General features: G+C 69.3%; 50 protein-coding genes and 1 pseudogene (1 of these 51 running past the window's edge). 23 read left to right on the plus strand and 28 right to left on the minus strand.

Features of this window, described 5'->3' with window-relative positions:
• Positions 1-216, plus strand: a pseudogene (locus MFF13_RS02070) (IS66 family transposase); the annotation flags it as partial.
• A gap of 164 nt (positions 217-380) precedes the next feature.
• Here MFF13_RS02070 and MFF13_RS02075 read toward each other — a convergent pair.
• The 3 genes from MFF13_RS02075 to frc all read right to left on the minus strand — a co-directional run bounded on the left by MFF13_RS02075 (position 381) and on the right by frc (position 3,247).
• Entirely contained in the window at positions 381-623 is a 243-nt protein-coding gene (locus tag MFF13_RS02075) for a hypothetical protein (protein WP_147762675.1), read from the minus strand.
• Between the two features lie 146 nt (positions 624-769).
• Complete coding sequence (locus tag MFF13_RS02080) at positions 770-1,702, minus strand: methionyl-tRNA formyltransferase (RefSeq protein ID WP_238270537.1); 933 nt, start codon at positions 1,700-1,702, stop codon at positions 770-772.
• A 267-nt stretch (positions 1,703-1,969) separates the two neighbouring features.
• Positions 1,970-3,247 carry a formyl-CoA transferase gene (gene frc / locus MFF13_RS02085; RefSeq protein WP_147762677.1) on the minus strand — a complete coding sequence of 426 codons (1,278 nt, stop codon included), beginning with the start codon at positions 3,245-3,247 and terminating at the stop codon, positions 1,970-1,972.
• A gap of 558 nt (positions 3,248-3,805) precedes the next feature.
• On the opposite strand from frc, the gene MFF13_RS02090 reads away from it, so the two are divergent.
• The 5 genes from MFF13_RS02090 (at position 3,806) to MFF13_RS02110 (ending at position 10,550) form a co-directional block, all read left to right on the plus strand.
• Positions 3,806-4,000: a hypothetical protein gene (locus MFF13_RS02090; protein ID WP_238270539.1), complete on the plus strand. Its 195-nt coding sequence runs from the start codon at positions 3,806-3,808 to the stop codon at positions 3,998-4,000.
• A gap of 159 nt (positions 4,001-4,159) precedes the next feature.
• On the plus strand, positions 4,160-4,426 hold the full coding sequence (locus MFF13_RS02095) for a hypothetical protein (protein ID WP_147762679.1): 267 nt from the start codon (positions 4,160-4,162) through the stop codon (positions 4,424-4,426).
• 34 nt (positions 4,427-4,460) lie between these two features.
• On the plus strand, positions 4,461-6,290 hold the full coding sequence (locus MFF13_RS02100) for a DEAD/DEAH box helicase family protein (RefSeq protein ID WP_238270555.1): 1,830 nt from the start codon (positions 4,461-4,463) through the stop codon (positions 6,288-6,290).
• A gap of 319 nt (positions 6,291-6,609) precedes the next feature.
• Positions 6,610-8,967 carry a TonB-dependent siderophore receptor gene (locus tag MFF13_RS02105; RefSeq protein WP_147762681.1) on the plus strand — a complete coding sequence of 786 codons (2,358 nt, stop codon included), beginning with the start codon at positions 6,610-6,612 and terminating at the stop codon, positions 8,965-8,967.
• Between the two features lie 11 nt (positions 8,968-8,978).
• Positions 8,979-10,550 carry a PepSY-associated TM helix domain-containing protein gene (locus MFF13_RS02110; RefSeq protein ID WP_147828229.1) on the plus strand — a complete coding sequence of 524 codons (1,572 nt, stop codon included), beginning with the start codon at positions 8,979-8,981 and terminating at the stop codon, positions 10,548-10,550.
• Positions 10,551-10,571: 21 nt separating this feature from the next.
• On the opposite strand, the gene murI is transcribed toward MFF13_RS02110, so the two are convergent.
• Positions 10,572-11,450 carry a glutamate racemase gene (gene murI, locus MFF13_RS02115; RefSeq protein ID WP_147762683.1) on the minus strand — a complete coding sequence of 293 codons (879 nt, stop codon included), beginning with the start codon at positions 11,448-11,450 and terminating at the stop codon, positions 10,572-10,574.
• Positions 11,451-11,684: 234 nt separating this feature from the next.
• Between murI and egtB the strand changes: the two genes are divergently transcribed.
• Entirely contained in the window at positions 11,685-12,947 is a 1,263-nt protein-coding gene (gene egtB, locus MFF13_RS02120; protein WP_238270582.1) for an ergothioneine biosynthesis protein EgtB, read from the plus strand.
• Positions 12,948-12,972: 25 nt separating this feature from the next.
• The gene (gene egtD, locus MFF13_RS02125) at positions 12,973-13,947 is read left to right on the plus strand and encodes an L-histidine N(alpha)-methyltransferase (RefSeq protein WP_238270590.1); all 975 of its coding nucleotides are present in this window, start codon (positions 12,973-12,975) and stop codon (positions 13,945-13,947) included.
• Positions 13,948-14,084: 137 nt separating this feature from the next.
• Here the strand turns inward: egtD and MFF13_RS02130 are convergent, their stop codons facing one another.
• The 5 genes from MFF13_RS02130 to MFF13_RS02150 form a co-directional block, all read right to left on the minus strand.
• A complete protein-coding gene (locus MFF13_RS02130; protein ID WP_147762686.1) occupies positions 14,085-15,392 on the minus strand; it encodes a flavin monoamine oxidase family protein in 1,308 nt (435 codons plus the stop codon).
• Between the two features lie 46 nt (positions 15,393-15,438).
• A complete protein-coding gene (locus MFF13_RS02135) occupies positions 15,439-15,711 on the minus strand; it encodes a hypothetical protein (protein ID WP_147750620.1) in 273 nt (90 codons plus the stop codon).
• A gap of 157 nt (positions 15,712-15,868) precedes the next feature.
• On the minus strand, positions 15,869-18,349 hold the full coding sequence (gene clpA / locus MFF13_RS02140) for an ATP-dependent Clp protease ATP-binding subunit ClpA (RefSeq protein ID WP_147750619.1): 2,481 nt from the start codon (positions 18,347-18,349) through the stop codon (positions 15,869-15,871).
• 26 nt (positions 18,350-18,375) lie between these two features.
• Complete coding sequence (gene clpS / locus MFF13_RS02145; protein ID WP_373322472.1) at positions 18,376-18,792, minus strand: ATP-dependent Clp protease adapter ClpS; 417 nt, start codon at positions 18,790-18,792, stop codon at positions 18,376-18,378.
• Between the two features lie 152 nt (positions 18,793-18,944).
• Entirely contained in the window at positions 18,945-19,346 is a 402-nt protein-coding gene (locus MFF13_RS02150; RefSeq protein WP_147762687.1) for a phasin family protein, read from the minus strand.
• A gap of 290 nt (positions 19,347-19,636) precedes the next feature.
• Here MFF13_RS02150 and MFF13_RS02155 point away from each other — a divergent pair, with 290 nt between their 5' ends.
• Positions 19,637-21,121, plus strand: a complete 1,485-nt coding sequence (locus MFF13_RS02155; protein ID WP_147762688.1) for a D-alanyl-D-alanine carboxypeptidase — start codon at positions 19,637-19,639, stop codon at positions 21,119-21,121.
• 144 nt (positions 21,122-21,265) lie between these two features.
• On the opposite strand, the gene MFF13_RS02160 is transcribed toward MFF13_RS02155, so the two are convergent.
• The 3 genes from MFF13_RS02160 to MFF13_RS02170 are packed head-to-tail and all read right to left on the minus strand — an operon-like array spanning position 21,266 to position 23,425.
• Positions 21,266-21,976, minus strand: a complete 711-nt coding sequence (locus tag MFF13_RS02160) for a J domain-containing protein (RefSeq protein ID WP_147750616.1) — start codon at positions 21,974-21,976, stop codon at positions 21,266-21,268.
• Between the two features lie 4 nt (positions 21,977-21,980).
• The gene (locus MFF13_RS02165) at positions 21,981-22,262 is read right to left on the minus strand and encodes a hypothetical protein (RefSeq protein WP_147828226.1); all 282 of its coding nucleotides are present in this window, start codon (positions 22,260-22,262) and stop codon (positions 21,981-21,983) included.
• Positions 22,259-23,425 carry a S1C family serine protease gene (locus MFF13_RS02170; RefSeq protein ID WP_147762690.1) on the minus strand — a complete coding sequence of 389 codons (1,167 nt, stop codon included), beginning with the start codon at positions 23,423-23,425 and terminating at the stop codon, positions 22,259-22,261. The genes MFF13_RS02165 and MFF13_RS02170 overlap by 4 nt, the downstream gene beginning before the upstream one ends.
• A 424-nt stretch (positions 23,426-23,849) precedes the next feature.
• Here MFF13_RS02170 and MFF13_RS02175 point away from each other — a divergent pair, with 424 nt between their 5' ends.
• Complete coding sequence (locus MFF13_RS02175) at positions 23,850-24,065, plus strand: hypothetical protein (RefSeq protein WP_147750614.1); 216 nt, start codon at positions 23,850-23,852, stop codon at positions 24,063-24,065.
• 250 nt (positions 24,066-24,315) lie between these two features.
• Here MFF13_RS02175 and MFF13_RS02180 read toward each other — a convergent pair whose 3' ends face one another.
• Positions 24,316-27,756: an SbcC/MukB-like Walker B domain-containing protein gene (locus MFF13_RS02180; RefSeq protein WP_238270604.1), complete on the minus strand. Its 3,441-nt coding sequence runs from the start codon at positions 27,754-27,756 to the stop codon at positions 24,316-24,318.
• 256 nt (positions 27,757-28,012) lie between these two features.
• Between MFF13_RS02180 and MFF13_RS02185 the strand changes: the two genes are divergently transcribed.
• On the plus strand, positions 28,013-28,780 hold the full coding sequence (locus MFF13_RS02185) for a sialate O-acetylesterase (protein ID WP_187273575.1): 768 nt from the start codon (positions 28,013-28,015) through the stop codon (positions 28,778-28,780).
• Positions 28,781-28,783: 3 nt separating this feature from the next.
• Here MFF13_RS02185 and MFF13_RS02190 read toward each other — a convergent pair whose 3' ends face one another.
• From MFF13_RS02190 to MFF13_RS02200, 3 genes are read right to left on the minus strand one after another with little or no spacing between them, the layout of a single operon-like run.
• Positions 28,784-29,410 (minus strand): DUF4194 domain-containing protein, encoded by a 627-nt coding sequence (locus tag MFF13_RS02190; RefSeq protein WP_147762693.1) that lies wholly within the window; start codon positions 29,408-29,410, stop codon positions 28,784-28,786.
• Positions 29,403-30,818 carry a Wadjet anti-phage system protein JetA family protein gene (locus MFF13_RS02195; protein ID WP_147762694.1) on the minus strand — a complete coding sequence of 472 codons (1,416 nt, stop codon included), beginning with the start codon at positions 30,816-30,818 and terminating at the stop codon, positions 29,403-29,405. Before MFF13_RS02195 ends, MFF13_RS02190 begins: the two co-directional genes overlap by 8 nt.
• 36 nt (positions 30,819-30,854) lie before the next feature.
• Positions 30,855-31,274, minus strand: a complete 420-nt coding sequence (locus MFF13_RS02200; protein ID WP_147750609.1) for an FKBP-type peptidyl-prolyl cis-trans isomerase — start codon at positions 31,272-31,274, stop codon at positions 30,855-30,857.
• A gap of 314 nt (positions 31,275-31,588) precedes the next feature.
• Between MFF13_RS02200 and ggt the strand changes: the two genes are divergently transcribed.
• The 5 genes from ggt (at position 31,589) to MFF13_RS02225 (ending at position 37,454) form a co-directional block, all read left to right on the plus strand.
• Positions 31,589-33,286, plus strand: a complete 1,698-nt coding sequence (ggt, locus tag MFF13_RS02205; protein WP_238270615.1) for a gamma-glutamyltransferase — start codon at positions 31,589-31,591, stop codon at positions 33,284-33,286.
• 113 nt (positions 33,287-33,399) lie between these two features.
• On the plus strand, positions 33,400-33,714 hold the full coding sequence (locus tag MFF13_RS02210; RefSeq protein ID WP_147762696.1) for a hypothetical protein: 315 nt from the start codon (positions 33,400-33,402) through the stop codon (positions 33,712-33,714).
• Between the two features lie 85 nt (positions 33,715-33,799).
• Complete coding sequence (ruvB, locus tag MFF13_RS02215; RefSeq protein ID WP_147750606.1) at positions 33,800-34,861, plus strand: Holliday junction branch migration DNA helicase RuvB; 1,062 nt, start codon at positions 33,800-33,802, stop codon at positions 34,859-34,861.
• A gap of 357 nt (positions 34,862-35,218) precedes the next feature.
• Positions 35,219-35,941 (plus strand): DUF4142 domain-containing protein, encoded by a 723-nt coding sequence (locus tag MFF13_RS02220; RefSeq protein ID WP_147750605.1) that lies wholly within the window; start codon positions 35,219-35,221, stop codon positions 35,939-35,941.
• Positions 35,942-36,260: 319 nt separating this feature from the next.
• Positions 36,261-37,454, plus strand: coding sequence for a site-specific DNA-methyltransferase (locus tag MFF13_RS02225; RefSeq protein WP_147762697.1), 1,194 nt, complete (start codon positions 36,261-36,263; stop codon positions 37,452-37,454).
• Positions 37,455-37,659: 205 nt separating this feature from the next.
• On the opposite strand, the gene MFF13_RS02230 is transcribed toward MFF13_RS02225, so the two are convergent.
• The 7 genes from MFF13_RS02230 to MFF13_RS02260 form a co-directional block, all read right to left on the minus strand.
• Positions 37,660-38,145 carry a F0F1 ATP synthase subunit B family protein gene (locus MFF13_RS02230; protein ID WP_187273579.1) on the minus strand — a complete coding sequence of 162 codons (486 nt, stop codon included), beginning with the start codon at positions 38,143-38,145 and terminating at the stop codon, positions 37,660-37,662.
• A gap of 19 nt (positions 38,146-38,164) precedes the next feature.
• Positions 38,165-38,746 (minus strand): F0F1 ATP synthase subunit B family protein, encoded by a 582-nt coding sequence (locus MFF13_RS02235; protein ID WP_147750602.1) that lies wholly within the window; start codon positions 38,744-38,746, stop codon positions 38,165-38,167.
• 112 nt (positions 38,747-38,858) lie between these two features.
• Entirely contained in the window at positions 38,859-39,086 is a 228-nt protein-coding gene (locus MFF13_RS02240) for a F0F1 ATP synthase subunit C (protein ID WP_007566773.1), read from the minus strand.
• Positions 39,087-39,145: 59 nt separating this feature from the next.
• Positions 39,146-39,931, minus strand: a complete 786-nt coding sequence (locus MFF13_RS02245; RefSeq protein WP_147750601.1) for a F0F1 ATP synthase subunit A — start codon at positions 39,929-39,931, stop codon at positions 39,146-39,148.
• A gap of 80 nt (positions 39,932-40,011) precedes the next feature.
• Positions 40,012-40,392 (minus strand): AtpZ/AtpI family protein, encoded by a 381-nt coding sequence (locus tag MFF13_RS02250; RefSeq protein ID WP_147813650.1) that lies wholly within the window; start codon positions 40,390-40,392, stop codon positions 40,012-40,014.
• A gap of 191 nt (positions 40,393-40,583) precedes the next feature.
• On the minus strand, positions 40,584-41,228 hold the full coding sequence (locus MFF13_RS02255) for a DsbA family protein (protein WP_147750599.1): 645 nt from the start codon (positions 41,226-41,228) through the stop codon (positions 40,584-40,586).
• Positions 41,229-41,307: 79 nt separating this feature from the next.
• On the minus strand, positions 41,308-41,790 hold the full coding sequence (locus MFF13_RS02260; RefSeq protein ID WP_238270636.1) for a DUF721 domain-containing protein: 483 nt from the start codon (positions 41,788-41,790) through the stop codon (positions 41,308-41,310).
• Between the two features lie 102 nt (positions 41,791-41,892).
• Between MFF13_RS02260 and mutY the strand changes: the two genes are divergently transcribed.
• The 5 genes from mutY to MFF13_RS02285 all read left to right on the plus strand — a co-directional run bounded on the left by mutY (position 41,893) and on the right by MFF13_RS02285 (position 49,528).
• A complete protein-coding gene (mutY, locus tag MFF13_RS02265; RefSeq protein ID WP_147762700.1) occupies positions 41,893-43,188 on the plus strand; it encodes an A/G-specific adenine glycosylase in 1,296 nt (431 codons plus the stop codon).
• Positions 43,189-43,349: 161 nt separating this feature from the next.
• Complete coding sequence (locus MFF13_RS02270; protein WP_147762701.1) at positions 43,350-44,276, plus strand: ABC transporter ATP-binding protein; 927 nt, start codon at positions 43,350-43,352, stop codon at positions 44,274-44,276.
• Between the two features lie 115 nt (positions 44,277-44,391).
• A complete protein-coding gene (locus tag MFF13_RS02275) occupies positions 44,392-45,153 on the plus strand; it encodes an ABC transporter permease (RefSeq protein WP_147727174.1) in 762 nt (253 codons plus the stop codon).
• A 122-nt stretch (positions 45,154-45,275) separates the two neighbouring features.
• Entirely contained in the window at positions 45,276-46,676 is a 1,401-nt protein-coding gene (ahcY, locus tag MFF13_RS02280; protein ID WP_147762702.1) for an adenosylhomocysteinase, read from the plus strand.
• 326 nt (positions 46,677-47,002) lie between these two features.
• Positions 47,003-49,528: a sensor histidine kinase gene (locus MFF13_RS02285; RefSeq protein ID WP_147762703.1), complete on the plus strand. Its 2,526-nt coding sequence runs from the start codon at positions 47,003-47,005 to the stop codon at positions 49,526-49,528.
• 11 nt (positions 49,529-49,539) lie between these two features.
• Here MFF13_RS02285 and MFF13_RS02290 read toward each other — a convergent pair whose 3' ends face one another.
• Positions 49,540-51,015 (minus strand): methyl-accepting chemotaxis protein, encoded by a 1,476-nt coding sequence (locus MFF13_RS02290; protein WP_238270638.1) that lies wholly within the window; start codon positions 51,013-51,015, stop codon positions 49,540-49,542.
• Between the two features lie 322 nt (positions 51,016-51,337).
• Here MFF13_RS02290 and MFF13_RS02295 point away from each other — a divergent pair, with 322 nt between their 5' ends.
• On the plus strand, positions 51,338-52,594 hold the full coding sequence (locus MFF13_RS02295) for an MFS transporter (protein WP_238270640.1): 1,257 nt from the start codon (positions 51,338-51,340) through the stop codon (positions 52,592-52,594).
• 72 nt (positions 52,595-52,666) lie between these two features.
• Complete coding sequence (locus MFF13_RS02300; protein WP_147762706.1) at positions 52,667-52,915, plus strand: hypothetical protein; 249 nt, start codon at positions 52,667-52,669, stop codon at positions 52,913-52,915.
• Positions 52,916-52,954: 39 nt separating this feature from the next.
• On the opposite strand, the gene tolB is transcribed toward MFF13_RS02300, so the two are convergent.
• The 4 genes from tolB to tolQ form a co-directional block, all read right to left on the minus strand.
• The gene (gene tolB / locus MFF13_RS02305; protein ID WP_147762707.1) at positions 52,955-54,295 is read right to left on the minus strand and encodes a Tol-Pal system beta propeller repeat protein TolB; all 1,341 of its coding nucleotides are present in this window, start codon (positions 54,293-54,295) and stop codon (positions 52,955-52,957) included.
• Between the two features lie 65 nt (positions 54,296-54,360).
• Positions 54,361-55,701, minus strand: coding sequence for a cell envelope integrity protein TolA (gene tolA / locus MFF13_RS02310; protein ID WP_147762708.1), 1,341 nt, complete (start codon positions 55,699-55,701; stop codon positions 54,361-54,363).
• 7 nt (positions 55,702-55,708) lie between these two features.
• The gene (locus MFF13_RS02315; protein WP_187273574.1) at positions 55,709-56,152 is read right to left on the minus strand and encodes an ExbD/TolR family protein; all 444 of its coding nucleotides are present in this window, start codon (positions 56,150-56,152) and stop codon (positions 55,709-55,711) included.
• Positions 56,153-56,174: 22 nt separating this feature from the next.
• A protein-coding gene (gene tolQ, locus MFF13_RS02320) for a protein TolQ (RefSeq protein ID WP_147750589.1) crosses the window boundary here: on the minus strand, positions 56,175-56,246 show its end. It continues 645 nt past the right edge of the window; 72 of the gene's 717 nt are visible here — the last part of the coding sequence; its start codon lies off the right edge, out of view; it ends in the stop codon at positions 56,175-56,177.

The following is a 56,246-nucleotide window of genomic DNA, read 5'->3' on the forward strand; positions in this document are numbered from 1 at the left end:
CTCTTGGTCTTCCTCGACCATTCCGGTGCCGTCGAACCGACCAACAACGGCTCGGAACGGCTGCTGCGTCCGGCCGTGGTCCAAAGGAAGATGACCAACGGCTATCGCGCGATGTGGGCCGCTGCGGGCGAGGCCGACATCCGCACCGTGGTCGATACCGCCCGCCTCACAGGCAGCACCTCCTTCGGCACCATCCTCAAAACCGTTGGCGCCTGAACCCAGCGGCCACAGGGGTGGGTAATTACACACCGCGTTTATCGGTGCTGATGCCAAGGGATTTAGCCTTGCGGCATTATTTTCGATTTTGGTGAGCAGGCATTAGAGGGTCCTCCGCCGGGTGGACTAACGGCTGTTAAGGTCACGTTGGTTTCCCGAAGTTGCTAGTGCAAGCTCTCTGCGAGCAAGAAGCTGAACGCCTGAGGCGGATCGTAGACGGTCTTAAAGGCCTCGGCTTCGTGGCCGACAACAAGGACATGATAAGGATGCGGCAGTGCCAACACGCATTTATGTTCTACCGGACAAGCCGCGCCGGCGCTTTTACCAAAGTCTGCTTTAAGATAACACTCGCTCAAGAGCAGACGGCCTGCCTCCCACCCATCGCGGACGTTCGTGGTGGGTTCCATCCGTCAGGTTTTCACCACCAGCTCATTTCCGAGCAGGCGGACCGGGTTGGCAGGCCCGGATCAGCGCGATCCTTCTCGATGCGATCGAACGCGAAAGACCCGCCGGCTGATCGCAGCCGACGGGATGGGGCGACGACCCACGCGTTTCAGCCGCCCAGAATCGTGCCCACGCTCAAGCCGCCGTCCTGGGCGAACTCCGTCGCGGAGAGCTTCTTGCCGCCCTCCGGCTTCACCTTGAAGATCTCGATCTGGCCGCCCTGCGCGGTGACGCGGATCGACTCGTCGCCGACCGCGATCACCTCGCCGACCTTGCCCTTCACGCCGCCGAGCGCCCGCACCGGGTGCAGCCGCGCGTCGAAGATCTGCAGCTTGGCGCCGTTCATCGTTGTCCAGGCGCCGGGGGCGGGGTTGGCGGCGCGGATCAGGTCGTAGATCTGGTTGGCGTGGGCGGCCCAGTTGATCGCCGCCTCGCGGGCGCGGAACCAGCCCTCGTAGCTCGCCGCGTCCTCGTCCTGGTCGACCTCCATGTGCCGGCCGGCGACGACGAGGTCGGCCGCCTCCAGCATCGCCGCGACGCCCATCGGGAACAGGCTCTTGAAGTAGACGTCGCCCAGCGTGTCGTCGGGGCCGATGTCGCAGGTCTTCTGCAAAATGACCGGGCCCTCGTCGAGGCCGTCGGTCGGGCGGAAGATCGTCAGCCCGGTCCGGGTGTCGCCCTTGGCGATCGGCCAGTTGATCGAGGACGGCCCGCGATACCGCGGCAGCAACGAGGGGTGGTACTGGATCGTGCCGTGCTTCGGGATCGTGACGAAGTCCTGCGGCGCGAACTGCAGCACGTAGGCCATCACGCCGATGTCGGCGTCGAGCCCGCGCATGGCGGCCTCCGCCTCGGCGCTCTTCAGGCTCGGGAACTGGAACACCTGCAGCCCCTGCTCGAGGGCGGCGGTCTTCAGCACGTCGGGCTTGGCGCCCTCCTTCTCGGGGGCGCAGAACACGCCGGCCACCGTGTCGCCGCGCTTCAGGAAGGCCTCCAGCACCGCCTTGCCGAAATCCTGCTGACCGATGAAGGCGATGCGCATGGAAGCCTCGTTGTCGTCGCGATGGGACGGTCCGCCCCGGACTCTGCTCGACCGCCGATCCTGCCCACCACCTCGTCCCGAGGCGCTTTCGCGAGGCGGCAAGCCCCCAAGGAGGGCTCCGGTCGTCGCGCGCCCGCCGGAGGGCACCGTCGAGGTCCGCTGTCGCGGGCCCCTCGGGATGTCGGTGTCAGTGGTTGGGCAAATGCCGGTCCGTGTAGATGGATCGATAGAAGTGCAGGAACGAATCCGCCGTTTTTCGGCGACCGCCTACTCCGCCGCGATCTTCTCGATGCGGCCGACCGCGCCTGAATTCGCGATCTCGTCCACCTCGGCGTCGGTGTACTTGAGGACGCTGCGGAGGATCTCGTCGGTGTGCTCGCCGAGCAGCGGCGAGCGGGTCACCTCGCTCGGGCTCGCCGAGAGCTTGATCGGGTTTCCGACGGTCAGGTAGGTGCCGCGCGTGGGATGCTCGACCTCGACGATCGTGCCGGTCTTGCGCAGGGACTCGTCGGCGGCGATCTCCTTCATCGACAGGATCGGGCCGCAGGGGATGTCGTACGCGTTGAGGATGTCCATCGCCTCGAACTTGTCGTGCTTCATCGTCCAGGCTTCGATGCGCGTGAAGATCTCGTTCAGGTGCGGCAGGCGCGCCTTGGGCGTGGCGTAGCCCGGATCGGTCTTCCAGTCCGGCTCTCCGATGATGTCGCAGATCGGCGCCCAGACCGCGGCCTGGGTGATGAAGTACAGGTACGCGTTGGGATCGTGCTCCCAGCCCTTGCACTTGAGGATGCGGCCGGGCTGGCCGCCGCCGGAATCGTTGCCGGCGCGCGGGGTCGAGTCGCCGAACGGGATGCCCTCGCCGAACTGGCTGTACTCGGTGAGCGGGCCGTGATCGAGGCGCTGCTGGTCGCGCAGCTTCACCCGGCAGAGGTTGAGCACGCTGTCCTGCATGGCGCAGTCGACCTTCTGGCCCAGCCCGGTGACGGTGCGGTGGAACAGGGCGGTGACGATGCCGAGCGCGAGATGCAGGCCGGTGCCGGAATCGCCGATCTGCGCGCCGGTCACCATCGGGATGCCGTCGCGGAAGCCGGTGGTGGAGGCCGAGCCGCCGGCGCACTGGGCGACGTTCTCGTAGACCTTGCAATCCTCGTAGCGGCCGGGACCGAAGCCCTTCACCGAAGCCAGGATCATGCGCGGGTTGGCCTCGTGGATCTTCTCCCAGGTCAGGCCCATGCGGGCGAGCGCGCCGGGGGCGAAGTTCTCGACGAGCACGTCGCACTCCTTCACCAGGCGCCAGAGCACGTCCTTGCCCTTGGCCGTCTTCGAATCGAGGGTGATCGAACGCTTGTTGTGGTTCAGCATGGTGAAATACAAACTGTCCACATCAGGAACGTCCTGAAGCTGCGCGCGCGTCGCGTCGCCGGCGCCGGGACGCTCGACCTTGATCACGTCGGCGCCGAACCACGCGAGCAACTGCGTGCAGGTCGGGCCGGACTGGACGTGGGTGAAGTCCAGGATTTTGACGCCTTCCAGGGCCTTGCTCATGGGTCTGTCTCTGATCGTTCCAGGTGGGTCGGGATACCGGCGATGCCGCTCGGCTTCGAAGGTGTCGGGCCGCGGTCCCGTCAGGCCTCATGCCTGCCGGGCGCGCTCGCCAATGGTCAAGTCAATAAAAGTCCGCCTTCGGCCAAGCCGCGCTTCTGGCTAGGGCCGGTGCGCGGCTCAGCGCGCGTCGCGGCCCGAAGGCACGCAGATGGGAAGCCCTGCGGCCCGAAAGGCAGGCAGCCCTGATGGCGCCCGAGGGGCATTGCGACGCTCCATCCCTGTTGCTTCGTCTAAGTCGGCCTTGTCGGCCGTTGCCCCGCAGGATGGCCGAAGTGACGATGGCATGCAATATGCCAAACGACGTGACCCACGGCGCGATGTTCGTCCGGCCCGATGTCTTCGGTTGCACGGTCTTCGCTCGTCCAACGACCGGCCTGATGTCTCACAACTGCAGAATGCCTCATCGAAAATTGATCAGATTTCGGGATCACGATCGAATATCGGTCTATTCCGCCATACGAATGCATGGCACCTTACGGTTTCTTGCGGAGCCGTGCGATGAACGTTCCCGCCGCCTTGGCCGTCCAGTCGATTCCCTTCGCATGGCTCGTGCTGTCGATGCGTCGCGACAACGCCGACCTGTTCGCGATCCTCGACATCGCCGGCCTCGGGCTTCTCCTGTCGCTGATCGTTTGGCTCGGCGATCAGCTCATCTTCGATCAGGTGATGTCGGCGGTCGGTGACTTCGACTGACCGGGCGGACGTCACGCTTGGCCATTGCCGCCAAGCCGTAGGTTCCCGGTGCTGGCGACACCTTCCGCGTTCGCGCCCCTTGGCAGCGACGGAATACGGGTTCATCCTCCCGATCAAACGGCGCTCGGCAAACAAGCGCAGACCGACGGAGGTACGCCCATGCTTTCGAGTTCCCGCCTGATCAAGTCATCCTGGATCGCCGTCGAGGTCACGCAGGAGCGTGCCGAGCGGGTGCTGGTCGTCGAGACCTACATCGCGGTGAGCCCGCTCGAGCGCAACTACGAGGCATCGCAGTACGAGAAGGTCGTCGATTGCGTCCGCCACGTGCTCGCGGCGCACCCGGAGATCGACCGGGCCTCGATCCTGAGCATGCATCGTGGCTCGGGCTGCGCCAGCCTGTTCCGGGCTTCGGCCGAGGCGGCTTGAGCCTCGGTCCCGTGCGAGGTCTGGCCGTGGTGCGATGAACGCGGCGGCCGGGTATGCGCTGCCGGACGACGGCGTCGTCGAGCGCGGGCCGTGGAATCCCGGTATCGAATCGACGCTGCCACGGCGCTTTCTCGCGCTGACCACCCTGTACCGGCCCGAGAACGTTGCGACGCCCCTGGCCGAGGCGGTCGAACTCGCCGCCTTCTCCGGCCTGCCGATGCCGGAAATCGTCGCCTTCCGGCCCGAGCGCCTCGTCGTCCACGAGGTGCTGATCCGGGTGATGGCCGACCTCTCGGTCCCGGTCGGCGAGACCTATGGCGACCTTGGCGTCAACTTCCGTGCGATCGTCGCGCACATCCTCGCCGACGCGGTCGCACCGCACGCGGCGGCCGTCGCTGAGACTCTGAGCGCCGTTGCGGAGACGGCGCGCACCCGCATCACGGCTGAGCTCGACGCGGCGTTCGCGCCGCCCGCTCCGGCGCCGGCAACGCCCAAAACCTGGCGCCACGTGCTGGGCCTAGCGCCGCGGCCGGAGCCGCCGCCCGTTGACGGGCGGTCTCCTGAAGAGCGTGTGCTGGCCAACTGCGCCGATTGGTGCGTCCGCGCCGGGCAGGGCGAGGATGCCCTCGAGCAGGTGGCGAGCGCGGCGCTTCACAGGGTTGTGTCGGGGATCGTCCGGCACCGGGGCAAGCTCATCGGGGATCGCAGCTTGCTCGCGAGCCTTGCTACCACGCTCGTGGCCAATGACGAGGGCAGCCGCCGCATCGGCTGCCTGATCGAGCCGTGGTTCGCCGAGGCCGTGGCGCGCGAAGGCTACGTTCCGGTCCGCGCGCAGGCGGCGCCGATCGTGATGAACGTCAAGGGCGCCTCGGCCTCGGGCAAGAGCACAATGCGCCCGCTGCAGCGCGCTCTGGCCCGCCGGCTCGGCGAATCCTGGTCGGACTTCGCGGTGATCACCCCCGACATCTGGCGCAAGTTCCTGCTCGACTACGACTCGATCGGCGACGCGATCGGCTATGCCGGCACGCTCACCGGGCACGAGGTCGAGATCGTCGATCGCAAGCTCGATCGCTACATGGCGCGCAAGGCCCGCGAGGGGCGGATGTCGCATCTGCTGATCGACCGGTTCCGGTTCGACAGCTTCAACGCCGATTCCCGTACGCAGGACGGTAGCCAGTTGCTGACCCGCTTCGGGCACCGCGTCTTCATGTTGTTCATGATCACGCCGCCTGACGCGACGGTCGAACGCGCCTGGATCCGCGGACGGATCTTCGGTCGCTACAAGGCGGTGGACGACCTCCTCGCCCACAACGTCGAGGCCTTCACCGGAATGCCGGAGCTGTTCTTCACCTGGGCGGCCAAGGCCGACAAGCAGGTGTATTACGAGTTCCTCGACAACAGCGTGCCGCTTGGCGAACGCCCGCGCACCGTCGCCTTCGGCGAGAACGGCAACCTGACCGTCCTCAACGCCGGCTACCTGATCGACATCGCCCGCTACACCAAGATTAACATCGACGCGCTCTCACCGGCGGAGGTCTACCCGGACGCCGCCGCCCTGGCGCCGGAACGGAACACCGGCTTCCTGCGCCAATGCGCCCGGCGCCTCCGCTCGGTCCGCTTCGCGGAAGCCGGCTCCGGCCTGGTCTACGCCTGCTTCGAGACTGGGCGCCTCACCTGCCTCGACCGCGCGGCGTTCGCGCGCGCCTGCGCCGACCCCGAGACCCGCGTGGCGCTCGCCGCCTTTGGGGCCGACAATCCGGAGGGGACTCCGTGCGCTGAAGCGCCTACGGAAATCCTGTCGCAGGCGCGCACCGAGACGCTGGGCGCCTGGGTCGACCCCAAGCGGGCGTCGCCGCCGGCCTGATTTGAGGCGACCAGGCGCCCGCGAGGTGTCACCGATTGAACACAGCCTGGCAGCTTATGCACCGGCAAGTTGCGTCGCGGGCACCATCCTGTCTGGGCATGCAGAGCGCACGAAACCGCCCACGCCCCTGTGCATCGTCATCCCGCGTGACCGTGCACGTCGAGATAGCCTGGAACCTTTCGAAGTTACTCTGGAACGCTTCCACAAGATAGAAATTGTGCTGGGGCGAGAACTTAACGATAAGCCGATCACGCCGCCGTGATGCGCAAGTGCATGTCGCGGGTCTTCGTCGTTACGTGTCGCGTCTGGGATCAACTAGATGATTCATTACTGCCCGTGCGCCGCAGGGCCAGCTTCCGTGCGCCCGTTCCGCACCGTGCTGGGGCTGGCTCTACTATCCACGACCTGCGCGATCCTGTCGCCGTCGGCCGCCTCGGCGCAGACCGCGCCGACGACCGACATCGAGCTCGGCGAGCTCAGCGTCACCGGCGAGGGCGCCGGCCGCAGCCTCGGCGGCACGCTCTACGGATCGGGCGGTGCGTCCGGTGCGGTCCCCGGTTACGTCGCCAGCCGCAGCACCGTCGCCACCAAGACCGATACGCCGATCATCGAGACCGCGCAGTCGATCTCGGTGATCGGGCGCAAGCAGATCGAGGACCAGAACGCGCTCACCGTGAACCAGGCCCTACGCTACACGCCCGGCGTCACCACCGAGCAGCGCGGCGGCGCCGGCTCGACCCGGTTGGAGCAGTTCCTGATCCGTGGGTTCAACGCGCCGATCTTCCTCGACGGCATGGCACTCATCGCCGGCCGCGACGCCAACGCCACCATCGACCCCTATCGGCTGGAGCGGGTCGACGTGATCAAGGGGCCGGCCTCGGTGCTGTACGGGCAGTCGGGGCCTGGCGGCATCGTCAACCTGGTCTCGAAGATCCCGCAATTCGTCCGGCACGGCGAAGTCTTCGTCCAGGGCGGCGGCTTCAACGAGGTCCGCGGCGGCGTCGACGTGGGCGGGCCGATCCAGTCCGAGGTGCCGTGGCTCGCCGATCAGTTCGCCTACCGCATCGTCGGTTCCGGCTGGAACGGCGACGGCCCGGTGGACACGACGCGGGTCGAGCGCGCCTTCGTCAATCCGAGCGTGACTTGGCGGGCCTCGACCGACACGCAGCTCACGATCATCGGCAACTACCAGCGCGACCCGTTCTCTGGCTTCTACGGTGGCTTCCCGGCGGTCGGCACGGTGTTCCCGCGTGACTTCGGCAACGGCGTGATCGGGCGCCTGCCGGTCAACTTCTACGACGGCGACAAAAGCGTCGAGCGCTCGGACCGGACCCAGGCCTCGATCGAATACCTGTTCGACCACCGCTTCAACGAGAACCTGCGCTTCCACTCGGCCGGACGCTACCTGCGTACGCAGGGCGATTATCGCAGCGTCTACAGCGCGTTCAACCCGCGAAACGGCCCGTTCGCCAGCGGCCCGCTGCTGCCGCGCGCAGTGATCGGCAACGTCGTCGCGGCCGAGGCCTACACGTTGGATTCGAACGTCGTGGCCAACTTCGACACCGGTCCGATCGCCCACACGGCGCTGCTCGGCGTGGACCACCGCACCTTCAGCACGCGCACCAGCGGGACGCCGTTTCCGAACGCGCCCGACCTGAACGTGCTCGCGCCGAACTACGCGATGAACATCCCGTTCCCGGCCTTCACCACCACCTCGCGCATCGACGCGCAGCAGACCGGCGTCTACTTCCAGGACCAGATGAAGGTCGACGGCCTGATCCTGACCCTCGGCGGACGCTACGATGTCGCCCGCCAGTCCGGGCCGACCCGCAGCTTCACCGCCACCGGCAGCACGCTGACGCTGCAGGACGCGCCCTCCGACGCCTTCACCGGCCGGGCGAGCCTGCTCTACCTGTTCCCTTCGGGCGTCGCGCCCTACGTGTCCTACAGCCAGGCCTTCGAGCCGATCGTCGCCGGCCGAGTGTTCGACACGGCCTTCGGCACGGTCGGGCGCATCCCCGACCCGCAGCTGAGCGACCAGTACGAGGCCGGCATCAAGTACCAGCCGCCGGGTACCGACATCCTGCTCACCGCATCGGTCTTCGACATCCGCCAGTCGAACCGGACCACCGCCGACACGACGCTCGGCCGCCCCACCGGCTTCGTGCTGCAGACCGGCGAGGTCGGCGTGCAGGGGGTCGAGTTCGAGGCGCGGGCGAACCTCACCGAGGGCATCACCTTGATCGGCGGCTTCTCGCTCCTCGACATCCGCAACGTCCGGGACGATGGCCGGACCGCCAACGACCTCACCGGGCAGACGGTCCCGCTCCAGGGCCGGCGGCCGGTGTTGGTTCCGGATACCACCGCCTCGCTGCTCGCGACCTACCGATTCCTCGACGGGCCGTTGCTCGGCCTGGAATTCGGCGGCGGCGTCCGCTATCTCGGCACCTCCTGGGGCGACGCGGCCAACACCTTCAAGGTGCCCGAAAGCGTGCTCGTCGACGCCACGGCCTCCTACGACCTGCGCAACCTCGACCCGACGCTGGCCGGCTTCTCCGTGCAGGTGAACGCCACCAACCTCCTCGACGAGACCTACGTCAGCGGCTGCAACGGCTACACCAGTTGCTATTACGGGCTGCCGCGCACGGTCTACGCCACGCTGCGTTACCGCTGGTAGGGCGCGAGACCATGCGAACCGGCTTCCGGCAATCGATGGCGTGGCTGCACGCGTGGTCCGGCCTCGTGGTCGGCTGGGTGCTGTTCGCCGTCTTCGTCACCGGCACCGCGAGCTACTACCGCTCGGAGATCTCGCAATGGATGCGGCCGGAGCTGAAGGCCGCGGCTCCGATGAGTCCGGCCGCCCTCGGCCACGCCGCCGACCTCGCCCGCCTCCATCTCGACACCCATGCGAAGGGCGCGCGCAGCTGGTTCATCACCCTGCCGAGCCCCGACCGGCCGACCCTCGACCTGTTCTGGCGTCGCAAGCCCGGCACGCCGCCGGGCCAGGCGACGCTCGATCCCGCGACCGGCGCGCCAGCCTCGGTCCGCGATACGCGCGGCGGCGACTTCCTCTACCGCTTCCACTTCGAGCTGAGCATGGCGCCCCTGTGGGGTCGCTGGGTTGTTGGCATCTGCGCGATGATTATGCTCGTCGTACTGGTCTCCGGAATCGTCACGCACCGGCGGATCTTCGCCGACCTGTTCACCTTCCGGCGTCACGCCAAGTCGGCGCAGCGCGGCTGGCTCGATGCGCATAACGTCACCGGCGTGCTGGCGCTGCCTTTCCACCTTATGATCACCTACACCGGCATCGTCACGCTCTGCGTGATGTACATGCCCTGGGGCGTCACAACCGCCTATCACGGCGACGCCCAGGCCTTCTACGCGGAATCCGGCCAGATCACCGCTACGCGGCCCCCCGCCGGACGGCCGACGCCGCTGGCACCCCTCGGGCCAATGGTCGAGCGCGCGCTGGCGATGAACGCCGAGCCGCTGGAGCGGATCACGGTGCAGAACCCGGGCGACGCCAACGCCGTAGTCGTCGCAGTGTTCGAGGAGCCGCACGGCCTGATGCACCGGCACCCGCAGGTGGCGTTCGACGGCACAACCGGCGCGGTGATCGAGACTCTGGGGCCGATGCGTCCGGCGGCGGGCGCCTTCACCACGATGGTCGGCCTGCACGAAGCGCATTTCGCAGGGCCGGCCCTGCGGGTGCTGTTCTTCCTCAGCGGCGTCATGGGCGCGACCATGGTGGCGACCGGACTGATCCTGTGGACCGTGGCGCGGGTACCGAAGCCCGGCAGCGGGGCGAGGGCGCATCTCGGCCTGCGGCTGGTCCAGGCACTCAACGTCGGCACGATCGCCGGCCTGCCGATCGCCATCGCCTGCTACTTCCTGGCGAACCGTCTGCTGCCGCTCGGCATCGCCGAGCGCAAGGAGACGGAGGTGACGGCCTTCTTCGCCGCCTGGGTCGTCGCCGCCCTGGTGCCTCTGGTTCTGACGCCGCGCGCCGGCTGGACGGCGATGCTCGCGACCGCGGCGGCCCTGCTCGCTGCGGTGCCGGTCGTCGGCGGGCTCACCACCGGTCGTCACCTCGTCGCGAGCCTACGCGCGGGCGACGCGGCGTTCTACGGGTTCGACCTAGCGCTGCTCGGGCTCGGCGCCGCCTTCGCCTTCGCCGCCTACAAGGCCGCCGGGCTCAGCCGCCGCACTGTCGTCGAGCGGCCGCGGCCCAGGGCGGTCGCCGCGGCACAGCCCTGATCGAAGGGTCGGAAGACGGCGCTACTGCAGCGCCAGGGGCATCGGGTCGACGCCGACCGAGGGGATGCCGCGCCGGTCGAGCGAGGCGCGCAAGGCCTCGGTCAGCGTGGCGCCGCCGGTGAAGGCGCCGAGCACTGGGCCCTCGTCGGAGCGCGCGTCGCGCGGGGTGCTACCGAGCAGCTGCGTCACCCGGCGGGCGATGGCCGGGGCCGGGTCGATCCAGGTGACGGGCCAGGGCGCGAGCCGCTCGAAGCGCGGGCGCAGCAGCGGATAATGCGTGCAGGCGAGGCAGACGACATCGGTCCGGCGGCCGTCCTCGGCGGTGACGAAGCACGGCGCGATCTCGGCGGCGATCGCCGCGTCGTCCACCGGCGTGCCGGCGAGCTCCGCCTCGGCGTAGTTGGCCAGATGGTGCGAGCCGACCGACGTAACCGAGCAGGCGGCGGCGTAGGTCGCGATCAGGTCGCGGGTGTAGGAGCGGGCGACGGTGCCGGGCGTCGCCAGCAGCGTGACGAGGCGCGAGCGGCTTGTCTCGGCCGCCGGCTTGATCGGCGGCACCACGCCGACGAAGGGCGTCGGGAAGCGCTGGCGCAGGGCCGGCAGCACCAGCGTCGAGGCGGTGTTGCACGCGATGACTACGAGGTCCGGTCGGTGCGTCGCGATCAGGCGTGCCATCACGTCGAGCACGCGCTGGACCAGGACCGGCTCCGACAGGCGGCCGTAGGGGAAGGCGGCGTCGTCGGCGGCGTAGACGTATCGCGCGTCGGGACGGGCGCGGCGCACCTGCTCCAGCACCGTCAACCCGCCGAGGCCGGAATCGAACACAAGGATGGTGGGCTCGGGCGCCCCGCGCAGGACGGCGGCCGACAGGCTCGCTCCGGCCATCAGATCGATCCGCATCAGAACGCGTACCCCAGCATCAGAGCCTCGCAGTCTTGGGCGAGAGGGTTAAGGCCACCTCACTGCGGCTGCAAAAAGGCTATCGATTTCGCTGGGGCTGGCTTGTTGTCCCGTAATCCACCGCTCCGGCGCGATCGCAGACTGAATCGTCGCGCTGCCGTTGTCTGCGAGACCTTCGACCATATCTCCACCGTCCATGACCGCCGGTCGAACGGACGACGGGGAGAACAGACCATGGCTGCGACAGCCGCACTTCGCGACCCGGCCTTCCCGGCTCAAGCCTTCCCGCCGCCGCCCGTCTCCGCCCGCCCGGTGGACCGGGACGCCTGGATCGCCGCCTTCCGCTTCGTTCGCGCCGAGACCGAGCGCCGCGCCGCGCCGCTGTCACCGGAGGACCAGCAGGTCCAGTCCATGGCCGACGCCAGCCCGACCAAGTGGCACCGCGCACACACGACGTGGTTCTTCGAGCAGTTCCTGCTGCGCGAGCATCTGCCCGGCTACCAGATCCACGACGAGCGGCTGCACTATCTGTTCAATTCCTACTACGTCGCCGCCGGCCCGCGTCAGCCGCGGATCATGCGGGGGCTGATCACGCGGCCGACCACCGAGGAGATCGCCGCTTACCGCGCCCACATCGATCGGGCGGTCGAGACCCTGCTGGCGCAGGCCGCCCCCGGCGCGCTGGAGAAGGTGCTGCCGATCCTCGAGATCGGCTTGTTCCACGAGCAGCAGCACCAGGAACTCTTGATCACGGACATCCTGCACGCCTTCGCTCAGAACCCGCTGCACCCGGTCTACGATCCCGCGTGGCGCTTCCCGCAGGCGACGAGCAGCCCGGGCGCAATCGAGCTCGCGCACGGCATCCATCAAGTTGGACACGCAGGCGATGGGTTCTCGTTCGACAACGAGCATCCGCGCCACGACACCCTTATTTTGCCGACGTCGATCGATCGGGGGTTGGTCACGAACGCGGAATGGCTGCGGTTCATGGCCGATGGCAGCTATACCCGCTCCGAGCTCTGGCTATCCGACGGCTGGCTCGCGGCCCAGGCGGAAGGCTGGGAGGCACCGGGCTACTGGCAGCCGGGCGAGCAGGGCTGGACTTGCATGACCCTCGCCGGCCGCCGCCCGATCGATCCGGCGCAGCCCGTGACCCATGTCAGCTACTACGAAGCGGACGCCTACGCCCGCTGGGCTGGCCGCGATTTGCCGACCGAGTTCGAGTGGGAGGTCGCCGCCGCCGAGGGCGGGCTCGACGACGCGTTCGGCCTGGTCTGGCAGTGGACGCGCAGCGCCTACACCGCCTACCCGGGCTATCGCCCGCTGCCGGGTGCGCTTGGCGAGTACAACGGCAAGTTCATGTTGAACCAAATCGTCCTGCGCGGCTCGTCGGTGGCGACGCCGGAGGGACATGCCCGCCGGCCGTACCGCAACTTCTTCTATCCCCATCAGCGCTGGCAGTTCACGGGCCTGCGCCTCGCGCAGTCCCGCGCCTGACGAACGTCTTCCGGAGCTATCACGCGTGACCATCAAGCCCGTTTTCGCGGACGCGACGCCGCTCGCGCGCCTACCCGACGATCAGGCGTTCCTCGCCGACGTGCTCGCGGGCTTCGTCAAGCCACAGAAGACGCTGCCGGCGAAGTACTTCTATGACGCCGCCGGGTCAGACCTGTTCGAGCAGATCACCTTGCTGCCGGAATACTACCCGACCCGGACGGAGCTTGGCATTCTCGACGCGCGCGGTGCCGAGATTTCTGCCGCCCTGCCGCGCGGCGCCGCCCTCGTAGAGTTTGGTAGCGGCTCGACCGTGAAGGTGCGCCGGCTTCTCCGCCACATGTCCGACCTCGCCGCCTACGTGCCCGTGGACGTTTCCGAGACGTTCCTGCGTAGCGAGGCGGCGGCGCTGCAGACGGACTATCCGAACCTGCGCATCGCGCCGATCGCTGCCGACTTCACGCAGCCCTTCGCCCTTCCTGCCGATCTCGGCGAGGCCCCGCGCGCCGGGTTCTTCCCCGGCTCGACCATCGGCAACTTCGAGCCCGCGGAGGCGGCTCGGCTCCTCCGCCAGTTCGGCGACGTGCTCGGCGCCGGCGCGACGCTCGTCGTCGGCGTGGACCTCGTGAAGGACGCAGCCGTACTGGAAGCGGCCTACGACGACGCGGCTGGCACCACCGCGGCGTTCAACCTCAACCTGCTGACTCGGATCGACCGGGAACTCTCCGGCACTTTCGACGCGTCAGCCTTCGGCCATCGGGCGGTGTTCAACCGCACGGCCTCGCGGATCGAGATGCACCTCGTCAGCCGTGCGAACCAGACCGTGACGGTGGCCGGACACGCCTTCGCCTTCGCCGAGGGCGAAACGATCCATACCGAGAACAGCTACAAGTACACGATCGACGGATTTCGCGATCTCGCCGAGCAGGCCGGCTGGGCGGCCATCACCGTGTGGACCGATCCCGAGGCGCTGTTCTCCGTCCACGCACTGCGCTTCGGGTAGGGCTTGATGAGATAAACCTTCGTGAGCAGGTCGCGTGAAGCGCATCGGGGGCCCCTCTCCCGCAGGGGAGAGGGGCTCCGGGCCTCGTGACCCGAACGTCTAAGTGCCGTTTGCGTCCGACTTCCTGCTCGAAACCCTCAGCCCAGCATCCGCAGGACGGCCTGCCCAGCGCGTTCGCCGTCCAACGTCGCGCCGCCGACCGTCATGGCTCCTCCTCCGGCATAGGCTTCACCGGCGAGGAAGATGCGCTCGCCGATGCCCGCCTGGAGAGCGGCCCGGGCGTCGGCATGACCAGGGCGGGCGATCGAGTAACTGCCGCGGGCATATGGGTCGGTCCACCAGCCGGCGAGCTTCCCGGCCGTCACCGCGCCGCGCGCCTGCGTACCGAGGATCGCCACCAAACGGTCCGTGACCTCGGCGACGGCGGCGGCCTCGCCGAGTTCGCACAAGGCGCGCGATCCGTCTCCGCCGATGTTGGCCACCGCGAGCGGCCTGTCGAACGGCGAGACCTCGAAGTAGATCGTCCGGTCCTGCTCGCCGCGCCGCGCCACCGAGACCGCATCGCCCAAGGCCTTCAGATCGATCCGGGCGGGGTCGAGCCGGAGGCCGACCTTGCTGTAGGCCCCCATGCCGAGGCCGCCGAGCGCATCCCGCGTCGGGGCAGGCAAATCCGGCGTGAAGTGGATCGCGCCCGACGCCAGCACGCCGACCGGAACGGTGAGGATCACGGCCGCGGCGTCGAGGATGCCGCCCGGTGTCGTCACCCGCACCCCGCCGCCCGACCAGTCGATGCCGGTCGCGGCCGTGCCGAGGGCGACCGGCATCATCGCGAAGCGGCGGCGCACGAGACTGCCGTAGCCGTCGAGCCAGAGGTCGGTGCCGGACCACAGGCGGTCATAATCGAGGAGCGAGACGCGATCGGGCTCCTCGCCGAGCGACAGCCGGGAGAGGCCCGCCGCCGCCTGAACCATGTCAGGGCCGGCGACGGCGGCGGCTTCGGCGAGCGACCGGTCGGGGCCCGCGACCGGCTTCAGCGCAGCGTCGAGACCGGAGAAGGCGGCACGGCGCCGGTTGCGCTCGCTATCCGTCGCAGGATGCCCATCGACGAACAGCGTCCGCGCCCAGCCTTCCTGGCCGGCGATGCGCACGCCGTCGCGTTCGGCGATGGCCCGCCACGGGTTGCACTCGGCCCAGTGCACGTACTCGGCGCCGGCATCGAAGGGGCAGTCCGGCCCGAGCCCGATCTCGGTGTAGGCGCGTCCTCCGATGCGGTTGCGCGCCTCGATGACGGTGAAGGCTCGGCCGGCCTGGCGCAGGATGTCGGCGGCGGCGAGCCCGGCCGCGCCTGCGCCGACGACGACCACCGGCCCGTCGCGCCGGGCCGCCTTCGCGGCGGGAGCCGCGAGGAGGGCGCCGATCAGCGCGGCGCGGCGGGTGAGGGGCATGAACGCTCCGTTCGCGCGAGAGGATGCGGCGACCGGAGCGGCGCGATCAGGCGCGCTTCTCCATCATCGCCTTCACCTGCATGAGCTGGTCCCAGACCTGGCCGGGCGAGGTCCCCATGAACTCGAAGCCGGCGTTGATGCCCCAGTAGATCCCGAGGCAGATCAGCGGCACGAGCACCCAGGCCAGGATCTCCTCGCCGCGGCGACGGCGGGTGCGCCGCCGCCGCCGCTCCTCACGGCGGGTGAGGGGCTTCGGTCGTGCCGCCGCCAGCGTGGGTTGCTCGACGGGCAGGAGGGGGCCCTCATGCAGTTCGCTCATTGTCACGCCCCCTCGGTCCTTCGCGGCGGCGTACGGTCGCCGCGTCCATGTCGTGGTTGTCCACGATCCTGAAAGCCGCAATCGCCGTCATGCGCAAGGCCCCGAAGCGCTGGGAGCGCTTCAGGGCCTGCCGAAACGGCGTTTCGTCCGTTCGTCGTCAGGCCCGGACGAGGGGCACCTTCGGCACCGTGCGGACGCCACCGCCGCCGGAATTGCCGCCCTTGTCGTCCTTGGGCGTCTTCTTGCGTGCGGCGGCCCGGGGCTTGGCCCGCTTGTGCTTCTTGACGGCGTTGGTCACGTCGGCCTCGGGCTTCGGCACCACAGGGCCGGCCGGGAACTCGAAGCCCAGCGTCTCCTTGCCGCCGGCCTTCGCCTCGGCATCCTCGGGCTTGCGCACGATGACGCGGACCGCGCCGCCGTTCTTCAGCTTGCCGAACAGCACCTCGTCGGCGAGCTGCGTCTTGATGCTCGACTGGATCAGCCGCGCCATCGGGCGGGCGCCCATCGCGTCGTCATAGCCGTGCTCGACCAGCCAAGCACGCGCCTCGTCCGACAACTCGATCGTGACGTTGCGGTCGGCGAGCTGCGCCTCGAGCTGGAGCACGAACTTGTCGACGACCTTGGCCACGACCTCCTTCGGCAGGTGGCCGAAGGAGATGATCGCATCAAGCCGGTTACGGAATTCCGGCGCGAACAGCTTGTTGATCGCTTCGACGTCGTCGCCCGTGCGCTTGGCCTGGGTGAAGCCGTAGGCCGACTTCGCGAGGTCGGAGGCGCCCGCGTTCGTGGTCATGATGATGATCACGTTACGGAAATCGACCTGCTTGCCGTTGTGGTCGGTGAGCTTGCCGTGATCCATGACCTGCAACAGGATGTTGAACAGGTCCGGGTGCGCCTTCTCGATCTCGTCGAGCAGCAGCACGCAATGCGGGTGCTGGTCGATGCCGTCGGTGAGCAGTCCGCCCTGATCGAAGCCGACATAGCCGGGTGGGGCGCCGATCAGCCGCGAGACGGTGTGGCGCTCCATGTATTCCGACATGTCGAACCGGAGCATCTCGACGCCGAGCGACGATGCCAGCTGCTTGGCGGCCTCGGTCTTGCCGACGCCGGTCGGGCCGGCGAACAGGTAGGAGCCGATCGGCTTGTCAGGATCGCGCAGGCCCGCGCGGGCCAATTTGATCGCCGAGGTCAGCGCCTCGATGGCGTTGGGCTGGCCGTAGACCACCCGCTTCAGGTTCTCGGTCAAATGCTGGAGCACCACCGCGTCGTCCTTCGACACGGTCTTGGGCGGGATGCGTGCCATCGTGGCGATCGTCGCCTCGATCTCCTTGATGCCGATCACGCGCTTCCGGCGCGCCTCCGGCACCAGCATCTGCGAGGCGCCGGTCTCGTCGATCACGTCGATCGCCTTGTCGGGCAGCTTGCGGTCGTTGATGTAGCGCGCCGACAGCTCGACCGCGGCCTTCACGGCCTCGGTGGTGAACTTGAGCTTGTGGAACTCCTCGTAATACGGGCGGAGTCCCTTCACGATCTCGATCGCGTCCGGGATCGACGGCTCGGCGACGTCGATCTTCTGGAACCGCCGCACCAGGGCGCGGTCCTTCTCGAAGTACTGGCGGTATTCCTTGTAGGTGGTCGAGCCGATGCAACGCAGCGTGCCGGCGGCGAGTGCGGGCTTCAGGAGGTTCGAGGCGTCCATCGCCCCGCCGGAGGTGGCGCCGGCGCCGATCACCGTGTGGATCTCGTCAATGAAGAGCACCGCGTTCGGGTGCGCCTCGATCTCCTTCATCACCTGCTTGAGACGCTCCTCGAAATCGCCACGGTAGCGGGTGCCGGCGAGCAGCGTGCCCATGTCGAGCGAGAACACGGTGGCGTCGGCCAGGACCTCCGGCACCTCCTTCTGCACGATCTTGCGGGCGAGGCCTTCCGCGATCGCGGTCTTGCCGACACCGGGGTCGCCGACGAGGAGCGGGTTGTTCTTCTGGCGACGGCACAGCACCTGGATCGTGCGCTGGACCTCGCTCTCGCGACCGATCAGCGGGTCGACCTTGCCGTCGCGGGCCTTCTTGTTGAGATTGACGCAGTAGGCGTCGAGGGCGTCGCCCTTCTTCTTGGTGCGGTTCTCGCCGTCGTCGCTCGGGCGTTCGTTCGAGCCTTCCTCGTCCGCGCCGCGAACGGGCTTGGACTCCGACGCGCCGGGGCGCTTGGCGATGCCGTGGCTGATGTAGTTGACCGCGTCGTAGCGGGTCATGTCCTGCTCCTGCAGGAAGTAGGCGGCATGGCTCTCGCGCTCGGCGAAGATCGCGACGAGCACGTTGGCCCCGGTCACCTCCTCGCGGCCTGACGACTGCACGTGGATCACCGCGCGCTGGATCACGCGCTGGAAGCCGGCCGTGGGCTTGGCGTCCTGGCGGCCGTCGCCGGTGAGGTTGGAGAGCTCGGTGTCGACGTACTCGACGAGGCTGCGCTTCAGCGTGTCGATCTCGACGTTGCAGGCCCGCATGACTGCGGCCGCGTCCTGGTCGTCGACCAGCGCCAGAAGCAGGTGCTCCAGCGTGGCGTATTCGTGCCGGCGCTCGCCGGCGAGCGCGAGGGCGCGGTGAAGAGCTTGTTCAAGGCTGCGTGAGAAGCTGGGCAATGCTCGAGCCTTTGTGCTGCGTGAGCCTACTTTTTTTCCATAACACACTGCAGAGGATGTTGGTGTTTGCGCGCAAAGTCCATGACCTGCGTCACCTTGGTCTCGGCGACCTCGTAGGTGAACACCCCGCATTCTCCGACGCCGTTCTGATGCACGTGCATCATGATCTGGTAGGCGTCTTCCTGAGTCTTGTTGAAGAACCGCTCGACCACGAGCACGACGAATTCCATCGGCGTGTAGTCGTCGTTGAGCAGCAGCACCCGATACAGGCTCGGTCGCTTGGTCTTCGGCTTGGTACGCGTGATGATCGCGGTGTTCGAGCGATCGTCCCCGCCCGGCGATCCGGGGTCGGACGCGACCGCGGCGGATCGCGCCGCCGCGAGGGAGGGCCGGATTACACGCGTATGGGGATGAGCGGTGCCCCGCATCGGGACGTCTGTCATCGTGATCGAACCGGCTCCTTCATGCCGGCCGTCGCTCGTCGCATCGCTGCGACGGGTCCGGCCGCGTCGAGCCAATCTAGAGGGCGGGATTCGGTTTCGCCAGTCGTCTGCGCGCAACTGTCCGGGAGCGGCCCGCCGCCCCGGCCTCCGAGTCAGGCGGCCTTCGGCTCCGTCGCCGCCGTTACGGACCTGCCCGTCGCCGCGGCGAAGGGGTTTGCGAAGGGTTTCGCGAACGGGCCCGCCATGTCCGTCGCCAGGGTCGCGTAGAGGTCGCGGAAGGTCCCGGCGCGCGCCATCCAGAGTTCGCCCGCGGCCTTCACGAAGTCGCCCTGAATCGCTATCACCTTCACCGGGCTACCGGCCTTCACGACCTTCTCGGTGGTCGCGACGACCTCGGAGCTGACCTGCTTGAGATAGTCCATCCACTCGATCCCGATGGTCTGGCTCGTGCGGGCGGCGGCGCCGACGCTTCGGCTCAGCGCGGCGGCGCCGGCCTGGGTGCGCGCGAAACCCTGACGAGAGAGCTCACCGGCCGGGTTCGAAGCGAGGGTCATGGTGGGCCTCCTGCGACGCAGCGGGCTCGCCGCGCGACGGTGCAAGCAAGGATTCTCGGCCGAACAGGTCGACGCGGCAGACGATATTTGTGCGCCGCACCATCGAACGTCAATCCACGTTTGCACTGCGAAGTACACGTGCAAACTGCGGCGACTCCATTAACCGCGCCGTAACTGCATCACCGTAGCGTGTTTGACAGACGCGATCGGGCCACGCCTCGAGCGCGTCCCGAGCTGAATGGTGCGTTGCAAACCGGTCGCGGCCGGTCTGTCGAGGGCAATGAGTCGTGATGCGTAGCGTTTCCCGTCGCTCTCGAACCCTGCCCGCCCTGTCGGCCGCGCTCGCCGCCGCCGCGGTGCTGACCGCGATGGCCTCGCCCGCCGAGGCGCGCCGCCACGGTCGCCACGTCCGCCCGGGCGGCGGCTACAACCCGCCCTACGCCGCGATGGTGGTCGACGTGAAGTCTGGCCGCACGCTGCATGCGGTGAACGAGGACGCCCTCCGGCATCCGGCCTCGATCACCAAGGTCATGACCCTCTACATGCTGTTCGAGCAGATGGAGAAGGGGCGTTTCGCGCTCGATTCCGAGCTGACGATCTCGGCCCACGCCGCAGCGCAGGCGCCGTCCAAGCTCGGCCTGCGCCCCGGCCAGACCATCGCCGTCGAGGACGCCATCAAGGCGATCGTGACGAAGTCGGCCAACGACGTGGCCTGCGCCATCGGCGAGAACATCGCCGGGTCCGAGGAGCGCTTCGCCGAGCTGATGACCGCCAAGGCCCATGCGCTCGGCATGAGCCGCACGCATTACGCCAACGCCTCGGGCCTGCCCGATGCCGAGCAGATCACCACCGCCCGCGACCTGACGGTGCTCGCCCGCGCGATCCAAGATCGCTTCCCGCGCTACTACCGCTACTTCCAGACCCGGTCCTTCGCCTTCCGCGGCCGAACCATCGGCAACCACAACCACCTGCTCGGCAACGTCGAGGGCGTGGATGGCATCAAGACCGGATACACTCGCGATTCCGGCTTCAACCTAATGACCGCTGCCAAGTCCGACGACCGCCAGATCGTCGCGATCGTGCTCGGCGGCAAGTCGGGCGCCAGCCGCGACCGGATCATGGCCGACCTCGTCCGGGGGAGCCTGCCGCGGGCCTATGCCGGCGCCCGGCAGGCGCCGCCGACCGTCGAGGTCGCCGAGCGCGCCCGCCCGGCGGTCGTCGCCGACGCGGTCTCGCGCACCCGGACACAGCTCGCCTCGGCCGAGGACGACGAGGTCGAGACTACGAACTCGACCGATGCCACCCAGCCCCTCGACATCTCGCCCCGCCGCTCGACCGCGACCCCCGGCAGCGCCGGCGCGTTCAAGGCCGGCCCGCTGCCGAAGGCGGCGCAGGCCTACGCTGCCCCCTCGACCGCGCAGGCCGCGTTCCCCGGCGCGCGCAAGTCCGACCAGCGCATCGCCTCGGCCGACGGCCCGGTCGCCCGCGCCGAGGCACCCAAGCCCGTCCTCGGCCCGAAGATCGTGCCGACGGCCTGGGTGATCCAGCTCGGCGCCATGGACGACGAGGGCAAGGCCAAGGCGATGCTCGCCGACGCCAAGGTGAAGGGCGGCGGCAGCCTCTCGAAGGCCGCCCCCTACACGGTCAAGGTCGAGCACAGCGGCGCCACACTCTACCGCGCCCGCTTCTCCGGCTTCCAGGAGCAGGACGCGGCGCAGGATGCCTGCTCCACCTTGAAGCGCAGCGGCTTCAGCTGCTTCGCCACCCGCAGCTGATCTCTTTCCCGATGCCGTCGCGGTCCGTTCGACCGTGACGCTCTACGATCAACGGCCTTCGCCGTGACGATCGTGCCTCGCGCCGACGGCGGATCCCGCCCTCGGCGAAAGCCGTCCCGTACCCCTGGCAACGCGCGTGGAGTATCAGCGATGTCGGTTCGTCAGCCTGTCGCGGGCCGCGTTGACGCGGGCCGCCCCCTCGGCGCTTCCCCCCTGGTCGGGGTGGGCCCGCTTCATCAGCGTCCGGTGAGCCGTGCGGACGGCCTCTGGGGTCGCCCCGCGCTCAAGCCCCAGGATCTGATAGGCCTCGTCCTGCGTCATCGCCCCTGGCTGCGCCGGGCGGCCCGGCCGCGGGTGGCCATCGCGCTCAGCGTCTACACGCCAGCCGGCGTGCCTGCGGTCGAGATACGCCTCTAGCGGAACCACCGCGGCGGGGTCCTGGACGCGGCAGACCGCCAGCACGGCGCGGAGGTCGGCGAGTCCCAGGCTCTCGAGCCGCCGCCCTCCGAGCGGCCCGCCGCGCAGGATGCCGTCGCCGACCTTGCCGTCGTCGCCCACGACGAAGTCGATGCGGGCCGTCCGGTGCCGTCGCGGCGACGGCGTCACGGATGAAACCCAGCGTTTCAGCCGGGCGCCCAGCGTCTCCGGCCCGTCGAGCAGCCAGACGGCACCGAGCCCGAGGACGAGGGCAGGGCCGAGCTGGCCGCGCAGCATCAGGATGGCGGCGAGCGCGAGCGCAACCCACGCGCCCGCTCGCCGGATCAGCCGCGGCGTGAGCCGTGGGCCGAGCCTGCCGCCGTTGCGGCCGAGCCACCACAAGCCGGAACACGCCAGAAGACCAAGGGCGAGCAGCATCGCGTCAGCGCCGCATGTCGAAGGTGGAGCTCGCGCGTCCGCCGACGCGGATGCCCGTTCCCGGCAGAATCTCGTGGAACCCGGTCTCGCGCCTTGAGGCGGGGACCTCGCGCGATCCGCAGCCGGGCTGCGGCGGCAGGCGCACACCTTCGGGCGCATCCTCCGGGCAGAGCCGCGAGCGGGCTTGTCGCTCGATGGCTTGCCGCTCGGTGGCCTGGGCGGGGAGGGGAGGGGCCGTACAGAGGCCGGCCGCAAGGCCGACGACGAGCAGGCGAGGATGGATCATGGCCGGTTCTCCGCGACGTCCGCCGTCGTGATGCGCACGCGGCGGACGCGCCCGTCCCGCTCAACCGCGAGGTCAATCTGCTGTCCCAGGCCCGCCGCCTCGATCGCCGCGGTAAGGTCGGCGAGGCGATGCACCGGGCGGTCGCCGACGCCGACGATGACGTCGCCGACCGTGCCGGTCTGCGGGTCGACGCCACGTAGGCCCGCGCTCGCGGCTGGCGATCCGCGCAGCAAGCGCAGGACCACGACGCCGTCGATGCCGAGCCGGGCGGCTGTGGCCTCCTGCCCGGCGATGATGCCGACGCCGGGATTGCGCACACGCCCGTTGCGGATCAGGTCCGGCACGACGCGGTTCACCACGTCCACCGGCACCGCGAAGCCGATACCGGCGCTGGCGCCGGACGGCGAGAAGATCGCGGTGTTGACCCCGATCAGCCGCCCGGCGGAATCGAGCAGCGGCCCACCGGAATTGCCGGGATTGATCGCCGCATCGGTCTGGATCACCCCGGACAGCTCGCGCCCCTCGCTCGTCGGCAGGCGCCGCTGCAGGGCGCTGATCACGCCGGTGGTCAGCGTGTGGTCGAGGCCGAACGGGTTGCCGATGGCGAAGGTCGACTGGCCGACCTTGAGGTCGGCCGATGTGCCGACGGCCAGCGGCGGCGGCGCCTTGGCGACGCGCCCGAGGCGCAGCACCGCGAGGTCGTAGGCCGGCGCGGCGCCGACCACCGTCGCCGTCACGACCTCGCCCGAGGACAGCCGGACCGAGATCGGCCCGCCCGACTGGATCGCCGCCTGCACGACGTGGTTGTTGGTGACGACGTGGCCGCCGGCGTCCCAGACGAAGCCGGTCCCGGTCTGGGTGTTGCCGGAACCGCCCTGGCCGCCCCCTTGACCGCCCGCTTGGCCCTGCTCGGATTCGTCGTCGAGGCTCATCAGGTCGGCGCCGCGGGCCGCGCCCTGCGCGAAGACGTGGACGACCGAGGGACTCGCCCGCTCGAACAGCGCTACCGTCGTCGCCTCCGCCGGCGCGAGATCGCCGCGGGCGGTGATCGCGCGGGGGACCCCGCGCGAGAACAGGAATGCGGTGACGTAGGGCTGGGCGACGAACAGCGTCAGCAGCACCAGGACGGCCGCCAGCACGAGGCGCACAAAACGATCCGGCACGATGGGTGACCTCTCCGGCAGGCGGGCGCAGACGCGGGGCTGACCTGCGCGCCGCCCTTAACGTGGCATTCAGCCTGTGCGCTTCAACGTTCTTGCACGGGAATGGTCAAGGAGTGGCGCCGCACCGTCGCGGCGCGGCGGAGACGCTAACGGAATGGTCATTCCTCGAGACCACAGTTTCGGGAAGACAAGACGAAGCTCCGAGGTGTCCGCGTCTAATCTGCCACTTCTGGTGGGCAAGGAGACGCGAACGATTTGCGACGCAATCATGACCGGTTTCTGACCAGGATGCCGCAATGATCGTGAAGCCGCCTTAGAGATGCTTCGTTTCTCGAATGAATACGGTGTGTTCCTGGTCGGCCGACCCTCGCGTCGGCTGCGGACGCCTGAACGGACGATGCCGTTTCGGAAGGAAAAGAGTGAGATGGAAACCGAGGCTCTCGAACGACCCGCCGACCTGACGATCTGGCGCACCCTGCCGGCAACCTCGCCGCTGGCGCAGCCCGAGCGCTACGGCACCCTGCGCGAGGCGATCGCCGCCGCAGCCGGCGCGCTGACCGACCCGGCCAAGCAGCCCTGGATCATCACGGAGGAGGGCGAGATCCTGTCCCCGAACTGGATCCGCACCTACCTCAACTAAGCCCCTGTGCGACCCGCCTTTCCGGCCCTCCACCTTCACGACGAGGGGTCGGGGAGGGCGGCCGGTGGATAAGTGGGACGACGGCGCGTTTTGTCGGCGCCGTTTTGACAAATGTGAATGCCGGCTGGGCTTGCTTATTTTAAGTTGAAGCCGGCTTGATGAGTTCCCCCCTCTCGTCTGGCTGGCACCGCTGGCCGGACGTTCTCCCGATCGTTCTCGTGCCGGCGGTGCCTAATTCGCACCGCGCCACCTATTCGGCCGCATCGCGATCGTCGTCGTACCGTTCCGGATTGATCGCGTGCAGGGCACGCTTGGCCGCCTCCAGCGGGTGCTCGGATTCGATCCGCACCGAGGCGAGGTCCGGGCTCTTGTAGACGGTGACGATGGTGTCCATCACCTCGGTCAGGGTCGTGCGCTTGTCCTCCGGGGCGGCGATCAGCAGTTGCAGCCCCCACGCCGCATAGAGGTCGACCAGCGCTTGGCTGTTGCGCACGTCGAGCTTCGAGAACGCCTCGTCGAGCAGGCATAGGCCGAAACCGGGATTCTCGTCGCCCGGCCGGTCGCCGGGATAGTAGGCGCTGGCGAGCGAGGCGGCGATCGCCACGTAGAACGGCGCCTGCGCTTCGCCGCCCGATCCGCGCAGCGCCCGGCTCGACATCGTCGTGCGGTTGCCGGCCCCGTCCCGCATCCCGATCTCGTAGACGAAGTAGTTGCGGTAGTCGGCGAGCCGCGCCGCGTCCTCGGCCCCCGAGATCAGGGCGGTGACCTCCGCCAAAGCCGCCGCCATCGGACCCTCGCCGTCGTCGGGCAGCAGCGCCTGCGCGGCGTCGGGCGAGCGCGCCACCTCGGTCGCCAAGGCGTGCACGGCGGCGTAGCGGCGATCGACGGTCGCCTCGAAGGCGTAGGTCTGGCCGGTGAAGCGCTGGGTCGAGAGCCGCTCGTTGAGGGCGTCGAGGCGGGCGCGGACGCGCTCGAACTTGTCGGCCAGCCGCGTCAGCAGGTCCTCGGTCATCAGCCGGCGCATCTCGTCGGTGGCGCGCTCGGCCTGGGCGCGGTAGCGGCGCAGCTCGTGGCCCTCGACCTCGTCGTGCTCGCGCCGGACCCAGGCGTAGCCCAGGGTCGCCGGCTGATCGCCGCGATTGCCGTCGCCGCGCCCGAGCGGGTTGTCGATCCGCCACTGGGCGCAATACTCCGCCAGATCCCGCTCCGCCGCGCGTCCGTGTGAGCGGGCGCTCTCGGCCGCCTCCTGCGCGAGGCCGCGCTCGGCCGACGCCGCGGCCGAGATCGCCTTCGCCTCCAGCCCGGACAGCTCGCTTCGGATCGCGTGGACAGGGGCCGCCGAGAACACCCGGCCGCGCACCATGCGGATGCGCAGGGCGTCCCCGCTGGCGAGCCGGTGCAGGCTGCTCCGCCGAGCGACGAAGGCGGCCCGCGCCGCCTCGCGCCCCGCCCCGAGCCGCGCCCGCAGGCCGGCCTCCTCCGCAAGCAGGCCGTCGAGCTTCGGCTCCAGCACCTCGGACAGCTCACGCAGATACGCGATGCGCTCGGCGGTGAGCGCCTTGATCTCCTCGGCGAGCCCGGCGGTGTCGCGCTTCTCGATCGCCTCGCGCTCGGTGGCAAGGGTACGCTTGCGGCCTTCGATCCCGTCGATCTCCTCCCGCAGGGCGTCGCAATCCTCGACGCCGCGGGCGATCCGCGCCCGGATCGCCGCCGCCGTCCGCGCCGCCTCGCGCAGGACCACGGCCTCGCCGCGCAGGCGCTTGGCTTCCGTGACGGCGATCTCGTGGTTGCGCCGGCTTTCGGCGGTGGGCCCGCGCTGGCCCCGGGTCATCAGCAGGTCGACCGAACGGGTGACCGAGTAGGCCATGCCCGCGGTGGTGCGCCCGCTCGGCGCCACCGCGCGGCTCATCCGGCGCAGCTCGGCGTCGTCGCGCGCGAGGTCGTAGCCGCCGAGCCGCACGCCGAGGAAGGCGGCGGCGTGGGGGTCGTCGGTCTCGATTACCGAGAGTGGCCCGTCGTCGAAGCGCCGCGCGCGCTGGCCGGCGGTGTCGGTGGTCTTCACCAGGATGCAGCGGCTGAAGCGGTCGCGGTTGCCCTGAAGCACGCCCAGCGCTTCTTCCAGGCGATCGGGGGCGACCACCAGCGCCTCGCGCGCCCGGCCGAGCAGGCCTTCGAGCGCCGGCCCCCAATGCGGATCGACGATCTCGGCAAGCTCGCAGACCGGCACCGCATCGATGTTGCGGCGCGCCAGCTCCATCCGGAAGGCGACCGTGTCGGACGAGAGTCGCGCGGCGTGCCCGGACGCGGGCGCAGGGGCCGTGCGCTCGGCCTCGCTTTCCTGCGCGCGCGCCTTCAGCGCCGTGTCCTCGGCGGCCCGGTCGAGGGCCTCGTCGAACTCGGGGAGGCGAAGCAGGCCCTCGATCAGGTCGGCCAACGGGCCGTCGAGGCGCAAGGTCTCCTCGGGCGGCGCCTCGCGGCGCAGCCCCGAGCGGGCGCAGGCCTCGGCGAGGCGCGCCGCCTGCGGCGCCACCTGGCGCAACACCGGCGCGACCGCCTGGAGCTTGCCCATCTGTCCGACGAGGCCGACGAGGTCGGCGACGCGGGCCGCTAGGTCCCGCCGGTCGCGCTCCAGCATCGATAGGCCGATGGTCGAGGCGGCCAGGCGCCCGTCGGTCGCCCCGCCGACGACGAGGGCTTTCTTCTCGGCGATCTCCCCGTCGATGTCGCGGACGAAGCCGCGGCTCGTGCCGACGCTCTCGCGGGCGATGCGCAGGGCCTCGGCCCCGGCCCGGAGCTTGGTCCGCACGGCGACGAGGTCGTGGCAGCGGCGACGCAGTTCGGCGGTCGCCGCGCGGGCCTCGTGGATGCCGGAGGCGAGCACCGCGTCGGCCCAGGATTCGTAGCGCCCGGCGAGGCGCTTCAGCCGCGCGAGCTTGACCTCCAGCTCCTCGATCGTCTCCAGCAGGCGGCGCCAGTTCTCCACCGATTGCCGGACGCGGGCGACGTCGAGCGGTTCAGGATCGAGGACGAAGCTGCGCACGAAGGCGCTCGAATCGAAGATCGGCTTGAACGCGACGGCGTTCGAGAACGTGCGCAGGAAGTGGCGCGGGTCAGGCGCGGGCGCGCCTTCGCGAAGCGTCGCCAGCACTTCCGCCGTGAAGCGCTCGCCCGACGAGCGGAACTCCTCGAAGCGCTCGGTGCGCACCCGCAGGTCCTTGGCGATCTCGGTCCAGGGCGCGGTGAAGCTGCCCTCGGAATTGGTGCGGAGGTAGTCGCCGATCTCGAAGCGGTGGCCGGTGGCGATGAAGCGGGAGAGCACCTCCTCCTTCTGGTCGCTCGCGCGCGCCGCCAGAGCCAGCCCGAACGAGACCGTGCGCCCGGTCGCCGCGTTCTCGAACACTAGGGCGATGACGGTCTCGCAGGCCTCGCGCGTCGGGCGGCCGCCCTCGGCCGGATCGCTGATCCAGCCGAGGCAATAGTCGCGCACGGTGCGCGCGCTGCGGCCCGAGGCCGAGGCGTTCAGGGCGAGCCGGCTTGCGTTGTTGCCGGCGAGCACCGTGCCGACCGCATCGAAGATCGTCGACTTGCCGGCCCCCGTCGGCCCGACGAGCGCCGCCGCGCCCCGAATCCGGATTTGCTCGCGCCGGATGAGATACCAGTTCGAAAGGGCGATGTCGGTGAGACGGTACACCGGGGGCGGGTCCGATCCGGGTGAGAGGGCGCCCAGTTGGCCAACCGCGCGGGCAGACGCAAGGGCGCCCGCACCACGCACGACGGCGCCCGCACCGGTTTTCGGTGTAGAGCGGGACCGAAGGTCCCTCGATCCCGAGGGCGCGGGCACGGCGACCATGACATCGAGGGTGCATCGGACGGGTTCTCGGTGGGCCTCGAAGCTCGGTCTTTGGTCTCTCATCGGCCTCGCGCTGGCGTCGTCTGCGGCGGCGGCCGTGTGCAGTTCGACCGATCGGGGCCGGGGCACCGACGTGGTGCTGCTCGCCGGACAGTCGAACATGGTTGGGTTCGGCCTCGGCTTCGACGCGACCCTCGACGGCATGCCCGATCCCCGCATCGTCCAATGGAGCCAGGCCGGCAGCCGGGGCCGGATCGTGCCTGCGATCGATCCGCTCCTGCATCCCGGCCCGGCCGCGGGGCGGGTCGGCCTGGGGTTGAGCTTCGCCCGCGCCTACATCGCCACGCGCCCGCCGGGCCGCCGCATCCTGCTCGTACCCGCGGCCGTCGGCGGCACCGGGTTCGCCAACGGCCACTGGAACCCCGGCGACGATCTGTTCGAGGGCGCGGTGCGGCGGACACGGGCCGCACTCGACGCGGCGCCGAACGCGTGCCTCGCCGCGATTCTCTGGCACCAGGGCGAGGCCGACGCCGGCGCCTTGTCCGGTCCGGACTACGCCGCCCGGCTCGCCCGCACCGTCGCCGCTTTCCGCGCCCGCATCGGCGGCGCGCGCCAGGTGCCGTTCGTGACAGGCGGTTTCGAGCCGGACTGGGTGACGTCGAGCCCGGCACGGCTCGCGATCCTCGATGCGCTCGCGCATCTTTCCGACGCCGTCGCGCTGACGACCAACGTCTCCGCGGACGGACTCGCCGGCAACGCGGGCGACAGGATCCACTTCGATGCCGCCTCGCAGCGTATCCTCGGGCGACGCTACTTCGAGGCCTTGCGCACGCTCGTTCCCCCGCCGCACGCGGAGAGGCCCTGACCCTTACGCCTCACCGGCCTCCAACCACGCGCGAAGCCGGTCGAGCCACGCATCTGAGGCAAGCACGAGGATGCCGGGCAGCACGCTCACCGGGGTGACGCGCTCGGCCCGGTCGCGCTCGCCCAGCCGGAGGCCGCCGCGGCGGGCGACGAGACGGAGGATCTCGATCAGCCGCGTCTCCTCCGGCGGGTCGTTGCGGGCTGCGGTGCGGATGCGCTCGGTGACGTCGTCGGTGGTGGCCTCGACCAGGCCGTCTGTGGAAACGCGGTGGTCGCGCAGGCCCTCCTCGTAGATCAGGCGCAACGCCAGCAGCACCAGGGTCTCGTCCTTGCGCAGGCGCTCGGCGACGATGTCGTGGCGCGGCCCGTCCGGCGCGAGGGTCAGCGAAACCATCTGGTCGCGGTGGGAAACGGTCAGCGCGTAGCCGAGGCAGGCGAAGTAGTCGGTGAAGAACGGCGCATAGTGCCGGGCGAGCTCGTAGCTGCGGCCGATGCCGGGGGTGTTCGAATAGATCACCTGGCCCTTCAGCAGCACCGCGAGCGCCCGGGTCAGCTCCTCCACGTCGGGCGCACGGGCGCCGGGCGGCGGCGTCTCCTCGCCGTCGATGATGGCGCGGAACGGCTCAAGCATGCCGATTCCCTGCGGGTCGGTCGCCCGCATGCCGATCGCTAGAGGTGCGGCGGATGACGAAGTCGGGGCAATCGAGCCACCCGTTCGAGAGGCGCCCCTCCACCCGCGACACGGCGTAACGGGTGCCGAGGGCGCCCTCGAACAGCACGTCGATCTCGCGCAGGCGCTGGAACACCACGAAGGCGTCGACGTCGGCCACCGCGATCGCCGAGCCGCGCAGAGTCCCGTCCAATCCGAGATGGCGGTCGAGGAAGGCGGTCATCGTTTCCGCCGTCACGGTGGTGCGCCGGCGGTAGGCGGCCTTCGCCTCGACGAAGGCCTCGATCGCCGGATCGATCTCGAAATCCGGCAGCGCCTCCAGCTCGATCGGCGCCTTGCGCCCGCGCGGGATCGACAGGTGCGGCGTGCCGATCGGCGGCCGCAGGAGCGATATCGCCGGCGCCACGTCCGGCGCGCCCGCGGCCGCGCCGACCGCGCGGAGCGCCGCCGCGGTGCGCTCGATGCCCGCCGAATCCGGCCGGTCCATGTAGCGCACGGCGGCCGCGATCCGGCGTTCCATCCGCGCGACCACGTCGTCGACGGCGTCGAGGTGCCGGTCGAGGCCTTCGAAAATCGACAGGATCTGGGTGAGGTCGGCGCGCACCCCGCGCTCGGCGGTGCGCAGCTCCGCCGCCCGGCCCTCGCGCAGGATCGCCTCGGCCAGCGCCCGGATCAGCAGCGGGTCGCGAAGCGCGCGTCCGGCCTCCCGCACGATGGCCGAGCGGAAGCGGAACGGGTTGTAGCGGGTGTTCAGCGTCCGGTAGTCGCTGATCAGGTGGCGCTCGACGAAGTCCTCGAAGTAGAGGCGGAAGGCCGCGCGCATGTCCTCCTCGTGGAGGATGCGCTCCTCGATCTTGCGCATCGCGCCGGCCAGCCCCCGCACGTGGCCGAGGAAGGCCTGCGCCGCGCGCGCCGCATTGCCGAGCGCCTCCGAGCGGTCGGCCGGGTTGGCGATCGCACTCTCCAGGCTGCCGAGCACGTCGAGGATGGCGGCGCCGTAGGAGCGGGTCTCGCCGCGCTCCATCCGCGACAGCTCCTCGAGCAGGAGCCGCGCCTCCGGGTCGAAGTCGACCACCGGCACGTAGCGCTCGCGCCGCTCGATCAGCCAGCCGGTCTCGAGGAAGCGCCGAAAAAGGGCCGAGCGGCGCTCGATCGGATCGATGGGCACCGGCTCGTCGTCGGATTGCTGATCGAGCGCCCACTCGGCGGAGAAGTCGCCGATGGCGGCCAGCAGCTCCGCCTTGCGCACCGGGTCGGGGCTGGTGCCCATCACCTTCCGGTGCAGGTGCAGCAGCAGCGCCGCGTTGAACGCGCGGCTCGGCGAGGCCAGCGGCCGGAACAGGTCGTCGGGAAGCTGCGCGAACAGCATTCTGGGCCGACCTTTCCCGCCGCCGAGCCGTCTGCCTTACTTCGCGCCGAGCAGCTCGACGTCGAAGATCAGCGTCGCGCCGGGTGGGATGATGCCGCCGGCGCCGCGGGCGCCGTAGCCGAGCTCGGCCGGGATCACCAGGGTGCGCTTGCCGCCCTGCTTCATTGTGGCGACGCCGAGGTCCCAACCCTGGATCACCTGGCCGGCGCCGAGGGTGAAGGTGAAGGGCTGGTTGCGGTCCCGCGAGGAATCGAACTTCTTGCCCTTCTTGCCGGCGTCGTCGAGCCAGCCGGTGTACTGCACGGTCACCTTCTGGCCGGCCTTCGGCTCGGGGCCGGCGCCCACGACTTCATCCTGATACTTCAGGCCGGAGGGGAGGGTGGTGTAGTCGGCGTTGGCGGCAGCGGTCATGGCGATCAGCACGGCTCCGGCGATGGGGAGAATAAAGCGAGGCATCGTTCCTCCGTCGGGGCGAGCCTCTGGCGGGCCGCCCGTCGATGGGCCTCTTAACAGGTGGCGCGGGGCCGAGGCCAGCGGGAGCCGTTTCTCCAAGCCCAGCGCGGATCGAAGTCGCGGAACGCGGCTTGCGAGACGGCGGACGCGATCCGTGGCCCGATCTTGTACAGCCCCGGTTGACGGGGAGCCGGCCTTCGCCGTCCATGCCACCTTCACCATGACGGCTCGGAGCGACGATGCGCTTGGATCAAACGGACGGAACGAAGGCCACCACCGATCGGACATCGCCCCGGGGGCGTCGCGCGGTGGCCGCGATGGCGCTGCTGACGTTCGCGACGGCGGCCGAGCCCGCCAGCGCCGCCTCCGTCGCACCGGCGGTCGCCGAGCACGGCATGGTCGTCACCGCCCAGTACCTCGCGACGCAGGTCGGCGTCGACGTGCTGAAGCGCGGCGGCAACGCCATTGATGCGGCGGTCGCCGTCGGCTACGCGCTGGCGGTGGTCTACCCGGCCGCTGGCAACCTCGGCGGCGGCGGCTTCATGACCGTTCAGCTCGCCGACGGGCGCCGGACCTTACTCGACTTCCGCGAGAAGGCGCCGCTGGCCGCGACCCGCGACATGTACCTCGACAAGGACGGCAACGTCATCAAGGGCTTGAGCGTCAGCGGTCCGCTCGCCGTCGCGGTGCCCGGCACCGTCTCGGGCCTGGAGACGGCGCGCGAGAAGTACGGGACGATGTCGCGGGCCGACCTGATCGCCCCGGCCATCGCCTACGCCGAGGGCGGCTTCGTGCTCAAGCAGGGCGATGCCGACATGTTCGCGATCGCGAGCCCCGACCTGCGCAAGGACCCGGCCTCCGCCGCGATCTTCCTCGATGCGGGCGCGTCGTTCCAGGCGGGCGGAAAGCTGGTGCAGCCGGACCTCGCGGGTACGCTGCGCGCCATCGCCGAGCAAGGTCCGGCGGGCTTCTACGCGGGCCGCGTCGGCGACGCGATCGTCGCCTCGAGCCAGGCCGGCAAGGGGCTCATCGTCCAGGCCGACCTCGACCGCTACCGCACCCGCGAGATGGCGCCGGTGGAATGCGACTATCGCGGCTATCGCGTGATCTCGGCGCCGCCGCCGAGCTCGGGCGGCGTCGTCATCTGCGAGATGCTGAACATCCTCGAAGGCTATCCCCTCGGGGAACTCGGCTGGGGCTCGGCGCAGGCGATCCACTACGAGATCGAGGCGATGCGCCACGCCTACGTCGACCGCAACAGCTACCTCGGCGACCCAGACTTCGTCGACAACCCGACGCGGCGCCTCACCGACAAGGCCTACGCCGCCACCATCCGCGCCGCGATCGACCCGGCCAAGGCCGGGGTGTCGAGCGCGCTAAGGCCGGGCGTCGCCCCGCACGAGGGCAGCAACACGACGCATTATTCGATCGTCGACGGCGCCGGAAACGCCGTGTCGGTGACCTACACCCTCAACGACTGGTTCGGCGCACGCATCACCGTGCCGGGCACCGGCGTGCTGCTCAACGACGAGATGGACGACTTCACCGCCAAGGTCGGGGTGCCCAACATCTACGGCCTGGTGCAGGGCAAGGCCAACGCCATCGCGCCTGGCAAGACGCCGCTCAGCTCGATGAGCCCGACCATCGTCTCGAAGGACGGCAAGCCGGTCCTCGTCACCGGGACGCCGGGCGGCAGCCGCATCCCGACGGTCGTGCTGCAAAGCATCCTCAACGTCGTCGATTACGGCATGAACGTGCAGGAGGCCGCCGACGCGCCCCGCATCCACAACCAGTGGATGCCCGACGTGACCAACGTGGAGCGGTTCGCGCTCTCGCCGGACACCCGCAAGATCCTGGAGGGCATGGGCCACCACTTCGCCGGCTCGCAGCCGGCCAACCACCTCGCTACGATCCTGATCGGCGCGCCGGTGCTGGGCGGCAAGGCCGTCGGCGCGAACCGGTTCTACGGGGCGAACGACCCGCGGCGGAACACGGGGTTGGCGTTGGGCTACTGATTGGGCGTCCGTTTTTGCAGGCTTCGATGGGCGAGCAGCGAGGAATCCCGCCGTCCCGCCCGCGCTGACCAAAAAACGAGTCGTCGTTTTCGCGCCTTGTGCGTTCCTGGGTGATGGAACCGACACCGGACGATTGGGACGCGCGCGTCTCGCGTCTCTCCGAGAAACTGCCCGATCCCTTGCGGCGCATGGTCGACTGGCTGCGCGAGCCGTCGCGGGTGTGGCTGCGGGTCGGGGCCGCGCTGCTGTTCATCCTCGGCGGAATCTTCTCGATCCTGCCGGTGCTCGGCTTGTGGATGCTTCCGCTCGGCCTCGCGCTGCTGGCGCAGGACGTGCCCGGGCTGAAGGTGCCGCTCGAAAAGTCCGCCCGCTGGATCGAGGCGACCTGGGCCGACCTCGTCGCGTGGTGGCGCCGTCGGAAGCGATAAGAGGGGACGACCTGGCGAGCGGCCGCCGCGCTTAGACATCGCGCCGGCCGCGGGTTAGGAGGATCGCATCCCCAGCCGAGGCTCCATGAGTAAGCCGAAACCCCTGACCAGCGCGATCCTCGACCCGGAGAAGCGGGCTGACGACGTCGATCAGACCATCCGTCCGCTGAGCCTGTCCGAGTTCATCGGCCAGCGGGCGGCGCGCGCCAACATGGAGGTCTTCATCCAGGCCGCGAAGATGACCGGCCAGGCGCTCGACCACGTCCTGTTCGTCGGGCCGCCGGGCCTGGGCAAGACCACGCTGGCGCAGATCGTCGCGCGCGAGCTCGGGGTGAACTTCCGCTCGACGTCGGGGCCGGTGATCGCCAAGGCCGGAGACCTCGCGGCCCAGCTCACCAACCTCGAAGAGCGCGACGTGCTCTTCATCGACGAGATCCACCGTCTCAACCCGGCTGTGGAGGAGATCCTCTATCCCGCGATGGAGGATTACCAGCTCGACCTGATCATCGGCGAGGGGCCGGCCGCCCGCTCCGTGAAGATCGAGCTGCCGAAGTTCACGCTGGTGGGCGCCACCACCCGCGCCGGCCTGCTGACGACGCCGCTGCGCGACCGCTTCGGCATCCCGATCCGGCTCGAGTTCTACGACATCGACGAGCTTCAGCTCATCGTCTCCCGCGGTGCGCGCGTGCTCGGGCTCGGCATGTCGGACGACGGCGCCAACGAGATCGCGCGACGCGCCCGCGGCACGCCGCGCATCGCCGGCCGCCTGCTGCGCCGGGTGCGCGACTTCGCCGTGGTCGCCGAGGCGCCGACCGTGACGCGCGCGATCGCAGACAGGGCGCTGAAGCTGCTCGACGTCGACCCGGTCGGCCTCGACGTGATGGACCGCAAGTACCTGACCCTGCTGGCGGTCTCGTTCGGCGGCAACCCCGTGGGGATCGAGACCATCGCCGCCGCGCTTTCCGAGCCCCGCGATGCGATCGAGGACATCATCGAACCCTACCTGCTCCAGCAGGGCTTCGTGCAGCGCACGCCACGCGGACGGGTGCTGACCCGGCGCGCCTTCGAGCACATGGGGTTTCCCGTGCCGAAGCGTGATCCGATCACCCAGGTCGGCCTCTTCACCGACGCCGAGCCCGAGGCGTAGGGTTTTCCTCCGCGCTTGCGCGACCGCCGTGCGGTTTGCCGGGAACTGAGACCATCCAGCAGAGGGCTCGCATGTCGTCTACCACTCGCAGCTATGCATTGAATGCATTGAATCAGGTAGGTAGGGCAAGCAGGCGAAGCCCCCGGTTCTCGCATAAGTCATCCTGTTAGAACGATTAATCAGGGTTCCGCCACTCCTCTCACAAGCTCGCGAACGGCGAACTCTGTAGGCTGATATGCGTCGCAAGCTTGGCTTTAAGCTTCGCAGGTGCGGAACAGGCGGACACGCAGGTTGTTGTGCCGGCAATCGCCCTGGCGCCTCGACGTGCCGGCGAACCACAAAAAGGATCGTCATCCTATGAAGCGTACCGCCACCCTCGCCGTGCTCGGCCTCTCGCTCGCCGCGCTGACCGCCCCCGCCTTCGCGCAGGACGCCCTTCCGATCCGCGTCTCGCCGTTCGAGCGCGGCGTCGGCGCCGCCGGCACCGACACCCCCGAGTTCCGCGCCGAGGCGCTTCGCTCGGACGCCGTCAGCATCGAGTCGAGCCGCATCGCCCTGGAGCGTTCGCGCAACCCTCGGGTCCGCAACTACGCCAACCGCGTGATCACCGAGCGTGAGGCCACCACCAAGGCGCTGCTGCCCGAGGGCACGTCGCTGAGCAGCGGCGGCACCGTCGTCTCCGATCGCCAGGGCTTCGACACCCGCATCGACAACCCGGTCGGCCTCGTGCTCGCCCCGGTGACCATCGCCGCCAACCTCGGCACCAGCATCGTCGGCGGCGTGCTCGGCGGCGTCGGCATCATCGACAACAGCCCGACCGAGCCCGGTCGCCGCGTCGCGATCGGCCCGAACGGCCAGAACCGGATCGAGCGCCTGAAGTCGGCCCGCAACGGCCGTGACTTCGACCGCACCTACATCGACCAGCAGGCCCGCTCGGACGCCCGCACCCTGGCACTCTACGAGACCTACTCGCGCAACGGCGACAACGCCGCAGGCCGCCAGTTCGCCAATGAGGCGCTGCCCTACATCGCCGACGAGCACGGCCACTCGGCCACCCTCGCCAACCGCATCGGCGGGTGATTTCTTTTTAGATTGCCGAATGAAAGGGCCGCCCCGGGAGGGGCGGCCTTTTCCATGTCTGAAGTTGCAACGCTGCGATCACTTCGTTGCGCACTCCGTGTCGGCTCCGGCCGGGGCGGATTGCGTTCGGAGTCGACCAGGCAAACCGCGCCGGCGGCAAAGGTTAAATCCGTGTGAACGCAACGCACGGCGACCAGATCGGAGAGCTTGCAAGCAGAGCCAGCCCCAAACCGGGACATGAAGTTCCGCAAATTGGAAACCCGACCTTTACCTTAACGGGGGCATAGTCTGCCTGTCAGTCGCGTAACCGGTGTTTGCCATGGCTTCCCCGCGTACCGTGGTTGCCGACGCCGCCGCCCGGAAACTTGTCTCGCGTACCGGGCGCGCTTCGTCGGCACCACGGTTGGGTCTCGTACCCGCCGTCCAGCGCCTTCCCCTCGACGAGATCCTCGTCGGCGACTGCATCGAGGCGATGAACCGCCTGCCGGCATCCTCTGTCGATTGCGTCTTCGCGGACCCGCCCTACAACCTGCAGCTCGGCGACGCCTCGCTGATGCGGCCGGACCAGAGCCGGGTCGACGCCGTCGACGACGACTGGGACAAGTTTGCAAGCTTCGCCAGCTACGACAGCTTCACCCGCGATTGGCTCACCGCCTGCCGCCGGGTGATGAAGCCGAACGCCACCCTGTGGGTCATCGGCTCGTACCACAACATCTTCCGCGTCGGCAGCGCGCTGCAGGATCTTGGTTTCTGGATCCTCAACGACATCGTCTGGCGCAAGGCCAACCCGATGCCGAACTTCCGCGGCAAGCGCTTCACCAACGCGCACGAGACCCTGATCTGGGCCTCCCGCTCCGCCGAATCGAAAGGCTACACCTTCCACTACGACGCGCTCAAAGGGGGGAACGAAGACCTCCAGATGCGCTCGGACTGGTTCATTCCGCTCTGCACCGGGGACGAGCGCCTCAAGGGTGCCGACGGCAACAAGGTCCACCCGACCCAGAAGCCCGAGGCGCTGCTGGCGCGCACGCTGCTCTCGGCGACTAACCCCGGCGACGTGGTGCTCGACCCGTTCTTCGGCACCGGCACCACCGGCGCCGTGGCCAAGCTGCTAGGCCGCCGCTTCATCGGCTGCGAGCGCGAAGAGGTCTACGCGGAGGCCGCGCGTCGGCGCATCGACGCGGTCGTGCCGCTGTCGCGGGCTGCGCTCCTCGTCGCGCCGACCAAGCGCGCCGAGCCGCGGGTGCCGTTCCTCTCCGTGGTCGAGGCCGGGCACCTCAAGGCCGGCGACGTGCTTACCGACGAGCGCCGCCGCTTCAAGGCGACCGTGCGTCCGGACGGCCAGCTCGACGTCGGCGTCGCCATCGGCTCGATCCACAAGGTCGGGGCCCTGGTCCAGGGCCTGCCCGCCTGCAACGGCTGGACGTTCTGGCACGCCGAGCGCGCCGGTAAGCTCGTGGTCATCGACACCTACCGCGCGAAGCTGCGCGCGGTGATGGGCGCGGCAGGCTGAACCACCCGCGCCTGGCGCCCACCACTCATCGTCGTCTTGTCAGTTAAGCCCGCAGTCGCACGCCCCTTCCTCGAACGGCGGGGGCGTCCGACTGCGCTGGCGTCGAACGACGCACAAGCCTGCTCGAACGACTTCCGCACATTGGAAAGCACACGAAAAAGCCGCCCGAAGGCGGCTTGATCCGTTCGTCACGGTGATGCGGCGCTTACGCCCGCATGCGGGTCCGGATCTCGCCGAGGCTGGAACGCACCAGCGCCTGGGCGGCGTCGCCCTGCATGCGCTCGCGCAGGATCGTCTCGGAGACCTTCACCGCGGCGTCGGCCGCGGCGGCGCGGACTTCGGCCTGGGCCTTCGCCTCGGCCTGGGCGATCTTGGTCTCGGCCGACTTGGTGCGGCGGGCGATGAAGTCGTCGAGGCGCTGGCGGCCTTCGGCTGCGGCGCGCTCGGCTTCCTCGCGGGCGCTCGAGATGATCGCCTCGGCCTCGCGCTCCGCTTCCGTGCGGCGACGCTTGTAGTCGGCGAGCACGGCGGCCGCCTCCTCGCGCAGGCGCTTGGCCTCGTCGAGCTCGTGGCGGACGCGGGTGGCGCGGCCGTCGAGGCCCTTGGTCATGATCCCGAAGCCGCCGACCTTCCAGACGATCGCCATGAAAATGACGAACGCGACGGCAACCCAGAATTCCGCTGTCATCAACATGATGGGTTCTTCCGTCTCAGTGCGCGGTCGCGGTGGAATCGAGGGCGCGGTCGAGGCTGGCCTGGTCCGGCGCCTGGCCCGTCAGCCGCTCGACGATCGCCGAGGCGGTCTCGCTGGCGATGGAGCGCACGTTACCCATGGCTTCCTGGGTCCGGCTCTGGATCGTCGCCTCGGAGGCTGCGATCTTCTGGTTGAGCTCGGCCTCGAGCGCCTTTCGCTTGGTCTCGGCGGCGGCGGCAAGGTCGTTGCGGGTGCCCTGGGCGATCTCGCGGGCCTTGCCCTGCGCGTCGCGCAGCGACTTGGCGTAGGCCTCGCCGGCGGCGTCGGCCTCGGCCTTCATCGCCTGCGCCTGGTCGAGGTCGGCGGCGAGTCGCGCGGAGCGGTCGTGCAGGATGCCCTGGATGCGCGGGAGGGCGATGTTGGCCATCAGCCAGTAGAGCAGGCCGAAGGCGAGGGCGAGCCAGATCAGCTGCGCCAGGAAGGTGTGGGTCTCGAAGGGCGGGAACGCAGCGGAATGCACCGGCTCCGGGGCGCCGGCCGGCACCATGTGGACGTCGGAACCGGGAGGCGGTGTGGTGAGGGAATTCGGCTGCGCCATGGCCCCGTCCGTATGACCTTGGAAGAAATCGAGCGCTCGCGCGACGGGCGGAGCGCTCACCGGTGATCGGCCGCCGCGGCCTGGAACGGCGCGGCGGCGATGTCGACGTCGATCAGACGGCGAACAGCAGGAGCAGGGCGATCAGCAGCGAGAAGATGCCGAGCGCTTCCGTCAGCGCGAAGCCGAGGAGCAGCGTAGCGCGCTGGCCGTCGGCGGCCGAGGGGTTGCGAAGGGCGCCCGCCAGGAACTGGCCGAACAGATTTCCGAGGCCGATGCCCGCGCCGGCCATGCCGAGGCAAGCGAGGCCGGCGCCGATGTACTTCGCAGCGACGGGATCCATAGAAAACTCCTGAAGTGTCTAGAAACGAGTGCGTCGTTTGCCGCGGGTGGAGCCGGCCGTTAGTGGCCGGGGTGAAGCGCGTCGTTGAGGTAGATCGCCGTCAGCGTCGCGAAGACGTAGGCCTGAAGCGCCGCAACGAGGAATTCGAGGGCCGTCAGCGCGATCGTCAGGAACAGCGGGAGGGGCGATAGCACGCTCCATGCGCCTGCGGAAAGCAGCCCGACGACGAAGAATGCGAAGATCTTCATCGCGATGTGCCCGGCGAGCACGTTGGCGAACAGACGCACCGACAAGCTGATCGGCCGCGAGATGAACGAGATCACCTCGATCGGCACCAGAAGCGCCAGCAGCGGCTTCGGAACGCCCTGCGGCACGAACAGGCCGAAGAAGTGGGCGCCGTGCTTCATCACGCCGTAGATCACCACGACCGATATCACCAGGGCCGCGAGGCCGAAGGTGACGACGAGGTGGCTCGTCACCGCGAAGGCGTAGGGGATCATGCCGAACAGGTTGAGGATCAGCACGAACATGAACAGCGAGAACACCAGCGGCATGAAGCGCTTGCCGCCGTCGCCGGTGGCCTGGTGCAGGGTGTCGGCGATGAACTCGTAGAAGATCTCAGCCAGCGACTGCATCCTGCCCGGCACCACCGAGCGGCTGGAGGTCGCGACGATCGTCAGGAGCGCGATGACGCCGACGGCGGCGAACATGTACAGCGCCGACTGGGTGAACGCGAGTTCCTGATGGCCGAGATGCCCGAAGGGCAGAATCGACTTGAGCTCGAACTGATGGATCGGATCCGGTCGCAAGGCGACGGAGTGCCCCGGGTCGATGCTGGCCGCCATGCCGTCTTCCGCCCTCACGTTTCGCTGCCGGCGGCCCGCATGGCCGAACCCGGTCGTTGGTCACAAGACACCGGTCGCCCTCACGGATCCCGTGGGGTGTCCCGTCCGGAACGGGCCCCGGCGAAACCGGACGCCCGCATCACGTTGAAGACGCCGGCGACGAACCCCAGCATCAGGAAGACGATCAGTCCCCAGGGCTTCGTCCCGAGCATCCGATCGAAGATCCAGCCGAGTACCCCGCCCGCGATCACGCCGGCGACGAACTCAGTGGAGATCGTCATGGCCTGCCCGAGGGCGGAGGGATTTCCGGACGACCCTGAACGCGACGGATGAGCGGGAGGGGCCGGGGGCCGCTTCCGTTCGATCTGCGTCTCGAGACGTCGGAGCCTCGCCGAGAGTTCGCTGTCGGGCGGCACGGGCCGTCCGGTCTCACCCTCCTCCCTTGCGTCGTTGCCGCTCACAGCGAAAACTCACATTGGCGAGAGGAACGAAACCGGGCGGATTGCCTCCTTGAAGCGCGGCGCACCTTAGTTTCGGCGCCCCAGGGTGTCAAGGCTCGAAAGGCCGAGCTTAAATCATTCTCGGCATTGAGGAATTCCGGCCCAAGCCCGCACGCGCGCAAGCCGTCGCGCGCAGGCCGGCCGGAACCCCCTCACGCGCCGAGGATCGGCTTGATGATCTTCTCGATTCCATCGACCGTCATCTCGCCGGTGTAACGCTCGCCGTTGATGAAGAAGGTCGGCGTCGAATCGACCTTGAAGGTCTCGAGCCCGCGTTGCTTCACGCCGTTCACGGCGGCGTAAAGCTTCTGGTCCTTGAGGCAGGTCTCGAACTTGTCCTTCGAGATCCCGGCCTGCTTCAGCATCTGCTCCAGGGCGTCGACGGGCTTCGGCGTGAAGGCCCAGGCCGGCTGCTGGTCGAAGAGCAGGTCGGTGATCGGGTAGTACTTCGCGTCGCCGTCGCAGCGCGCCAGCATGAAGGCGGCGGTGGCGAGGGGATCGAGGGGGAATTCCCGTAGCGTGAACCGTACCTTGCCGGTGTCGATGTAGCGCTCCTTGAGGGTCGGGTAGGTTGCCTTGTGGAAGGCGGCGCAGTGCGAGCAGGTCATCGATGCGTACTCGATGATCGTCACCTTCGCGTCCTTCGGCCCGAGCCAGACGTCGCCCAGCGGACCCGGCTGCATCAGCCCGTCGACCGGCACGCTCTCGGCGAACGCGGCCGCCGACAGCTTCGGCAGGATGAGGGCGGCGCCGATGGCGAGGCCCGTGGCTTTCAAAGCGTCGCGCCGGGTGATCATGGCCGTGCCTGCCTTCCGCGTTCCGTCCTGTCGACTTCTCGGGATGCGGTAACCGCGCCGGCGCACCCTGGCAAGGCGCCTAGCGCCGGGGCGAGGTCGCCACGACGGCGAGCCCGAGGCGGTCGAGGGCATCGCGTAGGCCGTCGTGCTCGATGGCGGAGACCGCCTGCGCGATCTCGCCGCGCCGGCCCAGATCCACCGTCGGTTCCGGTGCGCGCCGGGCGACGCGCCCGACCCGGTCCTGCTGCAGCACGATGCGGCCGACGCAGGCCCAGCCGTAATGGGCGTTGATCCGCTGGATCACCACCGGCGCCAGATGCTGCAGCTCGATCGCGAACACGCCCTCGACCCGCACCACCAGCGTGCCCGAATCGGGCGCGTCCTCGGTCCGGCGCTTGCGCTTGGGCCATTCGAGCTTCGAGGGCCTACAGAACTTCGCCAGGCGCTCGCCGACGATGTCCGGCCATGCCGCGAGGATGTCGGTCGAGGCGAAGCCCTGCGCCGCGAAGGCCGGGCCGATGCAGCCCTCGATCAGTTCGGCCAGCGGTTTGACGCGCGCCATGCTTGTGGAAGATCCCGCCGGTTGCGACGGCGAGGATAGCGCAAGGCCGGCGGCAAAGGGAGCGCTTTCGGCGCACGCGCCATGCCGCTATGCCTGCCGGCGATGCCTGCGTCCGAACCCTCCCCGAAGGCCGCCGACCTGCTGGTCTGGTACGACCGGCACCGCCGCGTCCTGCCTTGGCGCGCGCTGCCCGGCGAGCGGCCCGATCCCTACCGGGTCTGGCTCTCCGAGGTGATGCTGCAGCAGACCACGATCGCGGCGGTGAAGCCCTACTTCGCGACCTTCCTCGCCCGTTTCCCCGACATCGAAGCCCTGGCCGCGGCCCCGGAGGAGGCGGTGATGTCGGCCTGGGCCGGGCTCGGCTACTATTCCCGGGCGCGCAACCTCCACGCCTGCGCCAAGGCGGTCGCTGCGGCTGGGCGATTCCCCGACACCCTCGATGGGTTGCGCAAGCTCCCCGGCGTCGGCGCCTACACGGCGGGCGCGGTGGCGGCGATCGCCTTCGACCGGCCCGAGGCGGCGGTGGACGGCAACGTCGAGCGCGTGATGACGCGGCTGTTTTCGATCGAGGCGCCCTTGCCCGGCGCGCGTCCCGAAATCCGGCGCGTGACGCAAGCTTTGGTGCCGACCGAGCGGCCCGGCGACTTCGCGCAGGCCGTGATGGATCTCGGCGCCACCATCTGCACGCCCAAGCGTCCGGCCTGTGCGCTGTGCCCGTGGATGGCGCCCTGCCGCGCTCGCGCGGCCGGCAACCCGGAGACCTTCCCGCGTAAGGTGAAGGCGGTGAAAGGCACCCTGCGGCGCGGCGCGGCCTTCGTCGTGGTCCGCTCGGGTGACGAGGCGGTCCTGCTCCGCACCCGCCCGCCGGAAGGCCTGCTCGGCAGCATGGCCGAGCCGCCGATGAGCCCGTGGGCGCCCGACTACGACCCTGCCGGCGCGCTCCTCGACGCGCCGCTCGACGCGCGCTGGAAGCGCCTGCCCGGCCTGGTGCGGCACGGCTTCACCCACTTCCCGCTGGAGCTGACCGTGTTCCTGGCCCGCGTCGCGCTGTCGACGCAGGCGCCGGCCGGGATGCGCTTCACCCCGCGCCGCGACCTCGACGAGGAGCCGCTGCCCGGCGTGATGAAGAAGGTGCTGGCCCACGCCTTCGACCCGAAGCCAGAGCCCGAACTGAAGCCGCGCGGCCGCCCGAAGCGCGACCCGCCGCCGATGCCGATGTTGGCGGTGTGGGAAGCGCCGGAGACGGTGGCCGACCCGCCGCGCTTCCGCCCGGTGCCGAAGCCGGCCCCGCGTGTGGTCGCACCGGCGCCGGCGGAGACCGACGAGATGTTCGAGGCGGACGCGGAGGTGGTGCCGCCGGTCCGCAAGCCGGCGAGGCGGGCGCCGCGCAAGCGGTGAGCCGGGCGCGATGGCTGCCGAGGTGCACGTGAAAGTGGCAGGTGCCATTCGACACCGCGCGCGATGGGCGTCTAATTCGTCGCCCTGCAGGACGCTACGGAAATGCTGTAGGGCACTCCCTTTCCGCCTTCGCCGGGCCGGAACTTCCTGAACGGGCCACGATGTCGCCGATCATCTCCATCGAGAACCTGTCGAAGACCTATGCCTCGGGCCTCTCGGCCCTGAAGACCGTGAACCTCGCGATCGCCCGCGGCGAGATCTTCGCCCTGCTCGGGCCGAACGGGGCCGGCAAGTCGACGCTCATCAACATCGTCTGCGGCATCGTCACGCCGAGCACCGGCACCGTGACGGTGGACGGGCACGACATCGGCTCCGGCTATCGCGGCGCGCGCAAGGCGATCGGGCTGGTGCCTCAAGAACTCACCACCGACGCCTTCGAGAGCGTGTGGAACACGGTGAGCTTCACCCGCGGACTGTTCGGGCTGAAGAAGGACCCAGGCCACATCGAGCGCGTGCTGCGCGACCTCTCGCTCTGGGAGAAGCGCGACGCGCGGCTGATGACCCTGTCGGGCGGCATGAAACGCCGGGTTCTCATCGCCAAGGCGCTCTCGCACGAGCCGACGGTGCTGTTCCTCGACGAGCCCTCGGCGGGCGTCGACGTGGAACTCCGCCAGGACATGTGGCGCATGGTGCGGCGCCTGCGCGAGCAGGGCGTGACCGTGATCCTAACCACGCACTACATCGAAGAAGCCGAAGAGATGGCCGACCGGATCGGCGTGATCCGCAAGGGCGAGATCATCCTGGTCGAGGAGAAGGCCGAGCTGATCCGCAAACTCGGGCGCAAGCAGCTCACGCTTCAGTTGCAGGCGCCGCTGGCCGCGTTGCCGGCCGACCTTGCCGACCGCGGCCTTGAATTGAGCCAAGGCGGGCAGGAGCTCGTCTACACCTACGACGCCAAGGCCGAGCGCACCGGCATCACCGGCCTGCTCACCGACCTCGGCGCGGCCGGCATCCGGTTCAGCGACCTGCGCACCAGCCAGTCATCTCTGGAAGATATCTTCGTCGACCTCGTCAGGGAACGCGCATGATCCCGGCGGCCGCGAGATCCCAACCCACCATCCCCCGGCTGCCGGCAAGCGCGAATGCGCGTCGCCGCCCGTGTGGCGCTCGCCTCTCTGGGCGTCAGTATCGAGAGGCAAACCGATGAACTGGCCTGCCATCCGCGCGATCTATCGGTTCGAGATGAGCCGCTTCTGGCGCACGGCGATGCAGAGCATCCTCGCACCGGTGATCTCGACCTCGCTCTACTTCGTGGTGTTCGGTGCGGCGATCGGGTCGCGCATGAGCACCGTCGACGGCGTGCCCTACGGCCTTTTCATCGTGCCGGGCCTCGTGATGCTCGCGCTGCTGACCCAGAGCATCGCCAACGCCTCGTTCGGCATCTACTTCCCGCGCTTCGCGGGCACGATCTACGAGATCCTGTCGGCGCCGATCTCACCGGTGGAGGTGGTGCTCGGTTATGTCGGCGCCGCGGCCTCGAAATCGATCCTGATCGGGCTGATCATCCTCGCCACCGCCGCCCTGTTCGTGCCGCTTCACATCGAGCACCCGGTCTGGATGATGGCCTTCCTGGTGCTGACGGCGGTGACCTTCAGCCTGTTCGGCTTCGTCATCGGCCTCTGGGCCGACGGCTTCGAGAAGCTGCAGCTGGTGCCGCTCCTCGTCGTGACGCCGCTGACCTTCCTCGGCGGCAGCTTCTACGCGATCGAGATGCTGCCGCCGTTCTGGCGGACCGTCAGCCTCGCAAACCCGGTGGTCTACCTAATCAGTGGATTCCGCTGGGCCTTCTTCGGCACGGCCGACGTCGCCATCGGCATCAGCCTCGCGATGACCGGCCTGTTCCTGGCGGTCTGCCTCGGCCTCGTCGCCTGGATCTTCCGCACCGGTTACCGCCTGAAGAGCTGAGCGCGAGCTTCCTGAAGTCGTTCGAAAACGCATAAAGACATCTTTATGTCTTGATTGCTTCGTATCCGGTGCTCTGCTAGATGCCTCGGCGAGAGGCAACCCGAGACACGGAGCGACGCAGCATGGCCCAGGATTACATCGTCAAGGACATCGGCCTGGCCGATTACGGCCGTAAGGAAATCTCGATCGCCGAGACCGAGATGCCGGGCCTGATGGCCACCCGCGAGGAGTACGGCCCGTCGCAGCCGCTCAAGGGCGCCAGGATCGCCGGCTCGCTGCACATGACGATCCAGACCGCGGTGCTGATCGAGACGCTGAAGTCCCTCGGCGCCGACATCCGCTGGGTGTCCTGTAACATCTACTCGACCCAGGACCACGCCGCCGCGGCGATCGCTGCCGCCGGCATCCCGGTCTTCGCCATCAAGGGCGAGACCCTGGAGGAGTACTGGGACTACACTTCGAAGCTGTTCGACTGGCATGGCGGCGGCATGCCGAACATGATCCTCGACGACGGCGGCGACGCCACCATGTTCGTCCACCTGGGCCTGCGTGCCGAGAACGGCGACACCGCCTTCCTCGACAAGCCGGAGTCCGAGGAGGAGGAGATCTTCTTCGCGCTCCTGAAGAAGAAGCTCGCCGAGAAGCCGAAGGGCTGGTTCGCCGGTCTCGCCGACTCGATCAAGGGCGTCTCCGAAGAGACCACGACCGGCGTTCACCGCCTCTACAACCTCGCCAAGGAGGGCAAGCTGCTCTTCCCGGCGATCAACGTGAACGACGCCGTCACCAAGTCGAAGTTCGACAACCTCTACGGCTGCCGCGAGTCGCTGGTCGACGGCATCCGCCGCGGCACCGACGTGATGATGGCCGGCAAGGTCGCGATGGTCGCCGGCTTCGGCGACGTCGGCAAGGGCTCGGCGTCCTCCCTGCGCCACGCCGGCTGCCGCGTGCTGGTCTCGGAGGTCGACCCGATCTGCGCGCTCCAGGCCGCGATGGAAGGCTACGAGGTCGTGACGATGGAAGACGCGGCGCCGCGCGCCGACATCTTCGTCACCGCCACCGGCAACAAGGACATCATCACCCTCGACCACATGCGGGCGATGAAGGACCGGGCGATCGTCTGCAACATCGGTCACTTCGACAACGAGATTCAGGTCGCCGGCCTCAAGAACCTCAAGTGGTCGAACATCAAGCCGCAGGTGGACGAGATCACCTTCGCCGACGGCCACCGCATCATCCTGCTGTCGGAAGGTCGCCTGGTGAACCTCGGCAACGCCACCGGCCACCCGTCCTTCGTGATGTCGGCCTCGTTCACCAACCAGACGCTCGCCCAGATCGAACTTTGGACCAACCCGGGCAAGTACCAGAAGCAGGTCTACACCCTGCCGAAGGCGCTGGACGAGAAGGTGGCCCTCCTCCACCTCGAGAAGATCGGCGTGAAGCTCTCCAAGCTCCGCCCCGACCAGGCCGCCTACATCGGCGTCTCCGAGAACGGCCCGTTCAAGCCCGACCACTACCGCTACTGAGGCGCTCGGCGCGGGCACGCGCCGACCGGTACGGACGAGCGACAAGAGGGCCCGGCGGAAGCGCCGGGCCCTCTTCGTTTGTCAAGCCGCAAGGGCCATGGCGGACTGTGTCTTCTGTGTGTCGTTCGTCTGCGACCTGCCGGCGACGGGTTACAGCCAAGCTAATTCCCCTTCCGGCGCAAATCCCCGGCGCGTTAGACTACCTGCGGTTCGACAGGTCGTCGGGTCGTCGGATCTCCATCCACCCGAATCGTGCGGGCGGGGACCCGTCGCCGCGCGTTCGTTCGCGTCGATCTGACCGGCGGTTTTTGGAGACGGGACGGATCATGGCGGTCGATCGGGCGGCACGGCGCACAGCCGGGGCCGGCGCTCTCTTCATCGCCGCCGTCGGCCTGCCGGCTCCCTCCCTTGCGGCGGGCGCCGACCTTCCGAGCTGGGGTTTCGGCTCGCACATGCACAACGTCGCCGCCGCAGCGATCTTCGGCGGCCTCGTCGCCTTCGCCACCATCGTCGCCCTTCTCTATCTGAGCGAGCGCTCGCGCTGGACCCGCCGCGAGCGCGAGCAGGCGGCGGCCCTCGACGCCCTCAGCGGCGCCCACGACCGGGCCGAAATGCTGCTCGCCGCCGAGCGCCAGATCATCGTGACCTGGGACGGCCGCAGCGAGGCGGTGGTCGAAGGCGATGTCGGCCTCGCCTTCGACGGCGCGCGTCCGGCCTCCGGCTCGGCCCGCCGCATCCTCGCCTTCGGCAGCTGGCTCGTCCCCGCCGACGCCGAGGCGGTCGAGACCGCCGTCGAGGCGCTTCGGGTGCGCGGCACGAGCTTCCGCGCGACGCTGCGGAGCCAGTCCGGCCGCAGCATCGAGGCGCAGGGTCAGGCGGTGGCCGGCCGCGTCCTGCTGCGCCTGCGCGAGACCACCGAGGACCGACGGCAGATCTCCGAGTTGCGCGAGACCCTGGAAGATGCCCGCCGCGGCCTCTCGGCGCTGGCCGGCCTCCTCGACGCGATCCCGCAGCCGGTCTGGCGGCGCAACCGCGAGGGCAGCCTCGCCTGGGTCAACACCGCCTACGTCGCCGCCGTGGAAGCCACCACCCGCGAGGGCGCGATCCAGGACGGCATCGAGCTCCTCGACCGTCCGGCCCGCGAGATGATCGCCCGCGAGGACGCCCAGCGCCGCCCCGCCGGGCAACGTCCGGCACTTCGCCTGTCCGCGGTGGTGGCGGGTGGCCGGCGTATCCTCGACGTCACCGAGACCGCCCTGGAGGGCGGACGGGTCGGGATCGCGGTGGACGTCTCCGAGCTGGAGAGTGTGCGCGCCGACCTGCAGCGCCAGATGGACGCCAATGTCCGCACCCTGGACCAGTTGCCGACCGCGGTCGCGATGTTCGATGCCGGCCAGCGGCTGATCTTCCACAACGCCGCCTACCGCCAGCTCTGGGACCTCGACCAAGGCTTCCTCGACGCCCGCCCCCTCGACGGCGAGATCCTCGACCACCTGCGCGCCGCGCGAAAGCTCGAGGAGCATGCCGACTTCCGCAGCTGGAAGCAGGGCGTGCTGGCCGCCTACCGGTCGGCGGAAGCCAACCCGGCCTGGTGGTACCTGCCCGACGGCCGCACGCTGCGGGTGCTGGCCGAGCCGAACCCGCAAGGCGGCCTGACCTACCTTTTCGATGACGTCTCAGACCGGATGAAGCTCGAATCGCAATACAATGCGCTGATGCGGGTGCAGGCCGAGACCCTGGATACCCTCAAGGAGCCGGTGGCGGTGTTCGGCGCCGACGGGCGCCTCACCTTTGCCAACCGCGCCTTCGCCGCTGCCTGGCGACTAGACCACGAGAGCCTGGAAGCCCGCCCGCACGTCGAGGCGGTGATCGAGGCGTGCCGCGTGCTGGCGCCAGCCGACGAGCCGTGGCTCGACATCCGCGACGCGGTGGTTGGCCTCGAATCGCGCACCGGCATCGCCTGCAAGCTCGAGATGGTGGACGGCACCGTGCTCGACTGCACCGCCCAGCCTCTGCCCGAAGGCGCGACGTTGATCACCCTGATCGACGTCACCGCAAGCGTGAACGTCGAGCGGGCGCTGACCGAGAAGAACGACGCGCTCGAAAAGGCGGCGCAGCTTCGCGACACGTTCGTCCACCACGTCTCCTACGAGCTGCGCTCGCCGCTCACCAACATCATCGGCTTCACCCAGCTTCTCGGAGACGAGACCGTGGGTGCGCTGAACGCCCGCCAGCGCGAATATTCCGATCACATCATGCGCTCGTCCGGCGCGCTCCTGGTGATCATCAACGACATCCTCGACCTCGCCTCGATCGATGCCGGTTCCCTCGAGCTCCAGCGCGAGACCGTGGACGTTCAGGCCACCATCGAGGCCGCGCTGCTCGGCATCGAGGACCGCCTCGCGGAATCCGATCTCAGCCTCGTCCTCGACGTGCCCGACGACATCGGTAGCGTGTTCGTGGACGGGAAGCGCGTCCGCCAGATCCTCTTCAACCTGATGTCGAACGCCGTCGGCTTCTCCAGCGCCGGCCAGAGCATCACCGTGCAGGCGCGCCGGACGGCTGGCGACCTCGTCCTCAGCGTGCGCGACCAGGGCCGTGGCATGCCGCCCGAGATCGCCGCCCACGTGTTCGACCGGTTCGAGAGCCACACCCTCGGCACGCGCCATCGCGGGGTCGGCCTCGGCCTGTCGATCGTGCGCTCCTTCGTCGAGCTGCATGGCGGCCGGGTCTCGCTCGATTCGCGCCCCGGCGCCGGCACCTGCGTGAGCTGCACCTTCCCGATCGTCCTGCCCGCGTCGCACGCGGCGCGGGACCTGGAATCCGAGGCGACCGAGGAGGCGGCCGAGTAGGCCGCCCCGGTTCAGCCGAGGGCGCGGGCCGCCTCGGCCACGGCCTGGACGCGGGTGTCGACGGTCCTCGAGGCGTCGGCGATGCCGTCCATGTTCAGCCGGACGCGCTGGACGCTCTCGGCCGCGTTCTGCATGTTCACCGACATGTCACGCGTCACCGCCGCCTGCTGCGTCACGGCGGAGGAGACGCTGAGCGAGATTTGGCTGACCTGCCCGATCGTCTGGCTCACGAGCTCGATCGCCCGTACTGCCTCGGCCGTCGCCTCCTGCACAGCGGTGACCTGCCTCCCGATCTCCTCGGTCGCCTGCGACGACTGCGTGGCCAGGACCTTCACCTCGGCGGCGACCACCGCGAAGCCGCGGCCAGCCTGACCGGCGCGCGCCGCCTCGATGGTCGCGTTCAGAGCCAGGAGGTTGGTCTGGTCGGCGATGGTGCGAATCGTGGTGATGACGCTGCCGATCCGCTCGGCCGAGGCCGTGAGGCCGGAGATGATGGTGCGCGCTTCGTCCGAGCGGCCGACCGCCTCGTCGGATGCCGACTTCGCCTCGACCGCGTGCCGGGTCAGTTCCTCGATCGACGCCGAGAACTCCTCGGCCCCGGCTGCCACCGCCTGGACGTTGCCGGAGGTCTCGGCCGCCGCGCGCGCGGTCTCGGTCGATTGGCGGCTGACCCCCGACATCTCCTGCATGATGTGGCCGAGGTCGACCTGGATGAGGCGCTGGCCTTCAGCGCGGCGGCGGCGCTCGTTTACCTGCGCGGTCACGTCGGTAGCGAACTTCACCACGGCGAAGGGACGTCCATCGCGGTCCAGGATCGGATTGTAGGCGCCGTGGATCCAGACCTCCTGGCCGGCCTTGCCCACCCGGCGGAACTCGCCCGCCTGGAAGGTGCCCGCGGCTAGCGTCTTCCAGAACGCGGCGTAGGCGGGCGAGGCGGCGTCCGCCGCCTCGACGAAGATCCGGTGGTGGCGGCCTTTGATTTCGTCGAGGCGGTAGCCCATCGTCGTAAGGAAGTTCGCGTTCGCATCGGTGACGATGCCGTCCAGCGTGAAGTGGATCACCGCCTGGGAGCGGTTGAGCGCATCGATCTGGCCCTGGCAGATTGCTGCCGACTTGGTCTCGGCGGTGATGTCGGTGGCGAGTTTGACGACCTGTACCGGCCGGCCGCCGCGATCGAGCACCGGATTGTAGGAGGCCTGCAGCCAGATCTCACGGCCGTCCTTGGCGACGCGCTTGAAGGTGCGGGCTTGCGTCTCGCCGCGGGCCAAGGCCTCCCAGAACGCTCGATACTCTGCGGTCTCGCGCTCGGCGCCCTCCATCAAGATTCCGTGATGCTGGCCGCGGATCTCAGACAAGGCATAGCCGAACAGGCTCAGGAAATTCGCGTTTGCATCGAGGATCCGGCCGTCCAGGCCGAACACAATGCGGGCCTGTGACCGGTCGATCGCATCGATGACGGCATTCACCTTCTGGTTGATAAACGACATTCCAGTGAGCCTTGTAGTTCGTGATCTTCATGTAATATTGCGGAGAAAGCTTAAAAAATCGGCTTCCAAGACTTTTAACATGACATATTAGCTTATGGGTCGCAGCAACAACTTCTAGGTGTAAGTCAAAGGGGCTATCTAAGAGTAAGGTTGCGCCCTGTCGTCCCGCTAGCGGTCGGCGACGGCATCGCAGACATTCCATGACGCCGCCGACGCGTTCGCAGCGATCCACACGCTTGGTATCGCAGTCTCGACGCAGACGCTCAATACGACCTCGCCGGCCGGCTTGACCAAGCGGTTTCGCGTGGCCACGACGCAGGCGATGTACGAACCTTCCTCATCCGGCTGGACCGTCTTCCGCAACGGCGACTTCCGCCTGTTCGGCATGTCCCGGTTCCTCACCGGCCTTGCCTACCAGATGCAGGCGGTGGCGGTCGGCTGGTTCGTCTACGACCTGACCCACTCGGCGCTCGCGCTCGGCCTCGTCGGGCTGGCGGGGTTCCTCCCAGCGATGCTGGCCGCGCTGATCACCGGGCACGTCGCCGACACCTACGACCGGCGCCTGGTGGCGGCGGCGTCCTTCGCGGTGCAGGCGGCGACCAGCGCGGCGCTGCTCGCCTACGCCTGGCGCGGCGCCGGCGCGGTCTGGCCGATCTACGGGCTCGTCGTGTTGATCGGTACGGCGCGCGCCTTCGCCAACCCCTCCCTGCAGGCGCTGCTGCCGACCTTGGTGCCGCGCGACCTGTTCGGCTCGGCGATCGCCTGGAACGCCTCGCTCTGGCAGAGCGCGTCGGTGCTCGGGCCGGCGCTCGGCGGCTTCCTCTACGCCCTTGGGCCCAAGGTGGTGTTCGGCTCGGCCTCCGCCAGCTTCGCCCTCGCGGCGGTCGCCACCGCCGCGATCCGCTTCCGCCCGGCCCCCGTGTCGGAGCGGCCGCCGGTGACCTGGGCGACGCTGTCGGCCGGGATCGGCTATATCCGGGCCCATCCGGTGGTGCTCGGCGCGATCAGCCTCGACTTGTTCGCGGTGCTGCTCGGGGGCGCCACCGCCCTGCTGCCGATCTTTGCGGCCGAGGTGCTGCATGTCGGCCCGCTCGGGCTCGGGGCGCTTCGGAGCATGCCCGCGGCCGGCGCCGTGCTGATGGCCGTCGTGCTGGCCTACCGGCCGCTGCGGCGCCATGCGGGCGTGAGGATGCTGCGCGCCGTAGCGGTCTTCGGTGTCGCGATCATCGTGTTCGGCCTTTCGACCTCCCTGCCGCTGTCGATGGCCTGCCTGTTCGTCACGGGTGCCGCCGACATGATCAGCGTCTACGTCCGCCAGACCTTCGTTCAAGGCGAGACCCCGGACGCGATGCGCGGCCGGGTGTCGGCGGTGAACACCGTCTTCATCGGCGCCTCGAACGAACTCGGCGAGTTCGAGTCCGGCTCGGTCGCGGCGCTGATCGGCGCGGTGCCGGCCGTGGTGGTCGGGGGCGCGGCCACCGTGCTGGTCGCCGTGCTCTGGGGCCGGCTCTTCCCGGCACTCCGAGCGCGCGACCGGCTTCTGCCGAGGGGTGAAGCTGGAGGCCGACGGCCAAGCTAACCCATTCCGGCCAGGATGGGCTGGTCTACGCACCTCCGCCCGGGTCGTCCGGGTCGCTGAAGGAAGCCGACCTTGCTCGTTCGTACCGTGTTCGCGTTCACCCTGTCCGCCACCGCCGCGCTCGCCGCGCCGAACGCGTCGGCCGTGCCCGACCGCGCCGCGCTGAAGCAGAACTGCACCGGCGATTACCTCGCCCTATGCAGCGAATTCTCCCCCGACGCCCCGGAGGTCCAGGCCTGCTTCAAGCAGAACCGCGCCAGCCTCTCGCCGAACTGCCAGGCCGCGATCGGTGGATACGTGAAGGCGCAGAAGCGCGGGTGAAGGGGAGCCCGACGGGTCGCCGGGCTCCGCTTCCGAAAACTACTTCCCGGCCAGCAGCGGCGACCAGGTCGGGTCGGAGGCGTAGGACGGGGTCGGCACCGGATTTTCGACCTTGCCGGTGATGTCGACCATGTAGAGCTTGCCGCCGCCCTGGCCGCCGGGATCGCGGAAGAACAGCACGTACTGGCCGTTCGGCGCGAAGGTCGGCCCCTCGTTGTGGAAGCCTTCCGTCAGCACCCGCTCGCCGGAGCCGTCGGGCTTCATCACGCAGATCGCGAAGCCACCCTTGCGCTGGCGGGTGAAGGCGATGAGGTCTCCTTTGGGCGACCAGGCCGGCTGCGAGGCCGAGCCCTCCCCGAACGAGATGCGGTGCGGGTTCGAGCCGTCGGCGCCCATCACGTAGACCTGCTGCGAGCCGCCGCGGTCGGATTCGAACACGATCTGGCCGCCGTCCGGCGAGTAGGTCGGCGACGTGTCGATCGCCATGCCATTGGTGATCGAATGCTGGGCCTTCGAGGCGATGTCCATCGTGACGATGTCTGCGTTGCCGCCCTGCTGCACGCTCATGATGAGGCGGCGGCCATCGGGTGAGAAGCGCGGGCTCGCGCTCATCGAGTCGAAGTTGCCCATCGCCGTCCGGCTGCCGGTCTCGAGGTTGATCACCTGCACCCGCGGCTGGTGGCCGGTGGCCTGCGCCATGAAGGCGATGTCCTGCGTCGCCGGCGAGTAGCGCGGGGCGACGACGGCGTTCTCGCCGGTGGTGAGCGCCCGGACGTTGGCGCCGTCCTGGTCCATCACCATCAGGCGCTTGCGGCGGTTCTCCTTCGGGCCGGATTCGTCGACGAAGGCGATGCGGCTGTCGAACCACGGCCCGAGGCCGGTGATCTTGGTGTAGACGCTGTCCGAGATCAGGTGCCCGGCGCGGCGCGCGTTGGCGGCGTCGGTGCCGTATTGCTGGCCGGTGATCTGCTGGCCCGAGGTCACGTCCCACAAGCGGAACTCGACCTTGAGGCGGCCCGAGGCGTCGCGCGAGACGCGGCCGGTGACGAGGCCCTGCACGCCGGCCGCGCGCCACTTCTCGAAGCCGGGGGCGGCATCGAAGTTCGGCGATTCGGGGAATCGGCCCTTCTCCAGCGGCAGGAAGTAGCCGGAGCGGCGCAGGTCGTTCGTCACGACGCTCGAGACGAGGCCGCCGAGGTTCGCGTCGCCTGAGAAGTCGGTCACCGCGATCGGCATCGGCTGGAACGAGCCGCCACCGATGCGGAGCTGAAGCTGGGCCTGGGCCGGCCCGCTCAAGCCGATGGCCGCGAGCAGCAGCAGCGCGAGGCCATAGAGGGCGGCGGGCACGTGCCGGGCCCGGGTGAGCGAACGATGCAGCATGGGGTTTGGTCCGGAAACGTTGGAGCGGGTGCCGGCGAGGTCGAGACTTCGGGTCGGCTTCGGCGTCAGGTCGCGGTGAACTCGAACTCCGCGTTGATCGCCTTCCAGTCGTTGTAATAGGGCTGGTACTGCGCCGGGATCTTGTAGGGCGCGCACCGGCGCACGGCGCGCAACGCCGCCTGCGCGATCGACTGGTCGACCGAGCTCGACCCGCCGCGCATGATCCGCGGCTCGGTCGAGAGCGAGCCGTCGGCGTTCAGGCGGATGTCGAGCACCGGCAGCACCACGCCCTGCGCCGCGCCGGGCGGCGCCGAATAGCAGCGCTCGATCTGCTGCTGCAGCATGCCGACGAGGGCGTCGCGCAACGAGGGCGACAGGCGCTGCGCGGTGCCGGTGGCAGCGCCGAGGGAGGCCGTGCGCTGGACCTCGTGACCGGTCGAGCCGGTGGATTGCGACGGCGCCTTCGAAGCCAGGATCGACTTGATGTCGCCGGCATTGAACTTGGCGGCGAGCTCGGCCTGCTTGCGCGCCTTCGCCTCGGCGTCGGCCTTGGCGCGCGCATCCGCGACCGCCTTCGCCTTGGCTTTTGCCGCAGCCTCGGCCTTCGCGGCGGCTGCGGCCTCAGCCTTCTCCTTGGCCTCCTCGGCCTTGGCTTCGGCGATCTCCTTCTGGCGCTCGGCCTCGGCTTCCGCCTTCGCCTTGGCTTCGGCCTTGGCGGCGGCCGCCTTCTCGGCAGCCTTGGCCGCCTCCTTGGCCGCGTCCGCCTTGGCTTTCGCCTCGGCTTTGGCCTTCGCATCCGCAGCCTTGGCTTCTGCGGCGGCGGCTTCCGCCTCCTCGCGCTCGACGAGCTTGGCGAGCTGCTCGCGCTTCACCGCCTCCGCCTTGGCGGCCTCGGCGGCGGCGGCCTTCGCTTCCGCCTTGGCGGCGGCGGCCTTCTCCGCGGCGGCGGCCTTGGCGGCTTCCGCCTTCGCCTCGGCTTTGGCGGCGTCGGCCTTCTCGGCCTCCGCCTTCTCCTTGGCCATCTTGGCGGCCTTGGCCGCTTCCGCCGACGGGTCGGGCTCGTTGACGCGCAGCGGCATCTCGTCGGCGTTGGCGAGCTTCATGTCGCTGGTGCGCGTCGGCGCTGTCGGAGAATCGACTTTCGCGTTCTCCGGCTCCTTCTCTTCGAACTTCTCCGCCTTCTTGTCGGCACGGGGCTTGGCGTCCGACAACGGCTTCTCGGCGTTGCGCTCGCCCTTGGTCAGCTCGGAGAACTGGTTCTCGGTGATCACCTCGACGGGCACGCCCTCCTGCGCCTCGGGAAGCGCGGGCGCGGCGACGCTGAACAGGGCGAAGACCAGCAGCCCGACATGGGTGCCGGCCGAGACCCAGAAGCCCGGTTCGCTGCGGAAGGAGGGGAGCCTCACGGACGCGCTACCGCTGCTCGGGCTCGGTGACGAGCGCCACCTTCTTGAAGCCGCCGCCGGTGACGATCGCCATCACCTGCGCGACCCGGCCGTAGTCGACCCGCTTGTCGCCGCGCACGAAGACGCGCTCCTCGAAGCCGGACTTGGCCTCCAGGGTCAGCTTCGGGATGATGGTGTCGTCGGTGAGCTCGTCCTCGCCGAGGAAGACCTGACCGGACTGGCGGATCGAGATCGTCACCGGCTTGGTGTCCGAGTTCAGGGGCGAGGCCTTGGATTGCGGCAGATCGAGGGGCACGCCCACCGTCATCATGGGCGCCGCCACCATGAAGATGATCAGCAGCACCAGCACGACGTCGATGAACGGCGTCATGTTGATCTCGTTGATCGGCCCGCCGCGCTTGCCGCGCCGCCGCCGCTTGCCGCCCCCTTGAGCGCCCGCCGCCATGCTCATGTGTCGATCCCTTCGCGGTCGGTCAGGCGGCGAGCGACAGGCGCTCGTCGATCTGGCGCGACAGGATGGCGGAGAACTCGTCGGCGAAGCCTTC

It is taken from the genome of Methylobacterium cerastii, assembly GCF_022179125.1.
Classification (GTDB): Bacteria; Pseudomonadota; Alphaproteobacteria; order Rhizobiales; family Beijerinckiaceae; genus Methylobacterium; species Methylobacterium cerastii.

Excerpts from the sequence above, each read along its gene's own strand:
- MFF13_RS02075 (WP_147762675.1), bottom strand. The coding sequence starts at position 623 with ATGGAACCCACCACGAACGTCCGCGATGGGTGGGAGGCAGGCCGTCTG.
- MFF13_RS02080 (WP_238270537.1), bottom strand. The coding sequence starts at position 1,702 with ATGCGCATCGCCTTCATCGGTCAGCAGGATTTCGGCAAGGCGGTGCTG.
- frc (WP_147762677.1), bottom strand. The coding sequence starts at position 3,247 with ATGAGCAAGGCCCTGGAAGGCGTCAAAATCCTGGACTTCACCCACGTC.
- MFF13_RS02090 (WP_238270539.1), top strand. The coding sequence starts at position 3,806 with ATGAACGTTCCCGCCGCCTTGGCCGTCCAGTCGATTCCCTTCGCATGG.
- MFF13_RS02095 (WP_147762679.1), top strand. The coding sequence starts at position 4,160 with ATGCTTTCGAGTTCCCGCCTGATCAAGTCATCCTGGATCGCCGTCGAG.
- MFF13_RS02100 (WP_238270555.1), top strand. The coding sequence starts at position 4,461 with ATGAACGCGGCGGCCGGGTATGCGCTGCCGGACGACGGCGTCGTCGAG.
- MFF13_RS02105 (WP_147762681.1), top strand. The coding sequence starts at position 6,610 with ATGATTCATTACTGCCCGTGCGCCGCAGGGCCAGCTTCCGTGCGCCCG.
- MFF13_RS02110 (WP_147828229.1), top strand. The coding sequence starts at position 8,979 with ATGCGAACCGGCTTCCGGCAATCGATGGCGTGGCTGCACGCGTGGTCC.
- murI (WP_147762683.1), bottom strand. The coding sequence starts at position 11,450 with ATGCGGATCGATCTGATGGCCGGAGCGAGCCTGTCGGCCGCCGTCCTG.
- egtB (WP_238270582.1), top strand. The coding sequence starts at position 11,685 with ATGGCTGCGACAGCCGCACTTCGCGACCCGGCCTTCCCGGCTCAAGCC.
- MFF13_RS02130 (WP_147762686.1), bottom strand. The coding sequence starts at position 15,392 with ATGCCCCTCACCCGCCGCGCCGCGCTGATCGGCGCCCTCCTCGCGGCT.
- MFF13_RS02135 (WP_147750620.1), bottom strand. The coding sequence starts at position 15,711 with ATGAGCGAACTGCATGAGGGCCCCCTCCTGCCCGTCGAGCAACCCACG.
- clpS (WP_373322472.1), bottom strand. The coding sequence starts at position 18,792 with ATGACAGACGTCCCGATGCGGGGCACCGCTCATCCCCATACGCGTGTA.
- MFF13_RS02150 (WP_147762687.1), bottom strand. The coding sequence starts at position 19,346 with ATGACCCTCGCTTCGAACCCGGCCGGTGAGCTCTCTCGTCAGGGTTTC.
- MFF13_RS02155 (WP_147762688.1), top strand. The coding sequence starts at position 19,637 with ATGCGTAGCGTTTCCCGTCGCTCTCGAACCCTGCCCGCCCTGTCGGCC.
- MFF13_RS02160 (WP_147750616.1), bottom strand. The coding sequence starts at position 21,976 with ATGCTGCTCGCCCTTGGTCTTCTGGCGTGTTCCGGCTTGTGGTGGCTC.
- MFF13_RS02165 (WP_147828226.1), bottom strand. The coding sequence starts at position 22,262 with ATGATCCATCCTCGCCTGCTCGTCGTCGGCCTTGCGGCCGGCCTCTGT.
- MFF13_RS02175 (WP_147750614.1), top strand. The coding sequence starts at position 23,850 with ATGGAAACCGAGGCTCTCGAACGACCCGCCGACCTGACGATCTGGCGC.
- MFF13_RS02190 (WP_147762693.1), bottom strand. The coding sequence starts at position 29,410 with ATGCTTGAGCCGTTCCGCGCCATCATCGACGGCGAGGAGACGCCGCCG.
- MFF13_RS02195 (WP_147762694.1), bottom strand. The coding sequence starts at position 30,818 with ATGCTGTTCGCGCAGCTTCCCGACGACCTGTTCCGGCCGCTGGCCTCG.
- MFF13_RS02200 (WP_147750609.1), bottom strand. The coding sequence starts at position 31,274 with ATGCCTCGCTTTATTCTCCCCATCGCCGGAGCCGTGCTGATCGCCATG.
- ggt (WP_238270615.1), top strand. The coding sequence starts at position 31,589 with ATGGCGCTGCTGACGTTCGCGACGGCGGCCGAGCCCGCCAGCGCCGCC.
- MFF13_RS02210 (WP_147762696.1), top strand. The coding sequence starts at position 33,400 with ATGGAACCGACACCGGACGATTGGGACGCGCGCGTCTCGCGTCTCTCC.
- ruvB (WP_147750606.1), top strand. The coding sequence starts at position 33,800 with ATGAGTAAGCCGAAACCCCTGACCAGCGCGATCCTCGACCCGGAGAAG.
- MFF13_RS02220 (WP_147750605.1), top strand. The coding sequence starts at position 35,219 with ATGAAGCGTACCGCCACCCTCGCCGTGCTCGGCCTCTCGCTCGCCGCG.
- MFF13_RS02225 (WP_147762697.1), top strand. The coding sequence starts at position 36,261 with ATGGCTTCCCCGCGTACCGTGGTTGCCGACGCCGCCGCCCGGAAACTT.
- MFF13_RS02235 (WP_147750602.1), bottom strand. The coding sequence starts at position 38,746 with ATGGCGCAGCCGAATTCCCTCACCACACCGCCTCCCGGTTCCGACGTC.
- MFF13_RS02240 (WP_007566773.1), bottom strand. The coding sequence starts at position 39,086 with ATGGATCCCGTCGCTGCGAAGTACATCGGCGCCGGCCTCGCTTGCCTC.
- MFF13_RS02245 (WP_147750601.1), bottom strand. The coding sequence starts at position 39,931 with ATGGCGGCCAGCATCGACCCGGGGCACTCCGTCGCCTTGCGACCGGAT.
- MFF13_RS02255 (WP_147750599.1), bottom strand. The coding sequence starts at position 41,228 with ATGATCACCCGGCGCGACGCTTTGAAAGCCACGGGCCTCGCCATCGGC.
- MFF13_RS02260 (WP_238270636.1), bottom strand. The coding sequence starts at position 41,790 with ATGGCGCGCGTCAAACCGCTGGCCGAACTGATCGAGGGCTGCATCGGC.
- mutY (WP_147762700.1), top strand. The coding sequence starts at position 41,893 with ATGCCTGCGTCCGAACCCTCCCCGAAGGCCGCCGACCTGCTGGTCTGG.
- MFF13_RS02270 (WP_147762701.1), top strand. The coding sequence starts at position 43,350 with ATGTCGCCGATCATCTCCATCGAGAACCTGTCGAAGACCTATGCCTCG.
- MFF13_RS02275 (WP_147727174.1), top strand. The coding sequence starts at position 44,392 with ATGAACTGGCCTGCCATCCGCGCGATCTATCGGTTCGAGATGAGCCGC.
- ahcY (WP_147762702.1), top strand. The coding sequence starts at position 45,276 with ATGGCCCAGGATTACATCGTCAAGGACATCGGCCTGGCCGATTACGGC.
- MFF13_RS02285 (WP_147762703.1), top strand. The coding sequence starts at position 47,003 with ATGGCGGTCGATCGGGCGGCACGGCGCACAGCCGGGGCCGGCGCTCTC.
- MFF13_RS02290 (WP_238270638.1), bottom strand. The coding sequence starts at position 51,015 with ATGTCGTTTATCAACCAGAAGGTGAATGCCGTCATCGATGCGATCGAC.
- MFF13_RS02295 (WP_238270640.1), top strand. The coding sequence starts at position 51,338 with ATGTACGAACCTTCCTCATCCGGCTGGACCGTCTTCCGCAACGGCGAC.
- tolB (WP_147762707.1), bottom strand. The coding sequence starts at position 54,295 with ATGCTGCATCGTTCGCTCACCCGGGCCCGGCACGTGCCCGCCGCCCTC.
- MFF13_RS02315 (WP_187273574.1), bottom strand. The coding sequence starts at position 56,152 with ATGAGCATGGCGGCGGGCGCTCAAGGGGGCGGCAAGCGGCGGCGGCGC.